At 36.1% G+C, this 57,671-nt stretch carries 53 protein-coding genes and 6 pseudogenes (1 of these 59 running past the window's edge); 20 read left to right on the top strand and 39 right to left on the bottom strand.

The genetic code is table 11. From position 1 onward, the window contains the following. Positions 1-345 carry the 3' end of a radical SAM/CxCxxxxC motif protein YfkAB gene (yfkAB, locus tag ACQKOF_RS16985; protein ID WP_427559415.1) on the top strand. It extends 768 nt beyond the left edge of the window, so the window shows 345 of its 1,113 coding nt (coding positions 769-1,113); the start codon falls outside the window, past its left edge; its stop codon occupies positions 343-345. Positions 346-893: 548 nt separating this feature from the next. On the opposite strand, the gene ACQKOF_RS16980 is transcribed toward yfkAB, so the two are convergent. After that, positions 894-1,886, bottom strand: coding sequence for an LLM class flavin-dependent oxidoreductase (locus ACQKOF_RS16980; protein WP_427559413.1), 993 nt, complete (start codon positions 1,884-1,886; stop codon positions 894-896). Positions 1,887-1,961: 75 nt separating this feature from the next. Then, positions 1,962-2,387, bottom strand: a complete 426-nt coding sequence (locus ACQKOF_RS16975; protein ID WP_370044445.1) for a hypothetical protein — start codon at positions 2,385-2,387, stop codon at positions 1,962-1,964. A gap of 217 nt (positions 2,388-2,604) precedes the next feature. On the opposite strand from ACQKOF_RS16975, the gene ACQKOF_RS16970 reads away from it, so the two are divergent. The 9 genes from ACQKOF_RS16970 (at position 2,605) to ACQKOF_RS16930 (ending at position 12,226) form a co-directional block, all read left to right on the top strand. Next, positions 2,605-3,372 carry a TSUP family transporter gene (locus ACQKOF_RS16970; protein ID WP_427559410.1) on the top strand — a complete coding sequence of 256 codons (768 nt, stop codon included), beginning with the start codon at positions 2,605-2,607 and terminating at the stop codon, positions 3,370-3,372. Between the two features lie 651 nt (positions 3,373-4,023). Beyond that, positions 4,024-4,542 (top strand): sigma-70 family RNA polymerase sigma factor, encoded by a 519-nt coding sequence (locus ACQKOF_RS16965; protein ID WP_427559407.1) that lies wholly within the window; start codon positions 4,024-4,026, stop codon positions 4,540-4,542. After that, positions 4,535-5,422: a DUF3298 domain-containing protein gene (locus ACQKOF_RS16960; protein ID WP_427559404.1), complete on the top strand. Its 888-nt coding sequence runs from the start codon at positions 4,535-4,537 to the stop codon at positions 5,420-5,422. The genes ACQKOF_RS16965 and ACQKOF_RS16960 overlap by 8 nt, the downstream gene beginning before the upstream one ends. 353 nt (positions 5,423-5,775) lie before the next feature. Beyond that, positions 5,776-6,900, top strand: a complete 1,125-nt coding sequence (locus ACQKOF_RS16955) for an endospore germination permease (protein ID WP_427559401.1) — start codon at positions 5,776-5,778, stop codon at positions 6,898-6,900. Continuing rightward, entirely contained in the window at positions 6,900-8,357 is a 1,458-nt protein-coding gene (locus ACQKOF_RS16950; RefSeq protein ID WP_427559398.1) for a spore germination protein, read from the top strand. The genes ACQKOF_RS16955 and ACQKOF_RS16950 overlap by 1 nt, the downstream gene beginning before the upstream one ends. Beyond that, positions 8,354-9,511, top strand: coding sequence for a Ger(x)C family spore germination protein (locus tag ACQKOF_RS16945; RefSeq protein WP_427559395.1), 1,158 nt, complete (start codon positions 8,354-8,356; stop codon positions 9,509-9,511). Before ACQKOF_RS16950 ends, ACQKOF_RS16945 begins: the two co-directional genes overlap by 4 nt. Before the next feature lie 507 nt (positions 9,512-10,018). After that, positions 10,019-10,780 (top strand): TerC family protein, encoded by a 762-nt coding sequence (locus ACQKOF_RS16940; protein WP_427559392.1) that lies wholly within the window; start codon positions 10,019-10,021, stop codon positions 10,778-10,780. A 196-nt stretch (positions 10,781-10,976) separates the two neighbouring features. Further along, positions 10,977-11,609, top strand: coding sequence for a Bax inhibitor-1/YccA family protein (locus ACQKOF_RS16935; RefSeq protein WP_427559389.1), 633 nt, complete (start codon positions 10,977-10,979; stop codon positions 11,607-11,609). A 107-nt stretch (positions 11,610-11,716) separates the two neighbouring features. Continuing rightward, positions 11,717-12,226: a ferritin gene (locus tag ACQKOF_RS16930; protein ID WP_427559386.1), complete on the top strand. Its 510-nt coding sequence runs from the start codon at positions 11,717-11,719 to the stop codon at positions 12,224-12,226. A 156-nt stretch (positions 12,227-12,382) separates the two neighbouring features. On the opposite strand, the gene ACQKOF_RS16925 is transcribed toward ACQKOF_RS16930, so the two are convergent. The 6 genes from ACQKOF_RS16925 to ACQKOF_RS16900 form a co-directional block, all read right to left on the bottom strand. Continuing rightward, the gene (locus ACQKOF_RS16925; RefSeq protein WP_427559384.1) at positions 12,383-12,589 is read right to left on the bottom strand and encodes a hypothetical protein; all 207 of its coding nucleotides are present in this window, start codon (positions 12,587-12,589) and stop codon (positions 12,383-12,385) included. 2 nt (positions 12,590-12,591) lie between these two features. Continuing rightward, positions 12,592-13,212 (bottom strand): hypothetical protein, encoded by a 621-nt coding sequence (locus tag ACQKOF_RS16920; protein WP_427559381.1) that lies wholly within the window; start codon positions 13,210-13,212, stop codon positions 12,592-12,594. Positions 13,213-13,352: 140 nt separating this feature from the next. Further along, a complete protein-coding gene (locus tag ACQKOF_RS16915) occupies positions 13,353-13,613 on the bottom strand; it encodes a hypothetical protein (RefSeq protein WP_427559378.1) in 261 nt (86 codons plus the stop codon). A 13-nt stretch (positions 13,614-13,626) separates the two neighbouring features. After that, on the bottom strand, positions 13,627-13,968 hold the full coding sequence (locus ACQKOF_RS16910; RefSeq protein ID WP_427559376.1) for a hypothetical protein: 342 nt from the start codon (positions 13,966-13,968) through the stop codon (positions 13,627-13,629). Positions 13,969-14,185: 217 nt separating this feature from the next. Then, entirely contained in the window at positions 14,186-15,493 is a 1,308-nt protein-coding gene (locus tag ACQKOF_RS16905) for a DUF4179 domain-containing protein (RefSeq protein WP_427559374.1), read from the bottom strand. Next, on the bottom strand, positions 15,494-16,003 hold the full coding sequence (locus ACQKOF_RS16900) for a sigma-70 family RNA polymerase sigma factor (RefSeq protein ID WP_427559372.1): 510 nt from the start codon (positions 16,001-16,003) through the stop codon (positions 15,494-15,496). Between the two features lie 271 nt (positions 16,004-16,274). On the opposite strand from ACQKOF_RS16900, the gene ACQKOF_RS16895 reads away from it, so the two are divergent. Together ACQKOF_RS16895 and ACQKOF_RS16890 are read left to right on the top strand one after the other, a co-directional pair. Next, positions 16,275-16,565 carry a hypothetical protein gene (locus tag ACQKOF_RS16895; protein ID WP_427559370.1) on the top strand — a complete coding sequence of 97 codons (291 nt, stop codon included), beginning with the start codon at positions 16,275-16,277 and terminating at the stop codon, positions 16,563-16,565. A 271-nt stretch (positions 16,566-16,836) separates the two neighbouring features. After that, positions 16,837-17,067: a hypothetical protein gene (locus ACQKOF_RS16890; protein WP_427559368.1), complete on the top strand. Its 231-nt coding sequence runs from the start codon at positions 16,837-16,839 to the stop codon at positions 17,065-17,067. Here the strand turns inward: ACQKOF_RS16890 and fabF are convergent. Continuing rightward, on the bottom strand, positions 17,050-18,285 hold the full coding sequence (gene fabF, locus ACQKOF_RS16885; protein WP_427559366.1) for a beta-ketoacyl-ACP synthase II: 1,236 nt from the start codon (positions 18,283-18,285) through the stop codon (positions 17,050-17,052). The genes ACQKOF_RS16890 and fabF overlap by 18 nt on opposite strands. A 122-nt stretch (positions 18,286-18,407) precedes the next feature. Here fabF and ACQKOF_RS16880 point away from each other — a divergent pair, with 122 nt between their 5' ends. After that, positions 18,408-19,262, top strand: coding sequence for a helix-turn-helix transcriptional regulator (locus ACQKOF_RS16880; protein WP_427559364.1), 855 nt, complete (start codon positions 18,408-18,410; stop codon positions 19,260-19,262). 209 nt (positions 19,263-19,471) lie between these two features. Here ACQKOF_RS16880 and ACQKOF_RS16875 read toward each other — a convergent pair whose 3' ends face one another. The 19 genes and pseudogenes from ACQKOF_RS16875 to ACQKOF_RS16785 all read right to left on the bottom strand — a co-directional run bounded on the left by ACQKOF_RS16875 (position 19,472) and on the right by ACQKOF_RS16785 (position 43,871). Further along, positions 19,472-20,653 (bottom strand): iron-containing alcohol dehydrogenase, encoded by a 1,182-nt coding sequence (locus tag ACQKOF_RS16875; RefSeq protein WP_427559362.1) that lies wholly within the window; start codon positions 20,651-20,653, stop codon positions 19,472-19,474. 17 nt (positions 20,654-20,670) lie between these two features. Continuing rightward, positions 20,671-21,514: pseudogene (gene ahlS / locus ACQKOF_RS16870) on the bottom strand (AhlS family quorum-quenching N-acyl homoserine lactonase). A 107-nt stretch (positions 21,515-21,621) separates the two neighbouring features. After that, the gene (locus ACQKOF_RS16865; protein ID WP_427559359.1) at positions 21,622-23,043 is read right to left on the bottom strand and encodes an aldehyde dehydrogenase family protein; all 1,422 of its coding nucleotides are present in this window, start codon (positions 23,041-23,043) and stop codon (positions 21,622-21,624) included. 104 nt (positions 23,044-23,147) lie between these two features. After that, positions 23,148-24,137: a LacI family DNA-binding transcriptional regulator gene (locus ACQKOF_RS16860; RefSeq protein WP_427559357.1), complete on the bottom strand. Its 990-nt coding sequence runs from the start codon at positions 24,135-24,137 to the stop codon at positions 23,148-23,150. A 378-nt stretch (positions 24,138-24,515) separates the two neighbouring features. Then, positions 24,516-26,366 (bottom strand): dynamin family protein, encoded by a 1,851-nt coding sequence (locus ACQKOF_RS16855; protein ID WP_427559355.1) that lies wholly within the window; start codon positions 26,364-26,366, stop codon positions 24,516-24,518. 245 nt (positions 26,367-26,611) lie between these two features. Beyond that, complete coding sequence (rbsK, locus tag ACQKOF_RS16850) at positions 26,612-27,493, bottom strand: ribokinase (protein WP_427559353.1); 882 nt, start codon at positions 27,491-27,493, stop codon at positions 26,612-26,614. A gap of 150 nt (positions 27,494-27,643) precedes the next feature. Further along, complete coding sequence (locus tag ACQKOF_RS16845) at positions 27,644-27,817, bottom strand: hypothetical protein (RefSeq protein WP_427559351.1); 174 nt, start codon at positions 27,815-27,817, stop codon at positions 27,644-27,646. Next, positions 27,814-29,025 (bottom strand): MFS transporter, encoded by a 1,212-nt coding sequence (locus ACQKOF_RS16840; RefSeq protein WP_427559347.1) that lies wholly within the window; start codon positions 29,023-29,025, stop codon positions 27,814-27,816. The genes ACQKOF_RS16845 and ACQKOF_RS16840 overlap by 4 nt, the downstream gene beginning before the upstream one ends. A 22-nt stretch (positions 29,026-29,047) precedes the next feature. After that, a complete protein-coding gene (locus tag ACQKOF_RS16835; RefSeq protein ID WP_427559344.1) occupies positions 29,048-30,319 on the bottom strand; it encodes a helix-turn-helix domain-containing protein in 1,272 nt (423 codons plus the stop codon). Between the two features lie 319 nt (positions 30,320-30,638). Beyond that, entirely contained in the window at positions 30,639-31,229 is a 591-nt protein-coding gene (gene leuD / locus ACQKOF_RS16830; RefSeq protein ID WP_427559342.1) for a 3-isopropylmalate dehydratase small subunit, read from the bottom strand. 30 nt (positions 31,230-31,259) lie between these two features. Next, a complete protein-coding gene (gene leuC, locus ACQKOF_RS16825; protein WP_427559338.1) occupies positions 31,260-32,669 on the bottom strand; it encodes a 3-isopropylmalate dehydratase large subunit in 1,410 nt (469 codons plus the stop codon). A 16-nt stretch (positions 32,670-32,685) separates the two neighbouring features. After that, complete coding sequence (gene leuB / locus ACQKOF_RS16820) at positions 32,686-33,786, bottom strand: 3-isopropylmalate dehydrogenase (RefSeq protein ID WP_427559335.1); 1,101 nt, start codon at positions 33,784-33,786, stop codon at positions 32,686-32,688. A gap of 171 nt (positions 33,787-33,957) precedes the next feature. Further along, positions 33,958-35,496, bottom strand: a complete 1,539-nt coding sequence (locus ACQKOF_RS16815) for a 2-isopropylmalate synthase (RefSeq protein WP_427559333.1) — start codon at positions 35,494-35,496, stop codon at positions 33,958-33,960. Next, entirely contained in the window at positions 35,483-36,517 is a 1,035-nt protein-coding gene (ilvC, locus tag ACQKOF_RS16810; RefSeq protein ID WP_427559331.1) for a ketol-acid reductoisomerase, read from the bottom strand. Before ilvC ends, ACQKOF_RS16815 begins: the two co-directional genes overlap by 14 nt. Positions 36,518-36,616: 99 nt before the next feature. Beyond that, positions 36,617-37,132 carry an acetolactate synthase small subunit gene (ilvN, locus tag ACQKOF_RS16805; protein ID WP_049664470.1) on the bottom strand — a complete coding sequence of 172 codons (516 nt, stop codon included), beginning with the start codon at positions 37,130-37,132 and terminating at the stop codon, positions 36,617-36,619. Next, complete coding sequence (gene ilvB / locus ACQKOF_RS16800; RefSeq protein WP_427559329.1) at positions 37,129-38,895, bottom strand: biosynthetic-type acetolactate synthase large subunit; 1,767 nt, start codon at positions 38,893-38,895, stop codon at positions 37,129-37,131. Before ilvB ends, ilvN begins: the two co-directional genes overlap by 4 nt. 464 nt (positions 38,896-39,359) lie before the next feature. Next, the gene (gene ilvD / locus ACQKOF_RS16795) at positions 39,360-41,030 is read right to left on the bottom strand and encodes a dihydroxy-acid dehydratase (protein WP_427559326.1); all 1,671 of its coding nucleotides are present in this window, start codon (positions 41,028-41,030) and stop codon (positions 39,360-39,362) included. Positions 41,031-41,385: 355 nt separating this feature from the next. Next, positions 41,386-42,708 carry a D-arabinono-1,4-lactone oxidase gene (locus ACQKOF_RS16790; protein ID WP_427559323.1) on the bottom strand — a complete coding sequence of 441 codons (1,323 nt, stop codon included), beginning with the start codon at positions 42,706-42,708 and terminating at the stop codon, positions 41,386-41,388. Continuing rightward, positions 42,696-43,871, bottom strand: coding sequence for an amino acid deaminase/aldolase (locus tag ACQKOF_RS16785; protein ID WP_427559320.1), 1,176 nt, complete (start codon positions 43,869-43,871; stop codon positions 42,696-42,698). The genes ACQKOF_RS16790 and ACQKOF_RS16785 overlap by 13 nt, the downstream gene beginning before the upstream one ends. Before the next feature lie 424 nt (positions 43,872-44,295). Here ACQKOF_RS16785 and ACQKOF_RS16780 point away from each other — a divergent pair. Next, positions 44,296-44,889 (top strand): annotated as a pseudogene (locus ACQKOF_RS16780) (cysteine hydrolase family protein). A 95-nt stretch (positions 44,890-44,984) separates the two neighbouring features. Beyond that, positions 44,985-45,242: a GlsB/YeaQ/YmgE family stress response membrane protein gene (locus ACQKOF_RS16775; RefSeq protein WP_142507034.1), complete on the top strand. Its 258-nt coding sequence runs from the start codon at positions 44,985-44,987 to the stop codon at positions 45,240-45,242. Positions 45,243-45,672: 430 nt separating this feature from the next. Here ACQKOF_RS16775 and ACQKOF_RS16770 read toward each other — a convergent pair whose 3' ends face one another. After that, entirely contained in the window at positions 45,673-46,371 is a 699-nt protein-coding gene (locus ACQKOF_RS16770; RefSeq protein WP_427559317.1) for a lytic transglycosylase domain-containing protein, read from the bottom strand. Between the two features lie 168 nt (positions 46,372-46,539). Here ACQKOF_RS16770 and mscL point away from each other — a divergent pair, with 168 nt between their 5' ends. Then, positions 46,540-46,929, top strand: coding sequence for a large conductance mechanosensitive channel protein MscL (gene mscL / locus ACQKOF_RS16765; protein WP_402871254.1), 390 nt, complete (start codon positions 46,540-46,542; stop codon positions 46,927-46,929). A 392-nt stretch (positions 46,930-47,321) separates the two neighbouring features. On the opposite strand, the gene ACQKOF_RS16760 is transcribed toward mscL, so the two are convergent. Next, on the bottom strand, positions 47,322-47,639 hold the full coding sequence (locus ACQKOF_RS16760) for a hypothetical protein (protein WP_427559315.1): 318 nt from the start codon (positions 47,637-47,639) through the stop codon (positions 47,322-47,324). Positions 47,640-47,859: 220 nt separating this feature from the next. On the opposite strand from ACQKOF_RS16760, the gene ACQKOF_RS16755 reads away from it, so the two are divergent. Both ACQKOF_RS16755 and metC read left to right on the top strand, forming a co-directional pair. Further along, positions 47,860-48,993 (top strand): methionine biosynthesis PLP-dependent protein, encoded by a 1,134-nt coding sequence (locus ACQKOF_RS16755; protein ID WP_427559312.1) that lies wholly within the window; start codon positions 47,860-47,862, stop codon positions 48,991-48,993. Further along, positions 48,977-50,143, top strand: coding sequence for a cystathionine beta-lyase (gene metC, locus ACQKOF_RS16750; RefSeq protein ID WP_427559310.1), 1,167 nt, complete (start codon positions 48,977-48,979; stop codon positions 50,141-50,143). The genes ACQKOF_RS16755 and metC overlap by 17 nt, the downstream gene beginning before the upstream one ends. Positions 50,144-50,224: 81 nt before the next feature. On the opposite strand, the gene ACQKOF_RS16745 is transcribed toward metC, so the two are convergent. Next, positions 50,225-50,653 carry an NUDIX hydrolase gene (locus ACQKOF_RS16745; RefSeq protein ID WP_427559307.1) on the bottom strand — a complete coding sequence of 143 codons (429 nt, stop codon included), beginning with the start codon at positions 50,651-50,653 and terminating at the stop codon, positions 50,225-50,227. A 90-nt stretch (positions 50,654-50,743) separates the two neighbouring features. Between ACQKOF_RS16745 and ACQKOF_RS16740 the strand changes: the two are divergent. Continuing rightward, positions 50,744-51,212, top strand: a pseudogene (locus ACQKOF_RS16740) (GNAT family N-acetyltransferase). 45 nt (positions 51,213-51,257) lie between these two features. Here the strand turns inward: ACQKOF_RS16740 and ACQKOF_RS16735 are convergent. The 8 genes and pseudogenes from ACQKOF_RS16735 to ACQKOF_RS16700 all read right to left on the bottom strand — a co-directional run. After that, a complete protein-coding gene (locus ACQKOF_RS16735; protein ID WP_427559305.1) occupies positions 51,258-51,596 on the bottom strand; it encodes a cupin domain-containing protein in 339 nt (112 codons plus the stop codon). A 16-nt stretch (positions 51,597-51,612) separates the two neighbouring features. Continuing rightward, positions 51,613-51,903, bottom strand: a pseudogene (locus tag ACQKOF_RS16730) (N-acetyltransferase family protein); the annotation flags it as partial. A gap of 653 nt (positions 51,904-52,556) precedes the next feature. Then, positions 52,557-52,709 (bottom strand): YpzG family protein, encoded by a 153-nt coding sequence (locus ACQKOF_RS16725; protein WP_082172689.1) that lies wholly within the window; start codon positions 52,707-52,709, stop codon positions 52,557-52,559. A 90-nt stretch (positions 52,710-52,799) separates the two neighbouring features. Beyond that, positions 52,800-53,585: a nucleotidyltransferase domain-containing protein gene (locus ACQKOF_RS16720; RefSeq protein ID WP_427559302.1), complete on the bottom strand. Its 786-nt coding sequence runs from the start codon at positions 53,583-53,585 to the stop codon at positions 52,800-52,802. A gap of 28 nt (positions 53,586-53,613) precedes the next feature. Next, complete coding sequence (locus ACQKOF_RS16715) at positions 53,614-55,263, bottom strand: sensor domain-containing diguanylate cyclase (protein ID WP_427559300.1); 1,650 nt, start codon at positions 55,261-55,263, stop codon at positions 53,614-53,616. Positions 55,264-55,768: 505 nt separating this feature from the next. Then, positions 55,769-55,888 carry an ATP-binding cassette domain-containing protein gene (locus ACQKOF_RS16710; RefSeq protein ID WP_427559297.1) on the bottom strand — a complete coding sequence of 40 codons (120 nt, stop codon included), beginning with the start codon at positions 55,886-55,888 and terminating at the stop codon, positions 55,769-55,771. Positions 55,889-55,967: 79 nt separating this feature from the next. Next, a pseudogene (locus ACQKOF_RS16705) lies at positions 55,968-56,241 on the bottom strand (helix-turn-helix domain-containing protein); the annotation flags it as partial. Continuing rightward, positions 56,238-56,468: pseudogene (locus ACQKOF_RS16700) on the bottom strand (IS200/IS605 family transposase); the annotation flags it as partial. The pseudogenes ACQKOF_RS16705 and ACQKOF_RS16700, both read right to left, overlap by 4 nt. Before the next feature lie 244 nt (positions 56,469-56,712). On the opposite strand from ACQKOF_RS16700, the gene ACQKOF_RS16695 reads away from it, so the two are divergent. Then, complete coding sequence (locus ACQKOF_RS16695) at positions 56,713-57,300, top strand: hypothetical protein (protein WP_427559294.1); 588 nt, start codon at positions 56,713-56,715, stop codon at positions 57,298-57,300. Positions 57,301-57,671: the final 371 nt, after the last annotated feature.

Below are 57,671 nucleotides of genomic sequence, written 5' to 3'. Positions count from 1 at the left end.
CTACCTTTTTATCCATGTAGTATGAATGAAAAAGATCAAAAGCTTCTAAAACGACTAAGAGAAGAAAAAAACGTTACGATGCGTAATGATCCAGATGGTCGCTCTCGCTTAAATGTCAATATCTTTACAGGTGATGTCATTGTAACAGACTTTGGCGACACACCTGCACTTGGCAATATTGCGAACGACGAGTTACCAGCGATTTTTGATAAATGGATGGCAACAGATTTAGCGAAATCTCTAAACTGTCACTGTCCAGCAGTAAAGTGCTTAGGTCCTAACGTTCTTGTTAAAAATATGTATTATAAAGATACGAAGTTTGTTAGTGGCTCTGCTAGAGTGTAAAAGAAAAAATGAGGCTGGGACATAACTAAAAGGTTCCTTCATAAAGGCGAATAATCTCTAAATTAACAAAACACGATAAATAGAAAAACCGAACTATTTCGAAACACTTCATGAGCGTTTCATTGGATAGTTCGGTATTTTTGTTGGCTGAAACACTTTTGTCCCAGCCTCATTTTTTATAGGATTTATGATACTTTTACCTTAACAATAATACGCTACTAAATATCCGAGCATTAGGAAGCTTCAATTTTGTGAAAAAGTGATAGATAGAAAAATTATCTATACCTTTACTACTTTAGTACGTGAGATCATTTTCTTCACCATTCGATCAGTAGGAGTCATTTAAACTTGCCAATTCTCTTTTAATGATTTTAGTACTTATTCACAAGGTAAATTTAAACTTTTTATTCTTTCAATTTCCTATCTGTTATATCTAATAATTCCATTCTTTTTACATGATTCATAGTGGTTTTTCGCTAGCAAATTCGAAGCTACTCTTGTTGTTTAGTAGGTTTTGCATAAGTACTCCGCCGCTAAAGCTGTGTGGTTCATATTAATTCCTTTGCAAGTAGCTTATAAGTATTCATGCGACTTTCTAGAGCGTATTGATTGCAGTTTAGCATTACTTCGTCAAATCCATAATGCTCTTGCTCTGCTACTAAAAATTCAGCGATTTCCTTAGGAGTTCCGACAAGATTGGCTTTTCGATTATTGGCAATTGTCATTTTATCCAACTCCGTAAGTGGATAATCTTTTGCTTCCTCAGGCGACATCGCTTGAATGATTTGTCCTTTCATGAGATGAAGACGTGTAATATCAATCGGCTTTGCCAAATATTCCGCTTCCTCTAGCGTATCTGCAACTGTCGCCGCATAAGTAACGATAATTTGTGGCTTCTCCATGTAATAGGAAGGTATAAAGTAATCTCTATACGTATCAAATATATCCTTTGACATATTGCCAGTGAAAAACTGTGCATATGAATAACCCACACCTAATCGCCCTGCCTGCATAGCACTTTGACCACTAGACCCAAGTAACCAAGCCTCAGGTAATTGGATATTAACTGGTGCCGCTATCACTTGATCATAGACATCTTCGCCTGTTTTTTGATTATTCATCAGTTTTAAAATTATTTCGAGCTTATCGTATTGCTCTGTAAAACGTTGTCTTCTTCCCTCTGCTAGCGCATAAATAGAGGCATGGTCGCCACCAGGGGCTCTACCGACGCCAAAATCAATACGATTTGGTGCCAAGCCACTTAGTGTTTTAAAAACCTCTGCCAGCTTATATGGAGAATAGTGCATCATCATAACGCCACCAGTACCAATACGAAGACGTTTTGTTTTCGCTGCTAAGAAAGCTGCTGTAACTTCGGGAGCTGAACTTGCCAGTGAATGACTATTATGGTGCTCTGCTAACCACATACGATGATAGCCAAGCTCTTCACCTAAGAGCGCTATTTGTTCTGTACGCTGAAAGGCTTCCTCAGCTGTATGACCTTTTGGTATAGGCATTTGATCTAAAATACTTAATCTCATTGAAAACACCCTCTCTGTCTCTTAGCACTCCTCTCTACTGTAATATAGGAAGTTCTTTTTACAAAGGAAAAGACCTTACTCATAGGCGAGCCGCTTTGAATGCCATGTTTCATAAACCATGCCAATAAGCAGCCGGTTTTGTACGGGACTCAATACGACATCATTAAATTTCATCGCATAGGCTGTAAATTTCTTTGTTTGTTCATCCACTACGAACTGTAAAATGGCATGCCCTTTCTCACCTTCAAATGTAATATCACCTGATAATTCGACAACATGCTCACCTGTTTTTGCCTGATAATATCGCCAATATGGTTCAAAAAATGCATAATTAAATGCATTACGAACAGATACTTCTGAAAAATTCCCCAAATACCCTTCTTTTACTGTATCGATATACTCATTATCAGTTATATCTCTTTTGGCATTATACACATATGCGACAAGTAGCCCCATAAACACAACACAAATAAATACTCTTACATGATTTCCTAAACTCAAATGTCATCACGTCCCCTTTACGCAAAAAACACTATCACCTACATAATACATTAAAATATATACACAAAGTAGAATATTTTTGATTTTTGTAGAATTTTGAAATTTTAAAAAAAGATTAAATTCTCGAAATCAATAGAGAAATACTATTTAAGCTATTTACAGCGAGATTTCATTTCGCTACTATCAGATTATTATTATAGAAAAGAGATGACCTAGCGTGCCTTTTGATTTAGATGTAAACATTTTACTCATTCTTATTTTTTTTGGCTTTCTAGCTGCATTTATTGATTCTGTTGTAGGAGGCGGCGGACTTATTTCATTACCAGCTCTTATGTTTGTTGGTCTTCCACCATCTGCAGCTGTGGCTACCAATAAGTTAGCGGGCACTATGGGGTCATTAACGAGCACCATAACATTTTATCGATCTGGAAAATTGAATATTAAAGCCGTTTATAAATTGTTCCCTTTTGTTTTTATAGGTTCAATGATTGGTGCATGGATTGTCCATCTTATGGATCCCAGCGTTCTAAAGCCGCTTATGCTTGTCATGCTAGCAGCTGTGGCAATTTATACTATTTTCAAAAAAGACTGGGGTAGCGTTTCTACCTATAAAAAATTGACACCTAAACGTTACGCATTTTTCGTGGTGATCATTACCTTAATCGGCTTCTATGATGGCTTTTTAGGGCCAGGGACAGGCTCGTTTCTACTGTTTGCCTTTTTAATTGTGGGTTTCGACTTTTTAAAATCCGCAGGAAATGCCAAGTTTTTGAATTTCGGAAGTAATATCGCCGCCCTTCTTATGTTTATATACTTAGGGCAAATAAATTATGCCTATGGTTTACCAATGGGACTTGCGCAAATTGCTGGAGCTATTGTTGGTTCTAAATTTGCCATTAAACGTGGTAGTGGGTATGTACGTAATTTATTTATCGTTGTGACAATTCTATTACTTTTAAAAAATACATATGACTATTTTTCATGATTGATTTGTAATATCTTTAATAACCAAATTAAGCGGTGCAATTATATTGATTGCATCGCTTAATTTGGTTTATATATGTTGTTTTAGTGTGACACTACTTTACAATCAAAATAGTCGATTCTCGATTTGAGTATAGATTTAAATATTCCACTCCCTTTTAGCCTTTTCTTTGCCTAAAATTCTTAGGAAAAGTTTCGTTGCAGTCAAATAAGTTTAAGGATATTTTCTTCGATTGCTATTCCACCTATTCAGATGCTCTTCCTCCTGCTCCAAATAACACCCGTGCAATATTATTTCTAATTCTTTCCCCTTTCTTAGCAATTGTAAAAGGGATATAATTTGCTATGTTTTTCACCAAAATAAAGTGAAACTTTAATCAGTGGAGGTTTCTTCATTCCCACTGATTATTAGTCTTCACCAATCAGGTTTTTACGAGTAGGTGTTCTCCCACCTTACTTCTTCGATTTCGCTTAAATTTTATGGTGAGAGACTTACTGCTCGATAATGAGGGATAAATTAACATATACCTATTACTTGTCTTGGATGTTAACAAAATAAGATAAGTTTTTTATGCTATCAACTTTTTTTCCCCTTTTACACGTCTAGTAGTTGTATACAATTTGAAAATGTTAAAAAGGAGCTTCTTTGGACATGAAAACAAGAAATGCATTTCAACATGAAGAGATATTTGTCCAGTTTATTCGTGAACAGAAAGAACGTTTTTATTTGCTCGCGTATAGCTATACGAAAAATGAACAGGACGCACTTGATGTTGTACAAGACAGTATTCAAAAAGCAATGCTTTCTCTCGATCGACTAGAAAATGTCGAATATATGAAAAGCTGGTTTTACAAAATCGTCGTACGTACATCCATTGATTTTTTACGTAAGCATAAACGCTTACAGGTGACAGACGATGAAACATTGCAATATTTAACACCTGCGCAAGAGGATGTCTACGAAAACGTTGATTTAGAGCATGCGCTAGATGAATTACCTCTAATGTATCGTGAAGTTGTCATTTTACATTATTTTGAAGATTTAAAACTCGCTGATGTTGCCAATATCCTTAACATTAAGCTGAGTACCGCTAAATCGCGTCTTTATAAAGCGTTAAAGCTCTTGAAAATACAATTGCAAGATGCGAAGGGAGAAACAGCACATGGATGAAAAATTAAAAGAATTAGAAAAACAATATAATGAGGTACCCATTCCAAAGGAGTTAGATTTTGTGGTTGAAAACGCACTAAAGCAAGGCAAAAAGAAGAGAAAAAACCGAACACCACAATGGTTACTTGGAACTGCAGCGGCTGCAATACTTTTTACAGCTGGTTTAAATGTCAGTCCTGCAATGGCACGAACACTTTCAGATATTCCTGTTGTTGGTAGTGTCGTAAAAGTTTTAACATGGACTGAATATAAAGTAACAGATGACACATATGATGCTGACATAAAAGTACCTGCTATCGAAAACCTAGAAAATAAAAAGCTTGCTGATACTTTAAATGAGAAATACCGTTCAGAAGGCAAAGCTCTTTATAATGACTTTGTTGCCGAAGTTGGTGATTTAAAGGCTAACGGTGGCGGCCATTTAGGCGTAGATAGTGGCTTTGACGTAAAAACAGATAATGACCAAATCTTGTCGATTGGTCGTTATACTGTCAATACAGTTGCATCGTCTTCTACAACTATGCACTACGATACAATTGATAAACAAAATGAAATTTTAATTACACTACCAATGCTATTTAAAGACGATAGTTATATTAAAACGATCAGCGAAAACATTATTGAACAAATGCGTAAACAAGCTGCTTCCGACTCAGATAAAGTGTACTGGGTAAAAGGCGGAGGTCTTCCTGATGACGAGGTTATTGATGGCTTTACAGCTATTAAAGCTGATCAACAATTCTATATTTCTGATAAAGGTAAGCTTGTTATCTCCTTCGATAAATATGAAGTAGCACCTGGCTATATGGGCTTACTGGAATTCGAAATCCCATCCGATGTCCTAAAAAATAAACTTGTAAGCTCTAAGTATATTCATTAATCATTTACAATAATAAAGTGAAACTATAATCCGTGGGGTTTTCTTTATCCCACGGATTATTAGTCTTCACCAATCGGCCTTTTACGGGCAGTTGTTCTCTCACCTCACTTCTTTATGGTGGGAGAACAACTGCCCTTTAAAATATATTTCTGAAATTCGGGGTATTTGACAATTCAATCGTCAAATACCTCGCTTTTTTCTGTAAAAAAACTGTTCATGAACGAGGTGGGAATACGAAGCTCATGAAAGTAGTATTTTTTAGATTCTTCTTTTCAGAGTAGTTTGTCACGCTTATAATCCTCTCATTTTTTGTCTAAGCTAAAGTGTATCAATTAACGTTAGAGGGTTTTCATATGAAAGGTGTAGGTTCAATAAGTATTTTACATGTCATCTTCTTATCTATGACAGTCATTGGCTTAAAAAATCACGTGACAATTATTCCTCCGCTACTAGACGTTGTAGGGAGAGATGGTTGGATATCTGTAATAATAGCCGCATTTATTATATTCTTCTGGCTATTTCTTTTAGTTTATATTCAAAAAAAGACGAATCAGGAACCTATTAGAGACTGGTTAGATGGGAAAATCGGGAAAACAGGCTCTACAATTGTCATCTATATTATAGTTATTTATTTACTCATTCTAGCTGCTTTTACGATGGTTGAAACATTACAATGGGTAAACACAACTTTTTTACCTCAAACACCGGTCATTATATTATTACTTATTTATACGATTCTTTGTCTTCTTCTCGTTACAACAAGCTTACAAACCATGGTTATTTTAAATGTCTTTGTATTATTCGGTGTAATAGTCTTTGGTTTTTTTGTAGCATTTACAAATATACAGGTAAAAGAATACGAGTTATTACGTCCATTTTTTGAGCATGGATTCCAACCCGTTATAAAGGGGATGATTTTCCCAGCATCAGGTTTTATTGAATTATTAATGCTTATATTTTTACAGCATCAATTTAAAGAGCGCCTTCGTTGGTATCATTTTGCCATCATACTTTTCATTTTAATGGGGCTTACTTTAGGACCACTAATGGCCGCAATTGCAGAATTTGGTCCAACCGAAGCTGCAAAGCAAAGATATCCTGCCTACGAGGAATGGGGATTAGTCTCGATTGGTCGCTATATTGAGCATCTTGACTTTTTCTCTATTTACCAATGGCTTACTGGAACATTTATACGTGTTAGCTTCCTCTTATATATTATAGTGGATTTATTGAAAATGACCGGGGATCCTAAGCAAATATGGAAAATGATCGCTCCCCCCTTCTTTCTACTTTGTCTACCGCTAATTATTTTAAATGAAAACATATTTTTGAAAGTGAAAGGGAACTATATATTATCAGTTACTTTTATTTTCTTTTTTCTTTTGTCAATATTTTTCGGACTAGTAGCTTTCTTTTCAGGTAAGTCTTCTAAAAAGGATAAACCTAAAAAACAAGAAATGGAAAGTGGTGAATCATAATGCCTCAGCAGGAGAAGGCGATAGACCTAAACACCTTAAAAAAACTATTTCAAAAATCAGCAGATATCCAATTTCAGGAATATACATTTAATCAAAAAAAGGTTCATTTCATTACCTGTGATGCAATGATAGACCAGCAACTGCTCAATGAAGTCATTGTTCGACGTGTTCAATTTCTTTATGATCATCTAGCTGAAACATCCTTTGATGAAAATATTACAAAGCAGCTTCACATCCCGACTCTTCAAAAAATCAAAGATAAAGAAGAAGCCATTACCTTTGTATATACTGGTTTCCTACTGCTTTATTTTGAAGAAGAAGAACTTTTATATGCTAGTAATATTGCTAAAAAGCCAAATCGAAATCCAGAAGAAACGAGGATGGAGGTTCTCGTTAAGGGGCCAAGGGATAACTTTATTGAAGACATCCGCGTCAACATTGCACTATTGCGAAAACGTTTACCAACGAATTCATTTTGTGTAGAAAAAGTGGAGTTAGGGAGACGTTCAAAAACAACCGTGGCTATTCTTTATTTTGACGATATTGTCGATATGGATATTTTACACGGAATTAAAAAGCAACTGGCAGCTGTAGATACAGATATTGTCTTTAGTGGGGATGTCTTAATGGAGCGAATTAATAAAAACTCTAAGCTTTTCCCGAAATTCGATTACACTGGACGACCGGATTATGCTATTCAGGCTCTAATTAGAGGACGTTTTCTCATTTTCGTCGATGGTGTTGCATATGCCGTCATCACACCTGTAAATTTATTTTTATTATTAAAATCCGCTGAAGATAATGAATATCCCATCGTTTTTAGTTCTATAGAACGACTTTTGAGGATTGTTGGCATTTTAATCGGTTTGCTGTTGCCTGCATTTTGGCTCTCTCTGACGACTTATCACCAAAATCAGCTACCATTTCAACTTTTAGCAACAGTTGTCCAAGCAAAAACAGGTCTACCTCTCCCCTCTTCTCTCGAAATGCTAATAATGCTACTAATGTTTGAATTGTTTCGAGAAGCAGGCTTACGTCTGCCTTCTGTTATTGGAGGTACGATAAGTGTTGTTGGAGGTTTAATTATTGGTGATGCAGCCATTCGTGCAGGTGTGACAAGTCCAGAAATGATTGTGGTTATTGCGATCTCTACAATTGCATCATTTACTCTTGTGAACCAATCTCTTGTCACAACCATTAGTATATTGCGTATTACGTTCATTCTTGCCAGTGCTTTCTTTGGTTTATTTGGATTTTTCATCTCACTTTACTTTACACTTCTTTACTTATGTAATATTCGAATTTATGGTTACTCTTACATGAATCTCGCAACAGATTTAAATTGGTCAACTATTAAAAAATCGATCTTCCGCTTATCACCAAAGGGCTACACTGAGCGCAATAAAGCACTTGCACCACAGGATAGCACTCGTACCTCAAGTAGGAAGAAGCAATGAAGAAAAAAATTATTTTACTCTCATGCTTAGCTACTTCACTACTTCTTTCAGGATGTTTGGATGTTACCGAACCCCAAAGAATGTATTATGTTGATGGCCTTGGTATAGATTATAAAGATGGCCAGTATGAAATATACTTGCAATTAATTAACTTCACCAATGTTGCAAAATCCAAAACTTCTAATCCTCAAGCAGTACCGGCAGAGGTTGGACAATCTAAGGGAAAAACGTTGGAAGAAGCACTTTTTAAATTATTTCGATCCATCGACCAAAAAGTGTTTTGGGGGCATATGACTTACATTATTTTCTCTGAAGAAGCAATGAAAAATAAAAATGCCATCTCTGTTATAGACAGTGTGTTGCTATATAGGGAAACAAGGTATCAAATATGGACCTATTGTACACAAGATTCTATAAAAGACATCCTTCTAATAACGCCGATTTTGAATAAATTTCTTAGATCGTCAAAGCTTAGTACTCCTTTAGATACAGATGATCAAGAAACATTCGTCGAGCCCGTTAATTTCCGAAATTTAGTTATTGGCTTAAATGAACCAAATCACGAAATTGGTATCCCTTATGTAACCATCAATAAAAACTGGGAAACGGCAGAGGAACGAGGACAGGATACTGCCTTAACAGGTGTCGGTGTACTTTCTAAAGATGGGTTTAAAGGCTTTATTAAGAATGATGCTGCAAGAGGAATGCAATGGATGCACAATAGAACGCATAGAGGTGAAATAACTTTTAAGTTAGGTGATAACGAAACAGATTATTTAACGACAACATTGGAAAAAATAAAAGTAGATATCAAACCACTTGTTAAAAATGATCAAGTAACATTCGAGGTAGTTGTAAAATTAAATGCAACTTTAAATGGTTTCAAAACTAATGTTTCCGAAGAAGAATTAAGAAAACAGATTATAAAAGAAGTGAAGAAAGAAATTAGAACAACGTATAAAGAAGCATTAGCAAAAGGTATTGATATTTATCGCCTTTCTGAACATCTATATCGAAAAAATGTGAAAGTATGGAAAAAACTAGAGCAGGATGGGAAGATTCCATTAACACCTAGTTCTATTAGTAAATTAGAAATAGACGTGAACCAAGTAAATTCTGGCCGTGAAACATTTACAGGAACAATTAATGAATAATCTAAAAATATCCTCACAAATGTACATAACTATTTGATGAGGATATTTTAATTTTATTGATTAAATCTGAATAAGACAGACTTTATTTATTCATTCTTACATTCCAATATATCCTGCGATATTGTCTTAATAGTTATTTTCATATGGATTATTTTTATCCAATTATCAAAAAATTATTTCTGACGACAATTTTATTTGCAATTGATTATCAGCATGCTATAATTCATGTATAAAGAATTGAATAGCTTTTGACAATTATGTCAAAGGGGAGTAGCTAGCAGATGTGAAAAGCATCTGATTTCACATTCGTCATTACATGGTTATTTACCATCGGGTGTGAAGGCATATTTTAACGTACAGATATTCTGTGCAACAAACCGTTAATTAGCTTAGCAAGACCTTTGCCTATTTTTTAGGCATGGGTCTTTTTATTTTGCCTAAAAAAGCAAAGAATACGTTAAAAGCAGTACATTCATTTCTGTTCTAAATATAAAGGAGGAAATAAATTTGGAGGCAATTTTACTAGAATACGCATGGGTACTCGTCGTATTAATTGTACTGGAAGGTTTATTAGCTGCCGATAATGCCGTTGTTATGGCCGTTATGGTTAAGCATTTACCAAAAAATCAACAGCAAAAAGCACTGCTATATGGTTTAGTGGGAGCATTCGTTTTCCGCTTTGCTGCACTATTTCTTATTACAACGCTCGTTAACTTCTGGCAAATTCAAGCTCTAGGTGCTGCCTATTTATTAATTATGTCAACGAAGCATATTTATGATTCGCGAAAAGCCGCACAAAATCCCGAGGAAGTTCATGAGACGAAAAAACAATCTGGTTTCTGGATGACCGTACTAAAGGTTGAGTTTGCAGACATTGCCTTTGCCATAGATTCAATATTAGCCGCTGTTGCCATTGCAGTGACACTACCTCATATCGGAAATTTTGATGTTGGTGGCATTAATGCGGGGCAATTCACAGTGATGTTTTTAGGTGGTATTATCGGTGTTATTATGATGCGTTTCGCTGCCCGTTGGTTCGTGAAAATTCTCGATCAATTTCCATCACTTGAAACAGCTGCCTTCTTAATCGTTGGTTGGGTTGGTGTAAAGCTGGCTGTTCTAACATTAGCACATGAAAAACTAGGTATAATTCCACATGAATTTCCACACTCAACACTATGGAAGGCTATTTTCTGGATTGTCTTAGTTGGAATTGCCCTTGGTGGTTATTTAGTTGGTGTGAAAAACCAAAGAAAAAATGTAAAATAATATAAAAAATATTACCTGGTCCTAGCGAGGACCAGGTATATTTGTATCACCATATCGAGTTTGCTTGGCACTCAGTCGAAGGAATCCAAGCCCATATTATGATAATTATACAAATTTTTTATGGTTGAATCTTTTTCTAATTTGACTCGTATGTTACTATATAAAAGTTATTTTTCAAAAGAAAGGATTCCTCTAAATGGCGTATGCTAAAAATCAAAACTTAAATAAAATTTTAAAACACTTTGCTTTCATGTGGGTATTGACAGTTGTCGGAGTGTACATCGCAACATTACTACCTCCTTCAATTGTCATGCCGCTATCTATTATTGCTTTTGTACTTCTTATCATTGCCTTCTTTGTGCGAAGTCTTAAACTTGCTAATTCCATTATGTATACAATCCCCTTTTTAATGGGAATTTTACTATTTTGGACAACACAATTTTACATTGCGGAGCTAGGGCAACAGCTTGTTTTACTTGTTTTCGTAGCGACTGTAGCTATTTTCATTGTACTAGCACTGATTGGTATGATGATGAATAAAGACATTTCCAATTGGGGAAGCTATTTATTCACAGTATTAATCGTCATAATTGTATTTTCACTAATCTTTATGTTTATCCCTGTTAGCAACATGGTCGGATTGATTATTGCGGGAATTACTGTACTACTTTTTAGTCTCTATACTGTCTATGACTTTAACCAAATCCGACATAATCACGTTTCAGATGCTGAAGTCGTTGGGATGGCTTTAAATCTTTATTTAGATTTCATTAATTTATTTGTCAATCTTTTAGAAGTAATTTGGCGTTTAAAAAAATTATTTGATTAAATTTTTAATTGAGAATGAACATCAATTAATCTTTGCATCATAGCCTTTTTTCGCTGTATACTATAAGAGATGCAGAAGGTATTTACTGCAAAGGGAGGAAATCTTTTATGTTATCTGAAAAACTACACACAGTACTTAACGATCAAATGAATTTTGAATTTTACTCTGCGCATACATATATGGCGATGGCGGCATATTGCACAGATCAAGATTATGATGGCTTTGCCAACTTCTTTTTAGTACAGGCTGAAGAAGAGCGCTTCCATGCGATGAAATTTTACAATTTCCTAAGTGATATGGGCTACCGTGCAACAATCCATGGCTTCGATAGCCCCGATAATCATTTCGAGTCTATTTTACACGCATTCAAAACTGCCCTTTCACATGAGAAAGAAGTGACTCGTCGTATTTATAATTTATCGGATATCGCTTTAGATGAACGCGAGCATGCGACAATGGCTTTCTTAAAATGGTTCATTGACGAGCAAGTGGAAGAAGAATCAACATTCGACACGTTAATCCGTAAAATTGAACGTATAGAAAATGACTCTAACGCCATCTTTATGCTAGACGCTGAATTAGCGACACGTTCATTTACACCAGATGCTGAAGCATAAAAAATAATTTAAACTATAAAAATGAAGATTTAACTTGGATATTGCAAAAAAGCTACTAAGTCTCCGTTCTTGGAAACTTAGTAGCTTTTTTTACTATAACAATTTTATTCAAAAATAGGATTTGATTTCTTAATTATGAATAACATTCTAATCATTTTAGTAATCATAATAAAAATTGTCATCTGCATATGAAAGAAACCCTACTTCTTCGTTCGGTTTTAATAGCAATATTTGTTCAGTACCTTTTAAGTAAAAGAGAGGCGCTTCATCATCAACAAATGGCTTTCCTAAATCTTTATACCATTTTTCATTTAGGTGTTTAGGAGAAAAATCAAACGAAATAATTCCAATCTTATCGCCCATACCTATATAATGATAACTGCAACATGCGCAAGGGTATCCTTCTCTTTTCCAACTTTGATACTTCCCATTCCTTTATTCATTAAGGAAATAGCTAATTTTTTATTAGGTAATTTGATGGCTTCACTTATTGAATTTTCACCATCCCTATTTACAAAATTAACATTGGCCCCGTTTTCAATCAAAAAATTTATATCGTTCATATTTTGGCTTTTTACTGCTTCAATTAAAGAGTTATCCTTATCTTTTAATAAAAGATAATTTTCCCATGAAAATGTAAACTTTGTTATAAAGCCATAACCTACAATAGCAATAAGCAATAAGAGACTTATCAGCACAGAGCTATATTTAAAGATTTTCTTTACTTTTTTCTTTAATATTTCATGTTGACGTTCTTTTTCTAATAGATCTTTCTTTTTATTCTCTTCCACCTGTTTTTCATATTGTTTAATATGTTCATTTATTGTTTCTTCATTACTATAAATTGAAAGAACATGACCTTTTTCTCTTTTGCAACGCTTACATGTTTTCATATTCTCTAAGTTAAGACGTCCACATACACATGTCCATTTATCATTCAATATTTGTGAATAATATTTTGCATCATTTCCTTCATGTGCTTTCACAAACGTTAATTGCCTCGGGTTATTAATTTCTTTTAGTTCTACTTTCTCTAGCTCTGTTTCAGTTTTAGTCCATGTAGTTTCATCACTAAAAAGTACTTTATCAATGACTATATCTACGTTTCTTGCATGTGAAAAATTATCTAATAAAATTTTTTCATTGTCACAAATGCTTGGTTAGGACCTATTGATTCAGTTAACTGAAGTTTATATTCAAGGCTATTAGATTCCCAACCAACTGGCTCACCAAATTGATCAAAACAATAAATGATAGCATTAAAACCTTTAATTCTTTTTTCTGATATATTACTAAATCTAAATGAACAATAAACCTTACCAGTTTCTTTACTTCTATAAAGCTGATACTCAAGCAATTCAATTGGACAATTTATATTAACTAACATACTATTCCTCCGATTAATTTAACAACTCAAATTCCTCTTCTTGAGGTTTTCTATTAACTTTTAAACTTATTTCTTGGAGTAATGAAATAATCTTCGCAATTGCTAAAAAGAATATTCCTGTTAATACAATAGATAATGCTGATACTAAAGTTGTAGTAAGATGAGAGGTATAAGCATCTTTTAATACAAAATATTTGTCTTCTATAAGGTTATTATCATAATGTTTATGAGTCGCTTCTTCCCAATATTTCATGTCCTCCCTTTCATCTTTTAAACTTGGAATTTGTGATAAAGCAAAAATTATAGCGGAAACAATTAATATCACACTTGTTATCTGTAGTACTAATTTCGCCATTAATCCTCCATATTTTGTAATAATATCTATTATATACTAATTACCTGTTGTTTACTACGCACTTTAGAATACTTTCAGGGAGAATATTCACAATTTTCACCTAGTACTTTATTCATTATTAAAGTTTGTACTTGTTTTTTTATAAAAAAGAGAAACGTTAAAAACTAACGTTTCTCTTTTTACTACTTATAAGAACTCCGGCTCTTGAATTTCCTCTCTATTTTAGTGGAATTTCAACCGTTTGAGTTCCATCTAAAAAGTTTTCATAATGTGAGAAATAGATGCGAACTGGGTTGACTACTCCTTTAAGATCATATGTTTCTGTTTGTTCGATTACGTATTCATCAGGTCTATGATAACTTCCTGAATTACCGTAAACAGTTTCGCCATTTGCATCTATTGCTGTACCAAGTAAACTGATATTTTTATTTTCATAAGAAGTTGGAACATTTATTGTTACCATGTGATTATTAACTTGAACTTTTAAGCCAGAGAGAAGTGGTTTGGATAGTACTTTCTTTTGGTTAAAATCTACCTCTATAAAATCCTGCCCTTTCGGCAATGCTTTTACTTTTCCAATGGATAATGTTAACTTTTTAGGCTCCCTAAAATAATTACTTTGCATAAAGAATGTTTCTTCGCCATCCTTTAATGTCCCTGTAGCCACCAAACCATTACTGATTGTCGTCCACTCCTCCCCTTTTTCATCCAATAGACGAATATCATCAAATCCTAAAATACGCTTATCATTATGTGGATCGAGAGCAATTGTAATACCTGTACGGAGCGGTGAAATAGAGACAGACTTGATGGTGATTTGCTGACCTTCAAAACTCATTTTTTCGTTCAATACATAGGTCTTCGTTTTCGCTATTGGCTTTTTAAGTGAAAATGGTATCGTAAACTCTGTTTGTTTTTCATCTGCAAATTGGATATATAATTCAAAATTAGCATTGTCATAATTTATAGGATTTTGAAATGAAACCACAAATTTATCTTCAATCAAAGGTGTTTCTTTTGCGCTATACCAGCTATAACTTACTCCAGCGGGTAAAGCTTTACCATTTAGACGGAGCTCCATTTTCTTAGTTTCTAAATTATGAACATCGAATGGTGCTGAAAATGTATAAGGTAATATCATCCCTGTTTCATCAGCAATAACTCCTTGAAGTGTAAAGGATAGACCATTTTTCGTTTGTGACATTCCTAGTTTCTCATAATAGTTATTATGGAGTATATCTTTGACCCCTTTATCATACGTAATCATCTGAACTAGTGGAGCAAAGCCTGGGATTTTTGCGATGGCACTAGCAAAAGCTGGAGAAACACGGATGGACGTTACAAAAAGTAACAGCAACACACAAGTAATAGCAATGCTTTTCCATGTACGTTGTTGATTACGCTTTTCTTTTTGGTAGCGTATAATATTTTTCCTACGCGATTCTTCTAATTGCTCATGCGGAATATCAATTTTCGCAAGTTCTTTGACAAAAATATCATAGTCATGCTTTTCTACCTGTTTCATCTACAGCTCTCCCTTCTCGGTAAAATATAGTTTTAGCTTTTTCAATGCCGCATGTAACCTTGATTTCACGGTTCCCTCCGGAATATTTTGGAGCATAGCGATGTCTCGGTTTTTATAGTCTTGAAAATATTTTAGAAAAATAAGCTCTTGCTGCTCTTTCGGTAGCTTTGTAATGATATCTGTCATTTCAAAGCGCTCGTTATTGGGGGCGTTCTCACCGATTTCTATGTCTTCCTGTAAATCAAGACGTCTGCTTCTATCAAGCATATCATGGCAAATATTGAGTAAAATTCGGACAAGCCACGTACCAAAATAACCTGGTTCTTTTACGGTATGTATCTTTTTTAGACTTCTATAAGTAGCTTCTTGTACTGCTTCAATGGCATCATGTTCATTTTTTAAATAGGCAAATGCCATACGGTACATCGTCTGTTCATATTGTTTTATTAGATGCAAAAAAGCATCTTCATCCCTAGCTATCGCACGCTTCACCAACGCTTGTTCATCCATGACATTCATTCCCTTCTACTTATTAGACAGTCGAGCAGACATTTTCGTTCGATTTATTTCTACTATTTGATCAATTGTAACAAATTTCATTTCATAAAATTGTACAGAGTGAGGAGACTTCTGTACCCGTTGCTACACTTTCGGTACAAAAACACTTGCTGAAAGTAGTTAAATGTACATTAAAGCCTATTCTCAAACCTCTATGTAATAAAAGATAGAGGTTGTTATTTAAAATATTGTTGCTTTTTAACGATAAAAAGGACTGAAAGATATGTCAAAATATATATCAACAAATTGTTTTAGGAATATCGCCTGGCAGTCCGTTTATATAGAAAAAGTTAAAGTTGAAAATAATAATCTTCACTTAACTTTTGAGGATCTCTTATTTGCAAAAGAACACCCTCTTAACCCTTTTGACACTGAATGGGAAACGAATGAAGCAGTATTAGTTTTTTATGACTTCAAGGTATTTGATTCTGGATATTATGATTGTTCACAAGTCCAAAAAAAATTTAGAGACTACGATAAAGATTGTCAGTATTTTCCGATTTCGCTTTTATAGTTAATTACCGACTTTACTATTGTTACTGAAGATATAAAAGAAAAGATAAATCATTTGAGGGCTTTTCTTGAAATTTCGGAGAAGATACTTGGGGCAATTTTAAACTTCGATCTAAACGAATGGAAATGATGTGGGATTCTTTTCATAACGAATGATAAGTACAATCAACGCTTATTCAACTATCAAGGGCTTTAATTAAAGTACCATGGGATTGCCATGGGTAATTCTAATTTCTTTTTCAAACAACTCAACAGTTTTAAGGAGGAAGTGAATGACAATATCTATTCACGATGGTGTGTTAGTAGGATACTCAGTAAATTTTCTAGAAAATGAATTGCTATTAGATATCGAAACGGAGGCAGATGAAATTGTAACTGTTACATTCGAGAATTACTTAGCACATTATTTCGATCATGTAACTATTTATTGGAATAAATCTAACCGTTTCCTTAAGAAACGGTTAGATTTAAGAGAGAAAGTTTATTCACTCGTATTTCTTTAAAACAATTGACGCGTTATGACCTCCAAATCCGAATGAGTTAGATAGACCTGTATTTATTTTCACTTTACGAGCAACAGATGGTACATAATCAAGATCGCATAATGGATCAGGATTTTCTAAGTTAATTGTTGGAGGAACTATTCCTTCTTTTATACTCATGGCCAAAGCAATGGCTTCCACACCGCCAGCTGCCCCTAACATGTGACCAAACATAGATTTATTTGCTGTTACTGGAATTTGATAAGCTTGTTTTCCAAACAGCTGCTTAATAGCTAATGTTTCAGATATGTCACCCACTTGTGTACTTGTAGCATGGGCACTAATAACATCTACTTCTTCAGGAGCTATGTTTGCATTTTTTAAAGCTAATCTCATTGCAAGATGCGCCCCTTTACCTTCTGGATGTGTAGCTACCATATGATGTGCATCTGAACTTGCACCATATCCAATAACTTCTGCATAAATTTTTGCCTCTCTACGTAAAGCATGCGATAAGGATTCTAAGATTAGAATTCCAGCTCCTTCTGACATGACAAATCCATCTCGGTTTTTATCAAACGGACGACTAGCTTTCGTTGGGTCATTGTTTCTTGTTGATAATGCTGTAGCATTCCCAAAGCTTGCTATTGATAAGTCTGTTACAGCTGCCTCTGTTCCACCAGCAAACACAACGTCAACTTCTCCAGAACGAATTAGTCTAAAGGCTTCTCCAATAGCTGTATTTCCAATTGCGCAAGCAGAAACTGGCGACATAGAAGGTCCCATTGCATTCCATTTAATACTAATTTGCGCTGCAGCAGCATTGGAAATCATAGCTGGTACTAGAGCAGGGCTGACTCGTCTTGGTCCTTTCTGTCTAAGCGTATCTATATTTTCAATTAAGGTTTCAATTCCCCCAATGCCTGAACCTACGTACACACCTAATCTTTCGGAATCTATACTATCGAGATCTAATTTAGAATCTTTCCAAGCTTGGTCAGCTGCGGCCAAAGCAAATTGGGAAAAGCGATCTAAACGTCTTGCTTCAATCTTTCCTAAAATTTCATCTGCATCAAAATCCCGTATGATACCTGCAATTTTTGACTTATGATTAGTAATATCAAATGTATCAATAAGAGATATACCAGACTTGCCGTTAATTAGATTGTTCCAAAATGTTTTGATGTTATTGCCTATAGGAGAGACTACTCCCATACCGGTAATCACTACTCTTTCCACTCTTCATCACTCCAAATCAATAATATAATTGTATTTTATAATCTTTTTATCCTATTACAAGTGATTGTTTATCATGGTATAATTTCCACTAGGAAAAATTGGTTTCATGAGGAGTTTTAAAAATGAATGATAAAACTAGGCTTGAGGCTTTGTCGACATTTCTAAAAGCTAAGCGTGCCCAAATCAAGCCAGAGTCAATTGGTTTACCTGCCGGAACCCGGAGAAGGACACCTGGGCTACGAAGAGAAGAGGTTGCACATTTAGCAGGTGTAAGTACTACTTGGTACACATGGCTAGAACAAGGAAGAGATATAAAAGTTTCTTCTATCGTACTTGATTGTATTTCTACAGCGTTGCAATTAAATAATGATGAAAGAGACTATTTATATGACCTGGCATTAGAAACAAAAACGGAAATTGATAATCCAAAAAAGGATCAAACAGAGCTTAGCCCTTCTTTAAAACGAATACTAGCTGAATTAACATATTGTCCTACCATCATTACAGACCGACATTGCCATATTGTGGGCTGGAATCCTGCAGCTGCTCATATTTTTTTAGATTTTGACCAAATACCAAATGATCAAAGAAATTTGATTCGTATAGTTTTCACCAGAAAAGAATTAAAAGCTTTAGCCGCTAATTGGGAACACTTTGCGAAAGGTTTTCTTGCCATATTCCGTACCTATTATGGCCACTATTTAGGCGATGAGTGGTACAACCAATTTATAAAAGAAATGAGTCATTCACATCCAGAATTTCAAGATTTATGGCAAGAGAGTCAAGTAAGTAAGGCTCCAGAAATGATAATTGAATTTAGACATGCTAAAGCAGGTAAAATGCTGTTTAATTTAACTTCTCTTCAGGTTCACGGTGAAATGGATTTACGGTGCAGTATCTATACACCAGTAGAGGAGACAGATACAGAAAATAAATTAAAGCGATTAATGAAAAAGATTTCGGTTGAAAATAAATAAAGTAATTTCGTTATTCCATTTTCTGAAGCCACTCTTTAGTAGGTAGGTTTCTTTTTGATGTTCCCCTTCACATTAAGAGGATTAGATTTTTTTAAGATAAAAAAAGAGAAAAAGAGACAGCAATCGCTGTCTCTTTTTACTACTTATTACTGTTTTAAATACATTCACTTGTCTTTAATTTTACAGAGTAAACGTTACTCTTTACTTCTTTATAGTAACTGAGGTTCTCGAATCTCTCCATCAAATGCAGCACGATAAATTGTATAAATATCTTCTCGCTTAAGCGGCATCGGACTACGTGCTAAGATTCTAGTTTGCTTTGTCGCATCATCTGTTAGTTGTTCCAGTGCTAATTCTGGTATATTAAATCCTTTTAATGTTGACGGAATATTAACATCCTGCACAAGTTGCTTTAATGCATCTACACATTTATAGGAAGCCTCTTCTTGCGATATATACGCAGATGAAATACCCATCGCATCTAAAATATCTTTCATTCGTTTTTCGCAACTTTGGCGAATATAGCCCATGACATAAGGTAATAATACTGCGTTGGAATCTCCATGAGCAATATGGAATTGGCCACCAAGAGGATAAGCTAAAGCATGTACTCCTGCAACACCAGCATTGAAAAAGGCTAAGCCTGCCAAATAACTGCCATAACTCATATCCGAGCGTGCCTGCTTATTTTGACCGTCATGCACAGCAGTTCGGATAGAGCCACTAATTAACTTTATGGCTTGTAGTGCAAGTGCATCAGTTACTTCATTGGCATATACAGAAACATAGGCCTCTATTGCATGTGTTAAAGCATCTACACCTGTAGCAGCAGTCACTTTTGGTGGTAAGGAAATCGTTAACGCAGGATCTACAATTGCGACATCTGCTAATAAGTAATCATGTGTAACAACATCCTTCGTCGTTTCAAGTGACAGTACTGAAATATTTGTCACTTCTGAGCCTGTTCCAGATGTAGTTGGAATTAAAATTTTTGGTAATCCTTTATTTTCAAGAGTTTTTGTTCCCGTTAAATTTAAGTAATCTGCCACTTTTCCTTCATGTGTTGCTAAAACCGCAGCAAGTTTGGTTAAGTCTAATGCACTTCCACCTCCTAAACCAATCACTAAATCAAAATGATGCATTCTTGTAAATTCAACTAGTTTTTCACCAATTGCGAGCGGTGGCTCAGGGGCAATATCGGTGTAAATAGTTGTAGAGTACCCTTTTTCTAGTAAAGGCTTTTCAATACTATCTGTTAAACCTAACTCTTTTAAAAATGGGTCCGTGATAATTAAAATATTATTTACTTTGAGCTTTTCTACTTCTAGTAGTAGCTGATTCAAACAACCCCAGCCTGTATAACTTACAGGTGTAAAGGTTAATTTTTGCATAATTGTTTTACTCCTATCTATTCATAATAGCCTTCTGTCGATTTTCTAAATGATTTAAACTGGACAGAATCATGGCCAAACCAAACTTGTGAATTTGTTTCATTTGCTAACCTTCTAATTCGTTCAACTGTAGAATTATAGCCAACAGAATCATATAGTATTCCAGGTGGCTTGACAGGTGGACCAAAGCTTTCAGCGGTGTAAATGGCATCCGAAGCTAAAATAATTCCCCCCGTTTCAGGCATATTAATATGCAAACCTAGCATTCCTCAGGCATGACCACTACCAAAATTCAAAACTTGGATTCCTTCTGCAAGTTTCACATTATCCTCACCACGTTTTATTAAGCGCCAGTGTAAATTGTTTTTTATCCACATATCAACGTCACCCCAAATATAGGCGCCTTCTTTTACATTTCTTGCGTAAGTTTGTAAAGTTCCATTGAATTCATCTTCTTGTACAATGATCGTTGCATTCGTAAAAAACTCTAAACAACCTGCATGATCTAAATGTAAATGTGAAGCTACAACATATTTAATATCTTCTCGACGCACATTTAACTCTTCTAATCGATGATGTAAATAGCATTCTTCTGGCATATTAATTGGGAATGCTTTCTGAGTAAATTCACCCCAGCGTCCTTCAGGTCCCATTGAATTTGGGTTACATGCTGTATCAAACAATTTTTCCTTCCGGATGATCAATTAATACTGTATAAATCGGAAACTCTAGAAATTCATTTGGCTGGTTTGGATGATCAATCGTTGCAGGGTTATGCATGGCAATCATAAAGTTTTTATCCATTCTCATTGTCCCATTATCCATAACATACAATTTCGGGTGTTGTTTGATTGTTTTCATTTACAACCATCTCCATTCATGAATCAATTATGCCTCGGCATAATTGCATCCGTAATCGGCTTTGTGCGTAGGCCGTTCTTCTTTTTCAGCGGGTGTTTGGAAAGAAGTTAATTGTTATTCCAAATCACTAGCTTCATTTCTGTCATTTCCTCAATGGCATATTTGATTCCTTCACGACCAGTTCCGCTTTCTTTAACGCCACCATATGGCATTTGATCCACACGGTATGTCGGAACGTCATTTATGATGACACCTCCGACTTGTAGTTTCTTTGAAGCTTTAAAGGCCGTCTCAATTGAGGGTGTAAATATTCCTGCCTGTAAGCCATAATTTGAATCATTAACAGCATCAATGGCTTCTTCTACTGATGAAACAGTATTGACAATAACTACAGGTGCAAATATTTCCTCACAAGATACTCGGCTATTAGAAGATACGTTCAATAACACTGTTGGCAGTAAAATATCGTTTTCAATACTGCCACCCGTTAGTAGCTTCGCACCTTCTACTACCGCTTCTTCTATCCATGTGACAGCACGTTGTTGCTCAGTTTCTGAAATCATCATCGCTAAATCTGTTGTTGCATCAAGTGGGTCCCCTATTGTTAACCGTTCTACTTTTGCTTTTAGCTGCCCTAAAAAATCATCCATTATTTTTTCTATTACATATATACGCTGTAGGGAGATGCAAACTTGACCTTGATTTGAAAAAGCCCCCATAACAATTCGGTCCATAATTTTATCTAGTTGAACCCCTTCATCAACAATAACACCAGCATTCGAACCAAGTTCTAATGTGACTTTCTTTAAGCCCGCTCGATTGCGAAGAGAAATACCTACAGCTGGGCTCCCGGTAAATGTAATCATTTTCACTTTTGGATGCGCTAAAAATGCATCCCCTACTAGTTTCCCTTGCCCAGTTACTAAGTTAAACGCACCTGCTGGTAAATTTGTTTGTGCCAATAGATTTGCTAGAAAATGAGCAGATAAAGCTGTTTGTGTTGCAGGTTTCAAAACAATCGTATTTCCAGCTGCTAATGCCGGTCCAACTTTATGAGCCACTAAATTTTGCGGAAAATTAAATGGTGTAATGGCCGCAATAACGCCCAAAGGTTCGCGAATTGTATAACCAAATCTACCCTCTCCACTTTTAGATGCATCCATTGGAATCATTTCACCAGATAGTCGTTTAGCTTCTTCTGCTGCAAATTTATAAGTTTCAATCGTTCGATCAATTTCAGCATTGGCATATTTTAACGGTTTAGCTGATTCTAGTGAAATAATTCTAGCTGCCTCGTCTCGATTTTCGGCAAAAAGATCAGATAATTGTTCTAAAATCTCTGCTCTTTGAAATGCTGTTAAGGCTGCCATTTCGGATTCTGCTGCATGAGCACTTTCAATTGCATGCTGTACATCGTCATGAGTTGCCATAGCAAATTGTGCTACGACCTCTTTTGAGTAGGGAGCATGAACCTCCATATATTCATCTGTCATTTGCCATTGTCCATTAATAAATAAACCTCTTTTCAAGACCTAACTCACTCCTCTCATTAAATGGTTACGTATTCATTTCTGAAAATAAAAAATGAATACGTAACCATTATGGTGTAAAAAACAAACTGATGTTCATCAGTTCATTTTTCACACGTTGTATTTCTTGGAAAAAGTCTAACAGATTCTGTTTGTTGGATGCAAGTACTTTTTCTCTCCATTACCTCAAATAATTTTTCAATAGCAATAAATCCGAGGCTTTTTTCGGATTCTAAACCTACTGTTGTTAAGGCAATCGAATGGTGTTTACTAAGCTCCACATTATCGATGCCAATAACATTAAAATCTTTAGGAACTTGAAAGCCCCTCTCTAAGCAAAGGTTTAATATTTCAATGGCAATTGCATCTGTGGCGGCACAAATAGCAGTAGGTCTCGTAGGAAGTTTTAGCATTTCTTCAAATACTCGTTCAATATCATCTTTGTTAGTATTTGTAAAAAATGATGTCGCTGTTTTTATATCTATAGCGCTGTCATTTAATGCATTTTTAAAGCCTTTGTATCTTCCATAAAAAGTACTTATTTCATGAGGACCACCAACCCAGCATATATCTTGATGACCTAAAGATAAAATATGATTCGTCGCTATATAACCCGCTTCCACATTATCAATCTCTACAAAATGCCTATTTTCCTGATGCTTGCGATTATACATAATAAATGGGATGCCTAATTTTTCAAGCTTATAAAATAAGTCATCTTCATATAACATAGACGATAAAATAATCGCGTCAGCCCTCGTTTCCAAAACAGAATTATAAATAGACTCTAAATTATCTTCAGTCCCAAAATAGACATTTACTTTATAGCCCATAGCATTAACATAATTAACGATTGCTGTTGTAGTATCAACAAAAAAAGGATTATGTAACGGGCCAGAAATCAATGTAATAATCCCTGTTTTCTTCTGAACAAGCGATCTTGCAATATCATTTGGAACATAGTTTAATTCATCAATCGCCTTCATCACTTTTTCAATTGTTTTCGGCTTTACGAGTTCAGGAGTATTTAACACTCTCGAAACCGTTGTTTGAGAAACACCCGCATACTTTGCTACATCTTTTGAGGATACCAAAAAACCACCCACTTCATCTTTGTAAGCCTATTTTATACCATTACAAATATATTGTTAATAGTTAAGGGTGAGTGCAAGTAGTTTCTAGTATTAGGAATTATTTTTTCCGCGCATAAGGCTTAACGGGGGTAATCACTTTTAATATATCCGCAGTTTCCTCGAGAATAGATGTAATTTCTGACATCGGCTTATATGCCATTGGAGCTTCATCCAATGTTTCTTCGTTTACGGATGTTGTCCAAATATCTTGCTCGTTTCTTTAAAAATGATTGACCCCTCAAATGTAAAAACCCTCCTGTTATCTATATAAAAGATCACAAAATACTAAAAAAATGCCCTAAAAGTTTAAATTACTTTTAGAACATTTTCCCTTAGCGTCTATTCTTCATATTGAATATCTAACTTTTTCGGAATTTCTGGTATATCGTTTGATTTTACATCTTTTTCTGCTAAAGCTAACGTATGTAATGGATATTTTTTCTGAACATCGAAAGGAATCTCAATGCTCTCCATTTTATTGTTCATCTGACTACGGGCAAGTAGACCATTATTCGTCAGATCAATGCTTATGATACTGTTAATCGTTTCTTTTAGCATTTCAATATCTTTTTCTTTCAGCGGCATTTGTTCGTCCATTAAAAATGGTTGAATGTTGTCTTTAATATAGCCCTGCGCCTCAACTAAACAAGAAAATTCGTTTAATTTATTTGAGTATAACTTTAATTGGCGCTTTTCTCTTAAACGTTGTTGATTTAGCTCATGGACTTTTTGCTCAATACGTTCCAAACGCTTTTTCGTTAACTCCATAAGATAACTTTGTATCGAATGAATGGACTGAAGCATTATTGCCTCCGCTTCCTGCACTTTTTCAAATTGTGCAATACAAACAACTTGCTGCTCGTTTAACTTGTTGACACGTTCTTTAAAAAATCCATTTTGTGTATGCTGACCAAAAATAGCTTTCATAAGGCCTTTTCCGTGAATTTTTTTATGCTGAGCATCCAATCGATCATATTCACGCAAATATTCACTATGCATATTACGGTATTCTCGTAACATTTGTTGATAAAAAACAGCCTTTTCTGAAAAGCTTTCCACAATTTCATCCTGAAAATAATCGTTTTGAGAAATGGTTTGTAAAAGTTGATATAATGTTTGAACATTTTTAAATACACTAGCAACCTGTTCGTATTCTTGCTCATATTCAGTCACAATCGCTAAATCACGTTGATAGCGTGAAAATTCGTATTGTGTATCGCCTGCATACTTTTCAATGTTCTCAACAGCAGATTGGAATGGGTCTCTTTGTGGAATAACAGCTAATTCGAAGTGGAATCGTTCAAGCCATTGCAAGAAGCGAATTAATATGCCATACGTTTTCTTATCACTATTTTCTGCAACTCGGTGAATTTCTGAAATTAATTGCTCGTACTGACTTTTTTGCCAAAGCTCATCACTATCAGTCTGTTTAGCCTCAATCGCTTCCCTTGCAGAGATAGCTACAAAATCACTGATTAAATGTCCCAATCGTTCTCTCTCAGCATGGATAAACGCCTTCGTATTTTCATTTGAATCTATGGCATTGACGACACAAAGAGGCTCGACACCTTTGTTTTTTAACGTTTCCATCAATAATATTTCAGGATAAATAGCCATTGAACCAGAGCGTAATACCCAAAAGATTTCGTCAACACGGTTCATCAATGCTTCTGGGAAGTAGGCCATTTCTCCTCCCCCAGCTTCCAATGAAACAGAATCAATAATTGTCACTGATTTTAATAAATCATTTTTCAAATATACTTCTAGGTAATCTAAATGTTCTCGTAATATTTGAGATGCAAAAGTATCGCCAGTTGTCAATAATTCTAACTTGCTCATATCGAATATTGCTACAACACCATCTAAAAAATACGCCTTTATTTCTTCATGTTCACCGTATCGCAAAAACGTATTTACCCCTGTTGGATGCTGATCATTAACAGGCAAAACCTGACGTCCTAGCAATCCATTTACAAGTGTTGTTTTTCCAACACGCTCTTTCCCAACAATAAGAATCATTGTTTCGTTGTTAGCATCTTGAATGATACGATTTAAGTGTTTAGCTGTATCTTTTACATATGTATTTTGTATAATAATGCCAAGTAATTGGCGCAAATGATCAACAAGCTGTGGCAAAATATTATTCGCTGAGGCTGTATATTCGATCGGTACATTATCAATATTTGTCATCGTCAAAACCTCTTTTCCTATGTATCTAAAGTTATTATAAATGAAAATATTCCTTTATTAATACATAGTACTAAGAAATAACGGCAAAAAAGGACAATATACTTAAATTCAGTCGTCACAAATAGGTCATAAATCTTATGCTATAAAACCTTCTATCTCAGATATTATTACTCATTCAGACTAAAAGAATTAATATAATTTATATATATTTATTATTATAATTTGTAAGAGAGTTAGTCTTCTCTTTATTCTTCAACACCAGCCATACGTGCGTAAACCGCTCCAAGTGTTGGCATTCCTCCTTGTGCACCGAATTTCTCCACTGATAATGAAGCTGCAATATTTGCAAAATACACTGCCTGATCCAATGATTGCCCTTCTACTAAAGCATAAGCGAGTGCACCGTTAAACGTATCGCCTGCACCGGTTGTATCTATCGCCTTTGCTAGATAGCCCGGAACATGAATAGGATATTCACCATCGAAATAGCGTGCGCCATTACTACCTAACGTAATAATCATTTTATTAGGATATTTTTCTAACACTTGCTCAAAATCATCTCCAAAAATTTCAGCACACTCCGGTTCATTTGGTGTGATATAAGTAATATCCTCCATCCATTGCACATCAAAATTAGACGCCGGTGCTGGATTTAATAAAACAGGTACATTCGCTTCTTTACATAGTTTTATTGCATAAGCGGTCGTTTCCGTTGGGATTTCTAGCTGCATAATTACCATCTGACTTTTTTGAATGATTTCTTTCGCTGCCTCTATATGCGCAGGCATTAGTTCATAATTTGCCCCGGGCACTACTATGATACGGTTATCGTTATTGTAGATTAAAATATTAGCAATCCCGGTAGGTGCCAATACGCTTGTAATAGCTTCAGTTTGAACATGCTCTTGCTGTAAAACAGTACGTAATGATTCACCAAAACTATCGGAGCCGACACAGCCCATCATTGTGACTTCACTTCCAAGACGTGCCGCAGCAATTGCCTGATTAGCCCCTTTTCCTCCTGGGATTGTTTGGAAATCCTTGCCGAGTATAGTTTCTCCCTGCTTTGGAAAAACCCCCATTTGTACAACTAAATCCATATTTATGCTACCTATAACTGTAATCATCTTTTGACCTACCTTCCATCTTATTTTTCCATTTTAACTGAGAAAACAATAGAAAGACAGGTCATTTACATTTGAAAATTATGGGGGTACTGATTTTCTTACCAAATAGTTCATTAATCCAAATGCAAAAAAACTCATACCAACATATTTTCAATTAAGTTTTCCTAATAATCCTTTCCTTGCCTCTAATTCAATTTTTCTATCACAATCTTCACAGGAAAATTTTCCGTTCATATTTTGTTTATATAGTGTATATTTCCTTGTCCCTTCTACAACTTCAAATATTTCCTTACAAATGATACAACGAAGCGAATAGCTAATCATAATATTTCCTCCTTTAATCCGATGTAGTTTTTTGGGGAAAATAGCACAAAATATAATGAAATCGAAAATAAAATACTTATAATACCGAAAATAATTGCAGTCATTTGAAGCGTAAATAATTCTGCAAGCTGACCTAATAGTAAGGTGAAAAAAATTTGTAAAATACTTTGAAAAATAGTTGAAATACTGCCGAATCGACCCATCATTTCAGGCGGTACATTTTGCTGATAAAATGTTTCATAACCAGTATTACTAAATGCCATACAAAAACCTAGAAAAACTAAACTTACAAATGCCAATATACTTGATGTCGAGGCATAAAAGGCTGTGTAAAACAACATTGTCAGGAACAATCCAAAAGCCATATATGATCGAGTAGACCATTTTTTGGCGAAGCTGGCGGCAACCATCCCACCTAAAATGGCTCCGGCTCCTGCACTACTGACAAAGGCTCCATATAAACTATCGGATAACGCTAAATCCTGCTTAATAAATGTTGCTTCCTGAGAATCAAGCGCAAATGCAATCATTAACGCACTTTGAAACAATAAATAAATCGTGATAAATAATGAATTTTGATGAATGAAAGTTAGTACCGCTAGATAATCACTTTTTAATAGTTGCCAAGTAATACGCTGCCGTGAAGTTTCCTTCACATCATCTACGTCAGGTAATAAGTAAATGATCATAGCACAAACAAAAAATGTAAAGCTATTGAACCAAATCGTAACTGCTGTATTAAAAAGCATGATGAGGAGTCCCGCTAATGCTGGACCTACTAAAAACGAGCCTGAATTGAACGTGCCAAGTATTGCGTTGAATCGTTGTCTATCTTCAGAGGGAACAAACTTTGTAATATAATAGGTACTACTAGGCCCAAAGAAACTATTCGCTATATTCGCTAAAAATAACAGCGTATAGATGAGCCAAATAGATTCCATAAACGGCATACAAAAAACAATGATACCTCGTACAACATCAGTTGTAAGCATCAACTTGCGTTTGTTCATACGATCAATGAAAGAACCAGCTACCAAACTCGTCAATACTCTTGCTATTGGTCCAACAATAAAGATACCAGCCATCGCTCCAGGCGATTTTGTTAAATGCCAGACAAATAAATTTAGCGCTACAAGGTAAATCCAGTTTCCTAAATTGGAAAAACCTAAGCCCCCAATTAACAAGCTGTATTTACGAAGGATTTTCATTATAGTTCCCTCCTTATGTTAACTAACTCATTATTATCCGAACCCTTTCACTTGCCACAAATGCCCTTTCATAACAATTACTTGCTTGTTTATACGCCAGAAGAGTTTTATACAGTTCAGCAAATAATGGTGCATAAAACAAAATTAAAGAATAATATTTTTGTTGTTCAAAATAACATAATGCTTTTTCTTCTAGTACTTTTAATGGCAATTGTTCAATTTTCCCATTAGATATGAAACTAAGTACTTCAAATTGATATTCTTCATGCTTCTTTTGAAACGATAAATCTTTATAACGTTCAATCATTTCTTCCATCTTTCTAAAGTTCTTATGACGATATAAAGTTCGAATATAATTCACAACAGTAAGTGACTGACATTCAAAGGTTAAGGATTTTTCATAATTCACAATGGCTTGTTCAAATAGTTCCTGGCATTCATAGCAATAACCTAAATTATTATAAATAGAACTCATTTGATTTGGAGTTTGTAAATTTGCAACATGTTCAATTAAATCCAAGCTCGCCTCATATTCTTTAAAGGCTTTTTCAAATTGATATAGCGAATTAAAAATAACTGCTTTCATCAAATATAGATTCAATTGAAATAACGGTGCGTAATAATGACTAAATACATTACTCGCTGCTTCAATATAATTTAATGCTTTCTGATTTTGATATACTCGGTTATAAGCAAACGCTAAATTATATAAACAATACGCATGCTCGAAGCTTCTTCCATTTTTAGAATAATGCTTCACGTCAAACTGATGATACATATTAATTAGCTCTGTATATTGTTCCGTTAGTAAATAATAATTACTGATTGTTAAAATGTACATTTGCGTGATGCGATTGGATTCCCACTGAATAAACGGCTTAATTTTTTCTAAAAACTTTTCGGCTTCCACCATTTTGTTTTCAAAAAGTAAATAACGACAATGAACAATTGCATATTTAAGTTGTATTTCATCAATATAATCAGTTTTAGGATATGTAATAATCTTTTGACATTCTTTTGAAGTTAATGGACGATGACGAATGATTTTCTCCCAAATCACCTCTAACTGTTCATTTAATTGTTCTTGGTCTTCTGTATGTTGATGTAAATCAATGTTTAATCGTTGTAGCAACAATTGATAAATTGCTTCATCAGCAATCACGAGACCGTTTTCAATACGACTCAAATATGAAGATGTACAAACACCAATTGCCAGATCATCTTGTTTAATCTTCTGTTTTTTTCGTTGATGTTTAATTAACTGACCTATATTTCTAGTAAAGCTATTATTCAATTGTTCCCACCTCTAATTATATTTTATCAAAATATTGCATCAATTTATTGTGTAATTTTACAAAAAATAGACAAATGAATATTTAATATTTGAATCATTTACACAAGAATATTAGAACTGGTAAGAACGCGACATCATTTTCCCAACTTCTCACTACTCCCTGAATAGTTTTCCTTCCTACTTGAGTAGCTTTGTCTTCTTCACGAGCAGTACGCCTCACTACCTTAACGTTTCCCCTCGAGTCACCAATTTCTTTTCTCAGCAATAAAAAACTGAAGACAAATAGTCTGTCTTCAGTCAAAAGGAAATCCCTTATCTATTAAAATGCAATACGTTTTGCTTCATAAGCAGCGATTTGTTCATCGTATTTAAAGGTTAGTGCAATTTCATCCCAACCATTCAGCAATGTTTCTTTATAGTAAGGATCGATGGTAAATTTATAAATTGTACCATCTTCACCCGTTACTGTTTGTGCTTCAAGATTGACTTCCATCGTGTACGGATTTTCTAAGCCTTTCGCTAAAATTTCATCACACTCTGCTTCTGTTAGTTTGATTGGTAAAATCCCATTTTTGAAGCAGTTATTATGGAAAATATCTGCGAAAGATGGTGCAATCACTACATTGATACCGTAATCTAAGATTGCCCACGGTGCATGTTCACGTGAAGAACCGCAGCCGAAGTTATCTTGTGCTACTAAAATTTTGGAGTCTTTAAATTCAGGTTTGTTTAACACAAAATCTTTTACTTCATTGCCCTCTGCATCGAAGCGCCAATGGTAAAATAAAAACTGACCAAAACCTGTACGCTCAATACGCTTTAAAAACTCTTTCGAAATAATTTGGTCTGTATCGACATTTTTGCGATCAAGTGGTGTTATCACACTTTTTACGATATTAATTGGTTCCATTTGCAATCATCCCTTCCGTGTAAATGGAAATTACACAGTTTCCTTTACGAATTCACGAACATCCACAAAGTGACCAGCAATTGCTGCCGCTGCTGCCATTGGTGGTGATACTAAGTGTGTACGAGAACCAGCTCCTTGGCGTCCTTCAAAGTTACGGTTTGATGTTGATGCACAGCGTTCACCCGCTGGTACGATATCATCATTCATTGCCAGACACATTGAGCAACCCGTCTCACGCCATTCAAAGCCAGCATCTGTAAAGATTTTATCTAATCCTTCTGCTTCTGCTTGTTTTTTCGTCGAATATGAGCCTGGTACAACGATCGCTGTTACCTTTTCATGTACCTTACGCCCTTCGATAACATTTGCTGCTGCACGTAAATCACTGATGCGTGAATTTGTGCAGGAACCGATAAATACGTGTTGGATATCGATTGAAGTTAATGGTTGACCTTCTTCTAATTCCATGTAGGCAAGTGCTTTACGAAGAGCAGCTTTATCTGACTCATCCTCATAATCTGCCTGTGCTGGAACATTACTTGAAACACCTGAACCCATTGATGGATTCGTTCCCCAAGTGATGATTGGCTCGATTTCTTCAGCTTGAATAATTCGAACTGTATCGTATGTTGCATCTTCATCGGATGCTAAGCTTAACCAATAATCTGTTGCTTCCTCAAACTTTTCTCCTTGTGGTGCATGTTTGCGTCCACGGATATAGTCAACAGTCGTTTGGTCAGGAGAAATTAGCCCTGCCTTTGCACCCGCTTCGATTGACATGTTACAAATTGTCATCCGTTCTTCCATAGAAAGTTTATGGATAGCCTCTCCAGTGAATTCCACAATATGTCCTGTGCCAACGCTAATACCGAATTTAGAAATAATCGCTAAAATAATATCTTTTGCAGCGACACCTACAGGGAGCTCACCCTCTACACGAATTTCCATTGTTTTCGGCTTATTTTGCCATAGAGTTTGTGTTGACAATACATGTTCTACTTCAGATGTACCAATCCCGAAGGCAATCGCTCCGAACGCACCATGGGTAGACGTATGGGAGTCACCACAGACAATCGTTTTACCAGGCTGAGTTAAACCTAGCTCTGGTCCAATTACGTGAACAATTCCTTGGTCAGGATGCCCCATTCCTGCAAGCTCAACTCCAAATTCTTCAGCATTTTTAGCTAACGTTTCAATTTGGTTGCGTGCAATTGGGTCATGAATCGTTGGTAGATTTTTGGTAGGGACGTTATGATCCATTGTCGCAAAGCTTAAATCTGGACGACGCACTTGACGTCCGTTCATTCGTAGACCTTCAAAGGCTTGCGGAGAAGTTACTTCATGAATTAAATGGAGATCAATATATAACAGGTCCGGTTTGCCCTCTTCCTGATAAACAACATGTTTATCCCAAATCTTTTCAATTATATTTTTGCCCATTATCTTCACCTATTTCTTAAATGTATGTTGTCATAATGCTTTCTGAAACAAAGCTTGTATCAATCTCGTTAATAACTTTATCTGTCCATTCATTCGTCGATAGTATACGACTGCCACCACGTGCAAGATCTGCTGTGAAATAGCCATCATCAAACACTGCACTTACAGCACGTTCGATTTCTGCAGCCTCTTCTTTTAAGCCAAATGAATATTGTAGCATCATGGCCACTGAAAGAATTGTTGCGGCTGGATTTGCTACACCTTGGCCTGCAATTTCTGGTGCTGAGCCATGTACTGGTTCATATAGACCGAAATTATCTCCGCGAATAGATGCAGATGGAAGTACGCCTAAAGAGCCTGTAATAACAGATGCTTCATCACTTAAAATATCTCCAAACATATTTTCAGTAACTACCACATCATAATGACTAGGATTTGTAATTAATTTCATAGCAACTGAGTCTACTAAATTGTGCTCCACTTGCACATCTGGATACTCTTTTTTCTTCGTTTCTACAACTTCGCGCCATAAACGACTTGTTTCAAGTACATTGGCTTTATCAACAGAGCATAATTTGCCTCCACGTAAACGTGCTAATTCAAAGGCATTTTCAACAATACGCTCAACTTCTGCAGTTGAGTAAACAGTTGTATCTATCGCGCCATTCTCAGTACGCATACGTGGTTCCCCGAAGTATACGCCGCCTGTTAATTCACGTACAATCATTAAATCGACGTTTTCGGCTACTTCACGCTTTAATGGTGAAGCATCTAGTAAACTCGGGAACGCCTTTACTGGACGTAAGTTTGCGAATAAGTCAAAGTGTTTGCGAATACGTAGTAATCCTTTTTCTGGACGTAATTCAGGTGGATTATTATCCCATTTCGGGCCACCAACGGCTCCTAGTAAAACCGCGTCACTATTTTCACACATCTCAATTGTTTCATCTGGTAGTGGGTTATTGTGTTGATCGATGGCAGCGCCTCCGATTGTTGCATAACCTAAATGGAATGTATGGTTGAATCGCTTACCAATCACCTGTAATACACGTACAGCAGAAGCAACAACCTCTGGCCCTATTCCGTCACCAGGAAGTACTGTAATTTTTTTCTCCATCGTCAAAACACCTTTCCTTGTATAGCGTTGAACTACGCTATTTTAGTAAGACTCTCACCTATACTAATAGGTGAGGTCATCAATATTATGATTACACGTAATTGGCCTAATTGCGTTTGGGATGTGAATGATGCTGACTCAATTCACTACCATTAAAATTTGCGACATTGATTAACTTACAGGCTGTGTACGAAGGCTTGCTTGTATTAAATGACGGTTGATAGCATTTAAATAAGCTTTTGCCGATGCTTCTAAAACATCCTGTGATGAGTTTCGCCCGGTTGTTGAAATACCATCATATCGAATATTAATTACAGCTTCTCCTAATGCATCACGTCCCTTACCGACGGACTTAACTCGATAATCAATCACATGAATATCTCCTTGAACAAGTTGCTCAAGCGTATTGAAAATAGCTTCCACCGAGCCTGAACCTGTTGCAACAACTGTCTTCTCTAGACCTTCTGGTGTTAAAACAATCGCTGTTGCTGTTGGTATATTTTCTGTACCATATTGCACCTGTACCATCTTTAGTTCGTAAAGTGGAACATCTTCTATTTGAACTTGTTGCTCAGTAAGAAGCGTTAGTAAATCTTCTTCCGTAATTTCTTTTTTACGATCAGCAAGCTTTTTAAATTCTGTAAATGCTTTATTTAGTTTTTCATCCGAAAGGTTGAAGCCCATTGTTTCTGCTCGGTCACGGAATGCTGCACGACCTGAGTGTTTACCTAGAACGAGTGGTACCTCCCCTTCACCAATAAGGGCAGGTGAAATAATTTCATATGTTTCAGGATTTTTTAACACACCATCTTGGTGAATACCTGATTCGTGTGCAAATGCATTTTTACCAACAATAGCTTTATTTGGCTGAATAACCACATTCGTGAGCTTACTGACTAATTGAGATGTACGCTTAATTTCTTGTAAATGAATCCCTGTTTCTACAGGGTAAATATCTTTACGGATATGAAGGGCAACTGCGATTTCTTCAAGCGCAACATTTCCAGCGCGCTCTCCGATACCGTTAATCGTTCCCTCTACTTGTGAGGCACCATTTTCAATGGCTGCAATCGTGTTAGCGGTTGCCATACCTAAATCATCATGGCAATGTGCAGAGAATTTTACCCGTTCCGCACCTTTTACGTTTTCAAGTAGGAATTTAAATAATGCACCATATTCTTGTGGCGATGCATATCCTACTGTGTCAGGTACATTAATGGTTGTCGCACCTGCCGCAACAACTTCATTCATAATACGTACTAAAAATTCATGATCTGAGCGGAATGCATCTTCTGCAGACCATTGTACAAGCGGAAAGAATTTTTTTGCATATTTTACAGCTTCCACTGCTTGTTCTACCACTTGATCGGGTGATTTTTTTAGCTTATATTCCATATGAATTGGGGAAGTTGCTAGGAAAATATGAATGTGCGGCTGTTCGGCCACTTTAATCGCTTGCCAAGTTGAGTCGATATCCTTTTGTACACAGCGAGCTAAGCCTGTTACGATCGAGTTTTTCACTGTTCCTGCAATACGGTTTACCGCCTCAAAGTCACCGGGTGACGAAGCAGGAAAACCTGCTTCAATAATTGTCACTCCTAGGCGCTCCAGTTGCTTGGCGATTTCAATCTTCTCCGCGGTGTTTAGATTAATACCAGCAGATTGTTCGCCGTCGCGAAGGGTTGTATCGAAAATATCAATTTTTCGCACTTGCAGCCACTTCTCTCACAACTTTTTCTTTACCTTCGTTGATGAATGGCATCATAGCACGTAATTTAGCACCAACTTCTTCAATTTGGTGGTTTGCACCAGCTTCTTTGAATTTTGTATATTCTGGACGACCGTTTTCGTTTTCTTGAATCCAACGACGTGCGAATGTACCATCTTGGATATCTGTTAATACATCTTTCATACGACCTTTTACTGAGTCATCGATAATGCGTGGTCCTGCAACATAGTCACCCCACTCTGCTGTATCCGATACGGAGTAACGCATTGTTGCCATACCACCTTCAAACATAAGGTCAACAATTAATTTTAGTTCGTGAAGTGTTTCAAAGTATGCTAATTCTGGTTGGTAGCCTGCTTCTACTAAAGTTTCGAAACCTGCTCTTACTAATTGTGTAGCACCACCGCACAGTACTGCTTGCTCACCGAATAAATCAGTTTCAGTTTCTTCTTTGAATGATGTTTCAAGTAAACCGCCACGAGCTGCACCGATCCCTTTACCATAAGCTAGAGCTAAATCTTTTGCTTGACCAGTTGCATCTTGATGAATTGCGAATAAGCCTGGTACACCAGCACCTTCTTGGAATTGACGACGAACTAAGTGTCCTGGACCTTTCGGTGCAACTAAGAATACGTCCACATCTGCTGGTGGTGTAATTTGACCGAAGTGAATGTTGAAGCCGTGTGCAAACATAAGTGCTTTACCTGCTTCAAGATGTGGAGCAATTTCAGCTTCATATACAGCTTTTTGACGCTCATCCGGAAGTAAGATTTGGATAACATCTGCTTCTTGCGCTGCTTCAGCAACAGTCTTTACATCTAATCCATCTGCTTTTGCTGCATCGAAAGATCCGCCTGGACGAACTCCTACTACTACATCGAATCCTGATTCTTTAAGGTTTAGTGCATGTGCATGACCTTGTGAACCATAACCGATGATTGCGATTTTTTTCCCTTTTAATACTTCCTCGTTGATGTTTTGATCATAATACATAGTAGCCATTGTTTGTTTCCTCCTAATTTTTGGTTTGTTTTTTTAAACTTCGGATGCTAGTAAACCACTAAGGGCTATGTATCCAAAGGTATCCATTTTATATGCAAACTATTTTAAAATAGAGAGCTGCGTATTTGAGATTTTTTGTGTTTCACGAACAGATGCAGTAGCCCCTGTACGCGTTAATTCTTTAATACCATAAGGTCGAATTAGTTCAATAAAGGCATCAATCTTATCTGGATCCCCTACTACTTGATAGGTGACAACGTTTTTCGCTGTATCAATAATTTGTGGACGGAATGGTTCAACAATTGAATTCATTTCCAGTCGTAAATTTGGTGGTGAAATTACCTTTACAAGCGCTAACTCGCGTAGCACGATTGATTTATCTGTAATATCATTGACCTTTAACACATCAATTTGCTTTGATAATTGCTTCACTAGCTGCTCAATTTTACGCTCATCCTCTACGTTTACAACAAAAGTCATTTTCGAAAAGTTTGGCTGTTCAGTATGACCAACTGTGATTGATTCAATATTGAATTGACGTTTCATAAGTAAACCTGTTACACGGTTTAAGACACCACTTTGGTTAATCACTGTTACTGTAATTACTCGTTTCAATTCTTTTTCACCCCAATCATTTCATGTAAGCCTTTGCCTGGGGCTACCATTGGGTAAACACATTGAAGCTGTTTAACCCGACAATCAATTAACACTGGCTCATCAGAAAGTAGTGCCTCGCGGAAAATACTTTCCGCTTCATCAATTGTGTTAATTCGATAGCCCTTCAAATCATATGCATCAGCTAATTTAACAAAATCTGGTTGGATCGGCATTAATGAAGATGAATAACGCTCCTCATAGAATGTTTCTTGCCATTGGCGTACCATTCCTAGACAGCTGTTATTTAAAATCACCACTTTTACCGGTAAGTTGAATTCTTGTAGTATAGAAAGCTCTTGCGCAGTCATTTGGAATCCTGCATCACCTACAATGGCAACAACTTTTTTGTCTGGCTTCGCAAACTGGGCGCCAATTGCAGCCGGGAAACCGAAGCCCATCGTACCAAGTCCACCAGACGTTACCCATCCATGATCATTGTTTAATCGATAATATTGCGCAGCCCACATTTGATGCTGACCAACATCTGTCGTGACAATTGCGTCACCTTCTGTAATTTTATGCACAAGCTCTAATGCTTCCTGCGGTAAAATTTCTTTGTCCCCTGGCTCCTTGCTGTACCATAATGGGTATTCCTTAGCATGATTATTTAAGAATGCTAGCCATTCTGTTGTAACTGGACCCTCGAAATCTTTTTTCAATAATGCTTTTAATGCTTCTTTGGCATCTGCAACGATTGGAATATCTGTCGGAACATTTTTTCCAATTTCCGCTGGATCAATATCGATGTGTATGATTGTTGCATTTGGAGCAAATGTTGCTAAGTTACCTGTTAAACGGTCATCAAAGCGAGCTCCGATATTCAACAATAAATCTGATTTTGTAATAGCTGTGTTCGCTGTTACAGTTCCATGCATTCCTGCCATACCGATGAATAATTCATGCTCTCCATGGATTGAACCAAGTCCTAGTAAAGTGTTTGCTACTGGAATTCGGTATTTTTCAGCGAATGCTGTTAACTCTTCTTTGGCATCTGCAAAGAGGACACCAGCTCCAGCTAAAATGACTGGATTTTTGGCCAATGAAATCGCCTGAATAGCCTTTTGAATTTGTAAATAATTTGGTTTGTATGTTGGCTGATAACCTGGTAAATATATTTCATCAGGAGCCTGTGGTGGGTTTTCCACATCAAATAACATTTGAGAAACGTTTTTCGGGAAATCCACTACAACAGGTCCCTTTCGACCAGTGCTTGCAATATGGAAAGCCTCTTTAACAATACGCGGGATATCATTAACATCCTGCACCTGATAATTGTGCTTCGTAATTGGTGTCGTAATGCCCATAATGTCCGCTTCTTGGAAAGCATCTGTACCAATCACAGATGTTGAAACTTGACCTGTAAATACAACTAATGGGATGGAATCAATCATCGCATCGGCAATACCAGTTACTAAGTTTGTTGCCCCCGGACCGCTTGTTGCAATAACAACACCAGGTTTATTGGAAACACGTGCATAACCTTCCGCTGCATGGATTGCACCTTGTTCATGTCTAGTTAAAATATGACGAATCGGATTTTTATACATGGCATCATAGATTGGTAGTACCGCTCCACCAGGGTAACCAAAAATAATTTCAACACCTTGTTCATGCAGTGCTTGCACTAATACGTCAGCACCATCTTTCGCTTGATAGGTTTGTTCAGCTTTTGCTGCTGTTGCTATTTCTTCTTTTTCATTGATAGAAACATTCGTACTCATCAAATATGCCTCCTTCTTATCATTCAATTTCACATCAGTAATGCGCATCATTGAAGTATTACAAGCTGGTTATCTCCTTGAAAAGAGATGACAGACTCTTTCTAACTTCGAAAAAAAATAAAAAGCCCTTTTCTCCACACGCAAAGAATTACCTTACGTAGGGATGAAAAAGACTTTCCATGGTACCACCCTTTTTTATAGCAAATAATTGCTACCTCGTGAATAAATGTAAGCATTTATGCACCAATGCGAGATCATTCGCATCCAATAAGGTGTCATAAATTATTTATTCATTAATAACGAGCACTTTCGATTATGCCCGGAGCTATCTAATGGCGAACACGCTTTTAATAGCTCGCTCCGAGGGGATGTCGGATCTAGTTGTATCGCCGGCTTCCAGCACGACCGGCTCTCTGGTAGATACAAGGCTCTAGAACCTTTAACCTCATCAACGCTTTAACTATTTAAATTTTCATAACGCCACCTGTAGAGGCGTTTGTTACTAGTTTTGAATATCTTGCTAGCCAACCGCGCTTAATTTTCGGTTCAAATACCGGTAGTTTTGCACGACGTTCAGCTAATACTTCATCTGAAACTTCTAAATTGATTGTACGATTTGGTAGATCAATTGTGATAATGTCACCGTTCTCTACTAAAGCGATTGGTCCGCCTTCTGCTGCCTCCGGTGAAATATGTCCGATTGAAATACCACGAGATGCACCTGAGAAACGTCCATCTGTGATTAACGCAACCTTTGTACCAAGTCCACGTCCTTGAATCGCAGACGTTGGTGCAAGCATTTCAGGCATCCCTGGGCCACCTTTTGGTCCTTCGTAGCGAATGACGACTACATGGCCCTCTTTTACCGTCCCGTTATCGATATTTTCCTGTGCTGCTTCTTGTGAATCAAAGACGACTGCTTCGCCTCTGAATACTTTAATAGAAGGGTCTACAGCGCCTACTTTAATAACAGAACCCTCTGGCGCGATATTACCAAATAACACCGATAATCCACCAACTGGGCTATACGGATTGTCTTTCGTACGAATAACTTCATCATTTATAATATGGTAATCCTTTACAAGCTCACCCATTGTTACTCCTGCAACTGTTGGTCGATCTGGGTGAATAGCACCTGGAATAGACGTTAATTCATTAATAATGGCACTAACGCCACCTGCTTTATTAATATCATCCATTGAAATATCTGAAGCAGGCATAATTTTCGCTAAATATGGAACCCGCTCTGCAACTTTATTAATATCTTCAATGTTATAATCGATTTCAGCTTCATTGGCGATTGCTAATGTATGGAGAACTGTATTAGTCGAACCACCCATCGCCATATCAAGTGCGAATGCATCATCAATTGCTTCTTTAGTAATAATGTCACGAGGCTTGATATCCTCATTAATCATACGGACTAATTGTTTAGCAGCCTCTTTAATAAGATTATGGCGCTCTTCAGAAGTAGCGACGATTGTTCCATTACCTGGTAAAGCTACTCCTAGCATTTCCATTAAGCAGTTCATAGAGTTTGCAGTAAACATTCCTGAACATGAACCACATGTTGGACATGCATTGCTTTCAATATCTAACAGCTCTTCAGCTGACATTTTGCCTGATTTATGAGCCCCTACACCTTCAAAAACTGAAGTTAATGAAAGTTGCTTGCCAGAAGCAGAAGTACCAGCCTCCATTGGACCACCAGATACGAAAATTGACGGTACATTAGTACGAACTGCTGCCATTAACATTCCAGGAGTGATTTTGTCACAGTTAGGAATATAGAATACTCCATCAAACCAGTGTGCATTAATAACCGTTTCAGCTGAGTCTGCGATAATTTCACGGCTTGGTAAAGAATAACGCATTCCAATGTGCCCCATTGCAATACCATCATCTACACCGATTGTATTAAACTCAAACGGAATACCACCCGCTTCAATAATGGCCTCTTTGACAACATCAGCAAATGTACGTAAATGAACGTGACCTGGTATAATGTCGATATAAGAATTACAAACCCCAATAAATGGCTTGCCTAAATCTTTCGCTTTTACTTTGCCTGTTGCATATAAAAGACTTCGATGTGGCGCACGATCTACGCCTACTTTAATCATGTCACTTCTCATTTTAAACGCCCCTCTTTATTGCTATGTTCGTTGCTATAAACAAAATGTTCTGTCTATTTCGTTTTTGCTTATATGTTAATCGCCTAGAAGACAACTAACTGCTGTAACGAACGTGTTAAATTGTTGTTATCATAGTACGAAAAAAAGGTCTCGTCAACAGTATTTTTTGAATTGTCCAAACAATTTAAAAAATCAGCAAAATTTGAAATCGTTTTCATGCTGATTAAGCATCACTTTTATCTCGCTTTGATGAATATTTCGACATTTCGTTCAAATTTTAATTTTTTCAATAATCTATCAATGATATTTACAAATCCTTCAAAAGAGCGTGAACTGCTATTTAATGAGATAGCGCTTACAGTGTAAATATTTTTCTTAAGTACCCTGTTAAAAACACATTATCGGGATCATATTGACTTCGAATTGCTAAAAACTTTTCGATATCTGGGTATAGCTCATGTACATAATTAGCAGTTAAATGACTTAGTTTGCCCCAATGTGGTCGTCCTTTATATTTCATCATCATCGTATGGACCCATTTAAAATAAGGCTCTTCCTGCATTCCTTTATACATGTGAAAGGCAATAAACGCTGATTCGTGTCCTTGGGTAGGACTTAAAAAACCTGCTTCTCCCGCTGTCGTTCGACATTCTAACGGAAAATGCACATTAAAAATTCCACTTTTAAAGGTTACGTGGATTTCCTCTATACATGCCTCAAATTGCGTTAATGGAATAGCATATTCACTTTCTTGGAACTTGACGCTACGAGGGGACGGATAAATTTCATAGCTAATCCCCGTTTTCTCTCCTTCCACAACATTGGCTGCTGCTAATTTACTCATAGCGGCACTGAACGAAGGCTTCCATTTACAAAGCTCGGACATCGCAAAAAAAGCACCGTTCTCTACTATTTGTAGTTTCATTGTTTCGATTCTCTTATCCCAATTACTCTGATAAACAGGTGCTATAGCGTTCATGCGCTTCACTTGAATTGTTTCGCTGCCAGGGAAATAAAACCACTCAACATGTCGGTTTTGTCGAATATCTTCAGTAAATATCGCCAGCCCATTTTCTAAAGTATCTCTTGTGCTCACATAATGTAAGCTATATAGAGGTATCACCTTAATCGTTACTTTCACAAGTACACCCAGCATACCTAGTGAAACATACAAAGCTTCAGATAAATCATCCATTCCTCTCACATGCTCCCTATAAGTACCTGTACCATCTACAAAACCCCATCTTGTTACAGCTGAGGATAACGAACCGAGTGTTACACCTGTTCCATGGGTACCTGTTGACACTGCTCCTGCAATCGTTTGCTCCTGAATATCCCCCATATTTATAAGGGCAAAACCATGCTTCGCAAGCAATGGGCCTATTTCATATAAATACGTTCCAGCCCAAATTGTCGCTTCTTGCTTCTCCTCATTCACAGCTATTAGCCCACGCATCTTATGTAGAGAAAGTGCTATATGCTCAGGCATCGCAACAGCGCTAAAGGAGTGAGCTGCACCTGTGACACGAATCGTTTTTCCTGATTCACGTGTATGCTTCACGATATTTGTAACCTCTTCAATAGATCGAGGTAAGTACATCTCAGACGGATAAGAGATGACATTTCCAGCCCAGTTTGTCCACTTCTCACCATTTTTCCACTTATCTATAGAAAACATTGTCCATCCCCCCTATAGGTTGTATAAGCTCCTACATACTTGTCCCCTTTAATTCCATGTATGTTTTGAAATCTTTCACACAGTTCACCAGCTTTCGCATGTCGAAAATATAACGTGTCTCCTATGTTAACTTTTTTACGCTTTACCTTAACGGGTGTCTGAACTTCTCCTGCTCCTTCTAGATTAAGATATGAAAAAAAAGTGGGTTCATAGAATACCGGTAATCGATCAGCACTGATTGCTCCAGATGCTGTATAACCTCCACCATGACAAACAACAATATTATTTTCAGGCTTTCTTGTTACACTTAAAGCAAATCCAGCTGCCTTTTTCAGCCTTAGATGCGTAAATTGGTCAAATAAAGCTGGTGCATAAAATGCAGAGCCAACTGTTATTTCTGTTACTTCCTTCTGTTGTGCCGTGTATGCCATACTTCCTGAACCACCACCATTTACAAAGTGCAAGCTTGGAAAATATGCTTTTATATGCGCAATGGCTAATCTACGAAACTGGGTAACTTGCTTTTTAGCTTGCAATTGCATTACTTCAATTAGTCTTCCTTTAACAGCATTGGCTGGTCGATTACCGATTCCTGCAATTTGAGCCTCATAGCCCATTGCTCCAACTACCTCAATAAATGCTTGATTTTTAATATATTCGAGGAATGGTGTTAGTGACTCAAGTGAATGAAGCGAAGAGCGTTTCGTACCAAAATAAAGCAGCTTAAAATCATTGGATACATTAATATCAATACATACCTGCACACGAATACCTAGCTCTTGCCCTAGCTCCGCCAAAAACTTGACATGCTCCCGCTTATCCACCATAAAAGTGACAGTTTTCCCCGCTTTTACAAAGTGCAATAACTGACGAACAGCAGCTTCTTCCATCACCGGATATCCTAACAATAAATCATCAAAATGCTGTTGAAATAAAAATAGTGTTTCTGCCGCTGTAAACGTCATAAATCCCGTCACATTGGGTAGATTTTTTTGTAAATAGCGTAATATCTCCACAGAACGAACTGATTTCGTCGCAATACGTATATTTTTCTCTCCACAAGCGTTGTGTACAGTTGAAATATTATGATCCAGTGCATCAAAGTCCAACCAAGCAAATGGACGTTCTAGCTCATGGAACGCTCGATCAAATCTAGTAGTCATCCTATCACTCCTTTGTTTGTACTTTGTCTTTGATATTCATTTTGTAAGTTAAAGAAATTATTTTTAGACAATAAAAAACAACCGTGGACATGTAATCAAATTTGCCTTCACGGTTGTTTTTAATAATGGACAAGCATGTAACTCACCTTTCTACTATTTTAAGAGATTACGAGGAAAATATGAAATCCGCTGCTAAATTTAACAATACTAGCAGATGTAAGCCTGCAATCAGTAATCCTTGGCGATTTAAACGTTTCATAGCTGTCATATTCATATAGACCACTCTCCTTTTTTCACATTATACTCTCAGAAAAATCAATTTTCAAACTATTCGTAATATTAAAATTGAATCATTTTTCTGACAAACAGGCCCAAATATGGCATGTTAAAAAGTGCAATTATACCTATAAAGAGAGTGTAAAAGTTGAAAAAGGCTTTATTGGTAACTGATTATACGTATGATTTTGTCGCTTCTGATGGAAAACTAACTTGTGGAGGGCACGGTCAAACATTATTAGATTAATTTCGTCTTGGCGTAATTGCGTCCGGATTTTGAAATGTGTACGCACAATTCAAAAATTTATTACTGAAAACGAATTTGTTGTTTTTGCGAATGATCTATATGAGGAAGATGATCCGTTTCATCCTGAAACAAAGCGATTTCCCCCTCATAATATTCGCGGCACTAAAGGACGTCATTTATTTGGGCAAGTTGGCGAAATTTATAACCTTCACAAGGATAAAGTTTTGTGGCTTGATAAAACTCGCTATAGCGCATTTGCCGGAACCAATTTATCGATTTTATTAAATGAACGAGGTATCAAAGAAATTCATTTAGTTGGGGTTTGTACTGATATTTGTGGCAGTTGATGCTTATAATTTGGGCATTTCAACGGTTGTTTATGCAGATGGTGTTGCAAGTTTTGATGCTGCAGGTCATGAATGGGCATTACGTCATTTTGAACATATATTAGACGCAACGTTGTTAAGTCGTAAAAACCTTATCGTGAATTTGTAATAATTACTAAAGTAGCGAGACGCGTTTAATATACTCCATTCCGGGCATAACTAAGCAATCGCCATTATATCTTAATTTTAAGGAGATGAAAAAGAATGATTAGCTTCATTTGGTATTTAATCATCGGCGGAGTATTAGGTTGGTTAGCTGGCGTTATTTTAGGTAAAGATGTACCTGGCGGCATCATTGGAAATATTGTTGCAGGGGTTGTCGGTTCTTGGATCGGTAGTATGGTTCTTGGCAACTGGGGTTGGAGAGTTAGTAATTTTTACGTATTCCCAGCATTAATCGGTGCTGTAGTGCTGATCTTCATCGTAAGCATTATTTTAAAAAGTATGCGTAAAGCAACCTAAATATGTAATAAAGAGCCATCATTTTTGATGGCTCTTTACATATATTTTTGAAAATAAAATGATCAAGGAAATATTTTGATGTGACAGCTCTTTACATGAGTGTGTCGAGTCCTTTTCGCACATAAAATATCTATTACTTAATTTCCTTTTTATAATAATAAATAAATTAAATTACTCACCAAGAGATGTGGTTGATTGGAGTGGAGACAGGGCGACTCCTTGGGGATTAGCGTCCCAGATGAGACCCTGGAGCGAGCCATTAGGGGAACGAAGGCTAAGAGCATCACGTCCTGTGATAACGCCTTCGTGACCAACTTCGTGTTGGCCCAAGCGGCTCATCGGACGCCCCCAAGAAAGCGCCCTGTCGGAACGGAAATCAACCCCACGTTTTGCCGAAGAGCAATATTTTTAAAATCTTTTTGATGGTACTTTACTTTTCTTTATTTAAAACGACTGCTTCCTTTAGCTCATCATGATAGTCATTATACAAATTGAAATAATGTAACACCTTTTTAACATATTCATCACTGTGATTGTACTTAAAAACAGCTTCCTTTAAATGACCATCTGCTGCACCATTTTTCGATAAATAATTCGCGGCACTAAATATAGCGTCCTCTATATCAAAAGGATCTGCTATGCCATCTCCATTAGCATCTACGCCATATCCACCATATTTTTTAATGGTTTCTGGATTCATTAATTCAGCTTTCGATATATCCCCTTTTCCTAACCCCGAGCAGGAAGGATGTTTCCAGCCGACAAATGTACAAGGCATAAATTGCATAGGGCCTTCTGCCCCAGCTGGTGAAACGAGCGATTTCATTGAGGAGAAGCGTGTTTCAATTCGATGATGGGCTGCAAGCAAAGTCCAAGGCACGCCGTATTTCTCTTCTGCTGCTACATATATAGGAATATATTGCTCAGGAATTTTCATATCGAAATTTTGTTGAATTTCTTCTAGTGCTTTTTCCCGTGCTAATTTTTCAAATATAGGTAATGTTTGTAGCTCCTTCCATGCAAAAAAGGCGAAAACACAAACAGTTATCGCTATTGGTATTAATAAAGCTATCATGCCTAATTGAGCGGAAGGCGATAGCATCGGTTTTTTCTTCTTTTTTTTCGTCATATGTCACACCTAATCTTTTATTCTATTTCTATATTACCAAAATTTTCGATTATATAGCAGATTTTTCAGTATATAATTACCACTACTTTAATAGTTGAAAAGGAAGGGAAAAATATAGTAAAATATAATTCGACTATTTTATATGGATAATAATAGGAGGAATTTATTTTGTGGAAAGACTTTAAAGAATTTGCTATGAAAGGCAATATTGTCGATCTAGCAGTAGCAGTAGTAATTGGTGGTGCTTTCGGTAAAATTGTTACTTCCTTAGTTGCAAATATCATAATGCCATTAGTCGGTGTCTTAACTGGTGGTATTGATTTAACAGAGAGCTTTGTGTTTGGCTCAGGAGATGCGAAAGTTAAATTAGGCGAATTTTTACAGTCGATCCTTGACTTTTTAATAATTGCATTTGCAATATTTATGGCATTAAGACTTATGACAAAGCTAACTCGTAAAAAAGAAGAGGCTGTTGTGGAAGAACCAGCACCAGAATTGGATGCTAAAGAAGAACTTCTAAAAGAAATTCGAGATTTATTAAAAAAAGAACAAGCTTAAATTAAAGTTAAAAAGAATCTGTCTAATTACTTCGACTTATCCGAGGTAATAGGCAGATTCTTTTTAACTTTAAGGACGCAAATCCCATGGTTCAAAAACGCCCACATGTTTTTCCAGTATTTCTTGTTCTATTGTATCAATAATTCCTTGTGCAATTTCACTATTTGTTAGCCATCTTGAAGAGTTGTTGTTTAGTATGATAAATCCAAGTTTCACCTCTCTATAATTTATATTAGAAGGGATATAACTTTTTGTACGGTCATTATTTAAGTAAGAGCTACTTCCTTTTATATGATAAAATCACATTTTTCGGAGGAGGAATTGCTTGTAAAAGCGACTCCCAAACTCTTTTATCAGAGCCATGGATCCAAGCAATAATACAATCAAACGACCTATGAGTTTCTTAAGACTCTATTAAAGCCGATATCAATTATGCCTCGGCATAATTGATATCGGCTTTGTGCTTGCACAAAGAACTCCTTTCCGATTCCGTGACATCTTCCGGAGGCTTTAACTTCTTTCAGCGGATGTTTAGACACCCGCTGAAAGAAGTTAAAACTATTGTAATTCGTATAATCAACTAATAAAGGCGTTAATTTTGAAGCATTTTTAGCTTCATTTATCAATCTTTGCATTTTATTTTGCTGTCTCCAGATAACGGTTACATGATTACCTTCCTGTATAAGCCATACAGAAACATCCTTTAGCATTCCTGTTCCACCTATTACTAGCCATGTTTCATTTACTTTTCTTCCCTTCCTTATCTCCTACTATTCCTAGATGATTTAATATAAACAATCTCGCTAATTTTCTGAAATTATCTTGTTCTTCTTTAGTATACATGTTAAATTGGTAACAATTATTGAGATTATGGGGAAAAGAAGGTCTAATAGACTCCCACTTTATTATGATGAAGAAAAGAGTGACGACATGACAAACAGCAGAAGTATTGAAACAAAACTTGTACAACTTGGGAATTTAAGTGATCCTATAACTGGTGCTGTCAGCCCACCAATCCATTTATCGACAGCTTACAAACATACAGGCATCGGTGAATCCACTGGTTTTGATTATGCACGTACAAAAAATCCAACTCGTGCTCTATTAGAAGAAGGAATTGCCGATTTAGAGGGCGGAGATGCGGGCTTTGCCTGTAGCTCTGGGATGGCTGCTATTCAACTAGTTCTATCATTGTTTAAGCCTGGTGATGAATTAGTAGTGCCTGATGATTTATATGGTGGTACATATCGACTTTTTAATTTCTTTGAAGAAACATATAATATTAAGCCTGTCTACTCAAAATTTGAATCAGTTGAACAGGTAGAAGCATTAATCAACGACAATACGCGTGCTCTATTTATTGAAACACCGACAAATCCGCTCATGCAGGAATTTGATTTGCAAGTATATGCGGAATTGGCTCACAAGCATGGGGCGTGGTTAATTGTCGATAATACGTTCTATACACCATATTTCCAACGTCCAATCGAACTAGGTGCAGACATTATCATTCATTCAGCTACTAAATATATTGGTGGACATAATGATGTGTTAGCTGGTTTAGTTGTCGCAAAAGGTGCTGAATTAGCAGAACGCATTGGCTTTATTCATAATGGTAGCGGTATGGTTTTAGGTGCGATGGATTCCTGGTTACTTATTCGCGGATTAAAAACAATGCATCTTCGATTAAAGCAGCACGATGCGAACGCCAAAGCAATTGCCGCATATTTAGAGGAAGAAGAGCTTGTAACAGACGTGCTATACACAGGAAAAGGTGGCATGCTTTCATTCCGCTTGGAAAAGGCTGAGTGGATTGACCCATTCCTTCGAAACTTAAAGCTAATTACTTTTGCTGAAAGCCTTGGTGGTGTTGAAAGCTTTATTACGTATCCTGCTACTCAAACACATGCAGACATGCCTTATGAGGAGCGTATTGAACGTGGTGTTTGTGACCGATTACTACGCTTTTCTGTTGGCGTTGAAGAGGCTGAAGATTTAATTGCGGATTTAAAACAAGTATTCGATATCCTTAGAGAAGAGGTTAAAAATGAAGCAGCATATTGAAACAAGCCTAATTCACGCAGGTGTCCGTGACGGCTATGAAAATAAAAAGGGTGCAGTCAATGTGCCTATGTATTTATCATCTACTTTTCATCAGGAAAGTATCGATGTATTCGGCGAATATGATTATGCACGTTCTGGCAACCCTACGCGGGATGCATTAGAAAAAGCAATAGCTGAGCTTGAAGGCGGAGTACGAGCCCATGCATTTTCTTCTGGGATTGCCGCTGTATCTGCAGCATTAATGCTATTATCTCAGGGGGACCATATTGTCATTACAGAGGATGTTTATGGTGGAACATACCGCTTCGTCTCCAAGGTTTTACCACGCTTCGGTATTTCCCATACTTTCGTTGATTTCACAGATTTAGCGGCAGTAGAAGCAGCCATTACACCAGCTACAAAGCTTCTCTATATGGAAACACCGTCAAATCCAACACTTGGCATCACAGATATTCGCGGAGTAGTAGCACTTGCCAAGCAGCATAATTGCTTAACGTTTTTAGACAATACTTTTATGACACCTTTACACCAACGTCCTCTTGAGCTAGGTGTTGATGTTATTATTCATAGTGCTACAAAGTTTTTATCTGGGCACTCTGATATTATCGCGGGATTGACAGTAACGGCTGACGAAAAACTTGGTCAGGAGCTATACTTTATCCAAAATTCATTTGGCAATATATTAGGTGTACAGGACTGCTTTACTTTATTGCAAAATATTAAAACAACAGATGTGCGTTTTACTCGTTCTGCTGAATCGGCACAGAAGATTGCGGAGTTTTTAGCTGCAAATTCCCTTGTCGAGCAAGTATACTACCCAGGGCTTGCATCACATCCTGGCTATGAGATTCATCATAGCCAATCTACGAGTGCAGGAGCAGTACTATCCTTCCGCCTAGCAAGCTATGAAGCTGCAAAAGCGCTAGTAGAAGCGATGAAAATTCCAGTTTTCGCTGTCTCTCTTGGTGGCGTTGAATCCATTTTATCCTACCCTGCTAAAATGAGTCATGCAGCAATGGAGCCTGAGGAGCGTGCAAAACGTGGTATTACTGATGGGCTATTACGATTCTCAGTAGGATTAGAGCATGTTGACGATCTGATCGCCGATTTCGCTCAGGCATTAGAAGTGATTGCCGCAAAAGCTATATAACAACAAAACAACCGCGTTTCCGATTGATGGAAACGCGGTTTTGTTCATTAAATGTACTTATTAAATGTCTATGTTTAACAATCAATTGTTCACACGAGCTAGTACTCGATATAAATAATCTCCATGGCCCTTTGCTAATGTTACTTCTTGTTCATCTGTTATCCAGTAAAATGAAAACTCTAAGCATGCCTCATTAACACCTGTCGGACAATGCTTCCAAGAATCTCGTTTTTCATTTGTCGTTAAATGATAAAAATAGCGTTTTTGTAATAGCCCTGAATGATGATTAAAATAATCCTGGGCAATTAACCCCTTCACTACTAAACAGGATAAACCTGTCTCCTCAAACATCTCCCGTGTTACTGCCTCTAGCGGTGTTTCCCCTTCCTCTACCGTGCCTTTAGGAATTTGAATCCCTGCTCCTTCTGTATTTTGCTCAAATACTAGCACTTGTAACTGACCCTCATGCTCTCTCGTAATATAGCCAAATGCCTTTTCAACAACTTGCATGAAGTCATCCCCCTTCGCGTGATTTAATATTACAATAAATAGAAAAATTGGAACTATAGGTGAAAAGTATTGATATCAATTATACGACACATGCAAAAGAATGACATCATTTTTGTGCAAGAAATTGCCAAAAAGAGTTGGCATCACACATACGAAGGAATTATCCCACATGAGATTCAAAATCGTTTTTTACAAGTTGCTTATAGTAGAGACCGATTGCTAGATCGTATAGAAAATAGTTTATTTTTAGTTGCTTATACTTGAAGAATCAATAGTAGGCTTTGCAAATTTTTCAAATGTTGTAGATGGTGAGGCAGAACTTTACTCAATATATTTACTTCCTGAAAATCAGGGCAAAGGAATTAGTACAGCCATATTACATGAAGGTATCAAAATACTTCCAGATTTAACATCACTTTTAGTTTGTGTAGAAAAGGAAAATACGATTAACATGAACTTTTATCAAGCAAAGGGCTTCAAGAAATTGGAGGAGTTTGATGAGTTATTTGATGGTCATTTATTGAAAACAGTTAAACTTAGCTTAAAAATAACTACTTAGTGTAACGGAGCTATAACTTACTCCGTTACACATTTTATATGTAATTTATGCAAGGTTGATTTGCTCGGATTGGATGACAAGTGCTGTTAAGCCTGAATCACTCCTGGATTCATGTGCCTCTCCAGTTTGCCAAAGAACACCTTCCCCTGTCTTTATGATTACTTTTTCTTGATCCTCACCGCAAACCCATCCTTCGCCCTGAATCACAATAAATAACTGTGGTACAGGCGCCTCATGCATCCCAACAACACCACCAGGCTCTATATAAATGAAGCCGATACTTGCAGGCTCCACCGTTTTCATGATTTTCGTATAAAAAGCATCTATCGATTGATAATTATTAATTTGATTGGCCAATTCTAGTGTGAAATTATATTTTTTCATGTCAGCATATTTCCCTTCAATTTTTCACTAAAATCCTATACATTAAAACATCATCTATATATTCATTGTCATGTAGCTTTATTTCATTGATTTTTCTTCCTTCTTCAACAAATCCCATCTTTTTATAGAGCACAATAGCCCTTTCGTTTGTTGAAAATACGCCAAGACTAATTTTTTCAATATAAGGGTTATGCTCTGCCCATCCCAGTATCTTTTCAATTAAGTGTTTACCAATTCCTAGACCACGATATTTATTAAGCGCCATCATGCCAAAGGTACCTGTATGTGCTAATCGTTTTCTTTGTGATGATTGAAATACAAGCGAGGAGATTGAAGCCAAGCACGTGGAAAGCGTTCACTCGGAGTAAAAATCAACCTTTGTCTATTGACACACATTTATTTATATGAATTGTTAATGTTTTTTAATGTAGTCAGATATCTTTGGAAATTTTTTAAATCCTTCGCTAAAAATTCATTTGATAGCCAAGAATTTTTTGTCATAATATCTTCAACAAAATTAGAGAGAGCAGTTTTATTTAATTGACTAAAATGATTTGAAATCAGCGTATTTTTGATTGTTTCTTGCCAGTCATTATAATTCTCTATTTTCTTTTGTACAAGATGTGATTGATTTGAATAAATTGATTTAACTAGTTGGTTATAGTCCTTGAATGCTTCAAGAAGTGCGTCATAATCCGCCCCAATTGTTACAGCATCCTGTTCTTTTTTACTGCTTGAGATTCTTCCCGCTTAGTTTGATCATTCGTAGATTGAAGAAAATTTACCGTATTAGTATGGACGTTATCTTCATAATAAAAATGTCTCCCTCTTTATTTGTGTTAAAGACTATATCGGATTAATTACAAATAATCGAAGATAATTGGTCAATTTTACAATTCCGTAAAAATAAAAAAACCCAGAATATTTTCTGGGCTTGATGACACTTACTTTTCTAGCTGATTAAAACTGACGGGCTTTTGCTTCACTTCTCAAGATACGGTTATGCAGGGTAATCTCCGTTTCACCATTTACTTGAGATTTTGAGCGCTTAATCCTTGACCAGTTGCGGTGGATTTTTTGAGATTTTGGGTCTAACTGTTCAAACCTACTCATTTGCCATCCTCCTCATCAATATAGATTTCATAAGTGAAACCTTTTTTAGTATGACCTTGCAATTAAAAATTATTCAGTTTTCTATCACCATTAACCCCACACTTCTTGCAATGTACTTCTAAATAACGCATTTAATTTTTGTGTAGGATCATCGACTTTAACATGAAGATTTTTACAGTATGTCTCAATATGTTTTATTTCTTTATCTAAATACTCATTAATACTTTCAATTCGCGGTTCCATATTTAGTTCTTCACCAGCCATTTTTCTCTGCAAAAGTTTCTGAATTTCGGTTTTTAAAGGGCCGTCAGTAATTATTTCATTTAACAAGTCCTGAAAATCAATGGGTGGAACCGTATTGTTTTTCTCGATCCATTTACATGCTAAAATTGGTCTGAGGACATAGAAATATTTTTTTATTTTTACTTCTGAACCCTGTAAATACTCACGATAATTGTTTTTTGCCATATTTAAATAGTGATATAAGCTTGCATTTGGATAAAATACTTCTCTTTCTAGTAACCGTACATTGTCAATAAATGAATATTGTTGGTCATAAACTATATTACTTCGTAACCATTCTAAAAGAGGTGGATTACTTTTGCGAAATAGCCTTAATGCTTTTGTTATTTCCCAACCACTAATATCTAACAAATCATTGATAGGCACTTCAATGACATCCCTCTTTGCCCCAATTCCTTGAGGGTCGATTGAAAGATACCACTGAGGTTGATGAATATATATGAAACGAACATCATAATCACTATCCTTAGAAGGAAATCCCCAAGCACGACTACCCGATTCTATAGCGTATAAAATTTTCACTTGATACTCATTTTCAATTTTTTTTAATTTACTTAGTATAATTTCCTTCATTTTATTACCACTTTCCAAATTTTATCATTTAAAGCATTTGCCTTGTATCAACTATACCTGTATTATCATAAATTCTAAGTTGGTTTCGACCGCTTTCCTTTGCACTATAAAGCGCTTGATCCGCACTGTCAAGCAGCTCGTAAAATGTTGAAATATTTTTAGAATGACCATATCCTGCGATACCAATACTCACTGTCACATCGATTTCAAAATCATCCGCATGGTAAGGGTTATCTTCAACATGTTGCCGAACTCTTTCCGCTATTTTTATTGCACTCACTAACGTAGTATTTGGGGATAAAATGACAAACTCCTCTCCCCCATACCTTGTAACAATATCGATTCTTCGCACAGAATTTGTAATGATGTTTGCGACGTGCTTTAGTACTTCATCACCGATTAAATGTCCATATGTATCATTGACCTTTTTGAAAAAATCAATATCAATCGCTATACATGAACAATGGTTTTGTCCTTCTAAACATTTCTGAAAAGCAAGCTCCCCCTGCTCAATTAAAAAACGACGATTATACAGCTTCGTCAACTGACAGGTAATCGATAATTCCTTCAGTAAGATAGTATCTTTTCTCACCTTGTCGCTCATTTCATTGAAGGACGAACAAAGCTCCTGAAATTCTTGCGCATAAGGTGCCAGCTGTTGTTCATTTATTTGATAATCATAAAAACCTTGTTCTACCTTTCTAACACCTGTAAGAAGCTGCTGGATAGGTTCTTCAATTCTTTTAGAGAGATGTAACATCATTTTAATCGTAAAAAATGACCCTACTACTAAACAAATGGTTATCCATAAAAATCTAATGATTAATGGTTTATAGGCCTCTAACGGATCAATTTCTGATATGATAAACCATTTCCCTTCATTTATAGGCTTACTTTTAGCAAGAACCCACTTATTATTCGCGTTTTTATAAAGCTCGAGTCCGCTTGTTGTATTTTTTAAAGCTGCGTTCAGGATATGCTTATCAACTAAATAATTGCCAGAAGACCGTTGTTGTTTATTGTTAAATTCTGTGAGCATAGTACCTTCTTGATCTATAATATAAGCATGACCTAAAAAGCCCACTCTCGATTCTTGTAGCAGTTGATCGATAGTGTCTAAATTTACTGCGCCAAAAACTACACCATTGAATTGTTGTTGTGCATTAAGAATCGGTGAAGCAAATGCAATAATAGGCTGCTTTGTAACTTTACTTATTAAAATATCTGTTATATACGGTTGCTTCGTTTTTTTAGCAACTTGAAAATACTTTCGGTCATTTACATCCATACTAACACCTGTTGTACTGTTTTCGGTAACTGTATCAACTTGCACGATGCCCTCTTTATTGACGAATATTAAGTCTGTGAAATTTGTTTTTTCTTTAAAATCTTGAAAAAAAGTTTGCGATTTTTCAAAATTATAGTCCTTTACAAAATCTAAATTAGCTATTGTATGTATATCACTGGATCGCTCTGATAACCAGCTTTCAAAAAAATATGTTTGGGCATCCAAATAATGTTTCATCTCTTCATTTTGATGTTGAATGGTTTGCCGATATTCAATATAAAGCGTTGGAATAAAAATACATAAACCAATAATAAAAGTAATCCATACAAGTGATCGATGAAGCTGACCTTTTATTGTGTTTGGCTGTGGAAACTTTTTTAAAACCCTCAAAGCAATAACCTCCAAATTAATCTAAATATTTCCTTAAAATGGGCAATAAATAGTATTTTATTCATTAAAAATACCACAACAAGAAGATTGTGGCAGTGAGAAATTTAACTTCTTTCAGCAAGTGTTTTATGTAACGTAAGTGAAACGGCAGTTACAAGTGTTTTATGTAACGTAAGTGAAACGGCAGTTACAAGTGTTTTATGTAACGTAAGTGAAACGGCAGTTACAAGTGTTTTGGTAGCGCAAGCGAACGTCAGCTACAAATGTCTTTTGTACCGAAAGTGAAACGACAGTTAAAGGAAAATCGATACTGCTTTTCGCTGACCGCCAGACGCATTTTTCAACAAGATATGATTATAAGTCGGTAATCCTAATATTTCATATAGCTCTCCCAAATCAATCGGTTTGTTCGTCAATGTAGCAAAAAGAGCAATCACTTCACGAACTTTCTGATGCTGATAACTCGTAAAAATTTAGTATTACAGCGCTATTGCTCCTGCACATTTTAGGACGAATCATTGAATACAATAGAACATCCATCAGGTTTTACATCTTTAGCTATACATTTTGACAAAGTAGATTTACCGGCTCCATTCTGACTTAATAATAAATAACAATAGCCCATTGTGAACTACCCCCACTTAGTATCCCTTACGAACTTATTTGAAGTGAGGCTTCTCGGTTAGTCGTTACTTTTTCTTTCATGCTGTTTGTAAGTTTAATTGAGCGTTTGCCAAAGCTAATGAATCAACTTCTTTTAACCATTCAAACTCTGCTTTGTATTTTCCTGAGTTGGAAACTTTAGTTTTTTTAGTTGTTCTTTATCATCTTTATATTTCTCATACACCACTTTACATTCAGCCAACATTTTGTTATACACAAAACGCACACAACCGAAAGTTTTACGCATAAGATATGCTGTGCTTGTTCTTCTGTTGGATACAAACGAAATTTATATGCTTTATTATGCTTAGTCATATCGTTTCACCTTGATTTTCAATATACTTATTTACTATGTCTATTGGTGAACCACTAGTAGTTAGTAAGAAGCAAAAACTTCTGGACCAAAACATCTCTTTCCAAAGTTTCTTTTTTACTTGTTGAAAATCTCTTTTAATTAGTCGAGAACTTGCACTTTTATAAGCATTAATGAATTTTGTCATTTCTGTATTAGCATGTGCCTTGAACAAGATAATTATTTTTTCACAATATCCTTCCTCCAAAATAACCCCTCCCTTTTTATTACTGACTATACTAAAAAAAACATAAAAATATATGTTTCTATAAAATGATTTTTTATGTAAAATAAATAATAATTGGGAATTAAGTAAAGATAAAGGGAAATCATCCTAACACAGCTTCTACTGACGACGTTCGATGAGCGGTTAGGCCAAATCTTGTTTTTACTGCACGAATAATAGAATACTAATTTTAAAGGGAGTTACCGAAGTGAGCGATTTTGAAGAACTTAAGTATTTTTTAGGACCACATTTTGGTCCAGAGATAGACTGGGAGCTAATCGAATACGCTGTTATTGATCATCGACAATTAAGTAAAAAAGAACGATCCAAATTCAAAGAAGAGCTCCTTTATATGAAACAACTGTTAGAACAAAATCAATATGAAAAAATACAGCAGATTATCGAGAAGCATGCTTTAGAAGATACAAAGCTTTACGATATAGAAAAAATACAAAGATTTATTGATGAGGTTTTACCTATTATTGAGAAATATGAGTATAAGAAAGGTATCCCTTATGTCCCATTTAAAGCTTTAAACTATTTGTTTGATAAAGTTATTATCCCTACTAAAACATTTTTATCTTTTGACTTTATTGCTATAGATATCAAAAGAGAAGGGGATACATTTATACATCATATCTTGCAAGATTTACAATATGTAGAAAAAGCCTTTATGGAACAAGATGAAGTAAAGATTCAAAAGTTACAGCAACTTTCCAGAGAAAAAGGGGTTAATTTTTTAGAATCACAATATCGAGATGAATTTATCCAAGTAGTAACGAACGAATTAAGTTAATAAATAAGGATGTCCTATAAAGAGAATTGACTACGAAAAATAGCCACTAAATAGCTCATTCACCTCCCATAAATTAGTCAACCCATAAAGTATAACTTCAATTAATAGTAATTTTTCTACTTGATAATAAGTAAAGATAATCGGGCTTTTGCGCTTTAGTGTAAATGTCAACACCGAGCGTTAATGCGGAACGGTTTTGGCGAGTGCTATTTCTTTCTCTTTTCACTATCGGACACAGTATGAGTGTTTGTACATACAAAAAGACCTTTCACCAAAGGAGGGCACTGAAAAACTTACGTTTTCATAAAAGCGAACCTTTCTCAGATAAAAATAAGGCACTTCTTGTTCGATTTTGAACAGGAAGTGCCTTA

The organism is Lysinibacillus sp. NPDC093190, from assembly GCF_050280425.1.
GTDB lineage: Bacteria > Bacillota > Bacilli > Bacillales_A > Planococcaceae > Lysinibacillus.
Note: the sequence above shows the minus strand (reverse complement) of the source record. Positions and strands in the feature narration are given on the sequence as shown.

Bases quoted from the DNA above. Each gene is read 5' to 3' on its own strand.
- ACQKOF_RS16980 (WP_427559413.1), bottom strand. From the start codon at position 1,886: ATGAGATTAAGTATTTTAGATCAAATGCCTATACCAAAAGGTCATACA.
- ACQKOF_RS16965 (WP_427559407.1), top strand. From the start codon at position 4,024: ATGAAAACAAGAAATGCATTTCAACATGAAGAGATATTTGTCCAGTTT.
- ACQKOF_RS16960 (WP_427559404.1), top strand. From the start codon at position 4,535: ATGGATGAAAAATTAAAAGAATTAGAAAAACAATATAATGAGGTACCC.
- ACQKOF_RS16955 (WP_427559401.1), top strand. From the start codon at position 5,776: ATGAAAGGTGTAGGTTCAATAAGTATTTTACATGTCATCTTCTTATCT.
- ACQKOF_RS16950 (WP_427559398.1), top strand. From the start codon at position 6,900: ATGCCTCAGCAGGAGAAGGCGATAGACCTAAACACCTTAAAAAAACTA.
- ACQKOF_RS16945 (WP_427559395.1), top strand. From the start codon at position 8,354: ATGAAGAAAAAAATTATTTTACTCTCATGCTTAGCTACTTCACTACTT.
- ACQKOF_RS16935 (WP_427559389.1), top strand. From the start codon at position 10,977: ATGGCGTATGCTAAAAATCAAAACTTAAATAAAATTTTAAAACACTTT.
- ACQKOF_RS16930 (WP_427559386.1), top strand. From the start codon at position 11,717: ATGTTATCTGAAAAACTACACACAGTACTTAACGATCAAATGAATTTT.
- ACQKOF_RS16925 (WP_427559384.1), bottom strand. From the start codon at position 12,589: ATGGGCGATAAGATTGGAATTATTTCGTTTGATTTTTCTCCTAAACAC.
- ACQKOF_RS16915 (WP_427559378.1), bottom strand. From the start codon at position 13,613: ATGTTAGTTAATATAAATTGTCCAATTGAATTGCTTGAGTATCAGCTT.
- ACQKOF_RS16910 (WP_427559376.1), bottom strand. From the start codon at position 13,968: ATGGCGAAATTAGTACTACAGATAACAAGTGTGATATTAATTGTTTCC.
- ACQKOF_RS16905 (WP_427559374.1), bottom strand. From the start codon at position 15,493: ATGAAACAGGTAGAAAAGCATGACTATGATATTTTTGTCAAAGAACTT.
- ACQKOF_RS16900 (WP_427559372.1), bottom strand. From the start codon at position 16,003: ATGGATGAACAAGCGTTGGTGAAGCGTGCGATAGCTAGGGATGAAGAT.
- ACQKOF_RS16895 (WP_427559370.1), top strand. From the start codon at position 16,275: ATGTCAAAATATATATCAACAAATTGTTTTAGGAATATCGCCTGGCAG.
- ACQKOF_RS16890 (WP_427559368.1), top strand. From the start codon at position 16,837: ATGACAATATCTATTCACGATGGTGTGTTAGTAGGATACTCAGTAAAT.
- ACQKOF_RS16880 (WP_427559364.1), top strand. From the start codon at position 18,408: ATGAATGATAAAACTAGGCTTGAGGCTTTGTCGACATTTCTAAAAGCT.
- ACQKOF_RS16875 (WP_427559362.1), bottom strand. From the start codon at position 20,653: ATGCAAAAATTAACCTTTACACCTGTAAGTTATACAGGCTGGGGTTGT.
- ACQKOF_RS16855 (WP_427559355.1), bottom strand. From the start codon at position 26,366: ATGACAAATATTGATAATGTACCGATCGAATATACAGCCTCAGCGAAT.
- rbsK (WP_427559353.1), bottom strand. From the start codon at position 27,493: ATGATTACAGTTATAGGTAGCATAAATATGGATTTAGTTGTACAAATG.
- ACQKOF_RS16845 (WP_427559351.1), bottom strand. From the start codon at position 27,817: ATGATTAGCTATTCGCTTCGTTGTATCATTTGTAAGGAAATATTTGAA.
- ACQKOF_RS16840 (WP_427559347.1), bottom strand. From the start codon at position 29,025: ATGAAAATCCTTCGTAAATACAGCTTGTTAATTGGGGGCTTAGGTTTT.
- leuD (WP_427559342.1), bottom strand. From the start codon at position 31,229: ATGGAACCAATTAATATCGTAAAAAGTGTGATAACACCACTTGATCGC.
- leuC (WP_427559338.1), bottom strand. From the start codon at position 32,669: ATGGGCAAAAATATAATTGAAAAGATTTGGGATAAACATGTTGTTTAT.
- leuB (WP_427559335.1), bottom strand. From the start codon at position 33,786: ATGGAGAAAAAAATTACAGTACTTCCTGGTGACGGAATAGGGCCAGAG.
- ilvC (WP_427559331.1), bottom strand. From the start codon at position 36,517: ATGGCTACTATGTATTATGATCAAAACATCAACGAGGAAGTATTAAAA.
- ilvB (WP_427559329.1), bottom strand. From the start codon at position 38,895: ATGAGTACGAATGTTTCTATCAATGAAAAAGAAGAAATAGCAACAGCA.
- ilvD (WP_427559326.1), bottom strand. From the start codon at position 41,030: ATGAGAAGTGACATGATTAAAGTAGGCGTAGATCGTGCGCCACATCGA.
- ACQKOF_RS16790 (WP_427559323.1), bottom strand. From the start codon at position 42,708: ATGTTTTCTATAGATAAGTGGAAAAATGGTGAGAAGTGGACAAACTGG.
- ACQKOF_RS16785 (WP_427559320.1), bottom strand. From the start codon at position 43,871: ATGACTACTAGATTTGATCGAGCGTTCCATGAGCTAGAACGTCCATTT.
- ACQKOF_RS16775 (WP_142507034.1), top strand. From the start codon at position 44,985: ATGATTAGCTTCATTTGGTATTTAATCATCGGCGGAGTATTAGGTTGG.
- ACQKOF_RS16770 (WP_427559317.1), bottom strand. From the start codon at position 46,371: ATGACGAAAAAAAAGAAGAAAAAACCGATGCTATCGCCTTCCGCTCAA.
- ACQKOF_RS16760 (WP_427559315.1), bottom strand. From the start codon at position 47,639: ATGCTAAAGGATGTTTCTGTATGGCTTATACAGGAAGGTAATCATGTA.
- ACQKOF_RS16755 (WP_427559312.1), top strand. From the start codon at position 47,860: ATGACAAACAGCAGAAGTATTGAAACAAAACTTGTACAACTTGGGAAT.
- metC (WP_427559310.1), top strand. From the start codon at position 48,977: ATGAAGCAGCATATTGAAACAAGCCTAATTCACGCAGGTGTCCGTGAC.
- ACQKOF_RS16745 (WP_427559307.1), bottom strand. From the start codon at position 50,653: ATGCAAGTTGTTGAAAAGGCATTTGGCTATATTACGAGAGAGCATGAG.
- ACQKOF_RS16735 (WP_427559305.1), bottom strand. From the start codon at position 51,596: ATGAAAAAATATAATTTCACACTAGAATTGGCCAATCAAATTAATAAT.
- ACQKOF_RS16725 (WP_082172689.1), bottom strand. From the start codon at position 52,709: ATGAGTAGGTTTGAACAGTTAGACCCAAAATCTCAAAAAATCCACCGC.
- ACQKOF_RS16720 (WP_427559302.1), bottom strand. From the start codon at position 53,585: ATGAAGGAAATTATACTAAGTAAATTAAAAAAAATTGAAAATGAGTAT.
- ACQKOF_RS16710 (WP_427559297.1), bottom strand. From the start codon at position 55,888: ATGGGCTATTGTTATTTATTATTAAGTCAGAATGGAGCCGGTAAATCT.